Annotated in this window: 52 protein-coding genes, 1 tRNA gene and 1 pseudogene (2 of these 54 cut by a window edge); 22 read left to right on the top strand and 32 right to left on the bottom strand. The window is 71.8% G+C overall.

What is annotated here, in order from left to right:
• A protein-coding gene (locus ACLQ2S_RS02345; RefSeq protein ID WP_309222415.1) for a DeoR/GlpR family DNA-binding transcription regulator crosses the window boundary here: on the bottom strand, positions 1–332 show its 5' end (the start). It extends 454 nt beyond the left edge of the window; only the first 332 of its 786 coding nucleotides appear in the window; its start codon is at positions 330–332; the stop codon falls past the left edge of the window.
• A gap of 193 nt (positions 333–525) precedes the next feature.
• Here ACLQ2S_RS02345 and ACLQ2S_RS02350 point away from each other — a divergent pair, with 193 nt between their 5' ends.
• The 3 genes from ACLQ2S_RS02350 (at position 526) to nagA (ending at position 3623) form a co-directional block, all read left to right on the top strand.
• Positions 526–1455: an SIS domain-containing protein gene (locus tag ACLQ2S_RS02350; protein ID WP_155214424.1), complete on the top strand. Its 930-nt coding sequence runs from the start codon at positions 526–528 to the stop codon at positions 1453–1455.
• Positions 1456–1542: 87 nt separating this feature from the next.
• Positions 1543–2517: an ROK family protein gene (locus ACLQ2S_RS02355; RefSeq protein WP_309222414.1), complete on the top strand. Its 975-nt coding sequence runs from the start codon at positions 1543–1545 to the stop codon at positions 2515–2517.
• Positions 2514–3623 carry an N-acetylglucosamine-6-phosphate deacetylase gene (gene nagA / locus ACLQ2S_RS02360; RefSeq protein ID WP_155214423.1) on the top strand — a complete coding sequence of 370 codons (1110 nt, stop codon included), beginning with the start codon at positions 2514–2516 and terminating at the stop codon, positions 3621–3623. The genes ACLQ2S_RS02355 and nagA overlap by 4 nt, the downstream gene beginning before the upstream one ends.
• Positions 3624–3639: 16 nt before the next feature.
• On the opposite strand, the gene ACLQ2S_RS02365 is transcribed toward nagA, so the two are convergent.
• Positions 3640–4926 (bottom strand): DUF4032 domain-containing protein, encoded by a 1287-nt coding sequence (locus ACLQ2S_RS02365; protein ID WP_230462214.1) that lies wholly within the window; start codon positions 4924–4926, stop codon positions 3640–3642.
• A gap of 25 nt (positions 4927–4951) precedes the next feature.
• On the opposite strand from ACLQ2S_RS02365, the gene ACLQ2S_RS02370 reads away from it, so the two are divergent.
• Together ACLQ2S_RS02370 and ACLQ2S_RS02375 are read left to right on the top strand one after the other, a co-directional pair.
• Positions 4952–5713, top strand: coding sequence for a phosphatase PAP2 family protein (locus ACLQ2S_RS02370; protein ID WP_309222412.1), 762 nt, complete (start codon positions 4952–4954; stop codon positions 5711–5713).
• 4 nt (positions 5714–5717) lie between these two features.
• Positions 5718–6965, top strand: coding sequence for an APC family permease (locus ACLQ2S_RS02375; RefSeq protein ID WP_309222411.1), 1248 nt, complete (start codon positions 5718–5720; stop codon positions 6963–6965).
• Here the strand turns inward: ACLQ2S_RS02375 and ACLQ2S_RS02380 are convergent.
• A complete protein-coding gene (locus ACLQ2S_RS02380) occupies positions 6956–8740 on the bottom strand; it encodes a potassium channel family protein (protein ID WP_375335268.1) in 1785 nt (594 codons plus the stop codon). The genes ACLQ2S_RS02375 and ACLQ2S_RS02380 overlap by 10 nt on opposite strands.
• A 100-nt stretch (positions 8741–8840) precedes the next feature.
• Between ACLQ2S_RS02380 and ACLQ2S_RS02385 the strand changes: the two genes are divergently transcribed.
• Together ACLQ2S_RS02385 and ACLQ2S_RS02390 are read left to right on the top strand one after the other, a co-directional pair.
• Positions 8841–9323: an MSMEG_6728 family protein gene (locus tag ACLQ2S_RS02385; RefSeq protein WP_155214420.1), complete on the top strand. Its 483-nt coding sequence runs from the start codon at positions 8841–8843 to the stop codon at positions 9321–9323.
• Positions 9324–9443: 120 nt separating this feature from the next.
• The gene (locus ACLQ2S_RS02390; protein ID WP_425701013.1) at positions 9444–10970 is read left to right on the top strand and encodes an FAD-dependent oxidoreductase; all 1527 of its coding nucleotides are present in this window, start codon (positions 9444–9446) and stop codon (positions 10968–10970) included.
• A 15-nt stretch (positions 10971–10985) separates the two neighbouring features.
• On the opposite strand, the gene ACLQ2S_RS02395 is transcribed toward ACLQ2S_RS02390, so the two are convergent.
• Together ACLQ2S_RS02395 and ACLQ2S_RS02400 are read right to left on the bottom strand one after the other, a co-directional pair.
• Positions 10986–11744: an enoyl-CoA hydratase/isomerase family protein gene (locus ACLQ2S_RS02395; RefSeq protein ID WP_309222410.1), complete on the bottom strand. Its 759-nt coding sequence runs from the start codon at positions 11742–11744 to the stop codon at positions 10986–10988.
• A gap of 216 nt (positions 11745–11960) precedes the next feature.
• A tRNA-Thr gene (locus ACLQ2S_RS02400) sits at positions 11961–12037 on the bottom strand.
• A gap of 319 nt (positions 12038–12356) precedes the next feature.
• Here ACLQ2S_RS02400 and ACLQ2S_RS02405 point away from each other — a divergent pair.
• Entirely contained in the window at positions 12357–13448 is a 1092-nt protein-coding gene (locus ACLQ2S_RS02405; RefSeq protein ID WP_155214418.1) for an ABC transporter ATP-binding protein, read from the top strand.
• A gap of 67 nt (positions 13449–13515) precedes the next feature.
• On the opposite strand, the gene rlmB is transcribed toward ACLQ2S_RS02405, so the two are convergent.
• Together rlmB and cysS are read right to left on the bottom strand one after the other, a co-directional pair.
• The gene (gene rlmB, locus ACLQ2S_RS02410; RefSeq protein WP_155214417.1) at positions 13516–14637 is read right to left on the bottom strand and encodes a 23S rRNA (guanosine(2251)-2'-O)-methyltransferase RlmB; all 1122 of its coding nucleotides are present in this window, start codon (positions 14635–14637) and stop codon (positions 13516–13518) included.
• Positions 14637–16052 (bottom strand): cysteine--tRNA ligase, encoded by a 1416-nt coding sequence (cysS, locus tag ACLQ2S_RS02415; RefSeq protein WP_309222409.1) that lies wholly within the window; start codon positions 16050–16052, stop codon positions 14637–14639. Before cysS ends, rlmB begins: the two co-directional genes overlap by 1 nt.
• A 105-nt stretch (positions 16053–16157) precedes the next feature.
• On the opposite strand from cysS, the gene ACLQ2S_RS02420 reads away from it, so the two are divergent.
• Positions 16158–16847: an IclR family transcriptional regulator gene (locus ACLQ2S_RS02420; protein WP_309222408.1), complete on the top strand. Its 690-nt coding sequence runs from the start codon at positions 16158–16160 to the stop codon at positions 16845–16847.
• Here the strand turns inward: ACLQ2S_RS02420 and ACLQ2S_RS02425 are convergent.
• Complete coding sequence (locus ACLQ2S_RS02425) at positions 16770–17540, bottom strand: HAD family hydrolase (RefSeq protein ID WP_155214416.1); 771 nt, start codon at positions 17538–17540, stop codon at positions 16770–16772. The genes ACLQ2S_RS02420 and ACLQ2S_RS02425 overlap by 78 nt on opposite strands.
• Before the next feature lie 13 nt (positions 17541–17553).
• Positions 17554–18513: an EamA family transporter gene (locus ACLQ2S_RS02430; RefSeq protein WP_155214415.1), complete on the bottom strand. Its 960-nt coding sequence runs from the start codon at positions 18511–18513 to the stop codon at positions 17554–17556.
• 84 nt (positions 18514–18597) lie between these two features.
• Between ACLQ2S_RS02430 and ACLQ2S_RS02435 the strand changes: the two genes are divergently transcribed.
• Positions 18598–19143, top strand: a complete 546-nt coding sequence (locus tag ACLQ2S_RS02435; RefSeq protein WP_155214790.1) for a CGNR zinc finger domain-containing protein — start codon at positions 18598–18600, stop codon at positions 19141–19143.
• Positions 19144–19260: 117 nt separating this feature from the next.
• Here the strand turns inward: ACLQ2S_RS02435 and ACLQ2S_RS02440 are convergent, their stop codons facing one another.
• Complete coding sequence (locus tag ACLQ2S_RS02440) at positions 19261–20670, bottom strand: class II fumarate hydratase (RefSeq protein ID WP_425701014.1); 1410 nt, start codon at positions 20668–20670, stop codon at positions 19261–19263.
• 189 nt (positions 20671–20859) lie between these two features.
• Between ACLQ2S_RS02440 and ACLQ2S_RS02445 the strand changes: the two genes are divergently transcribed.
• Positions 20860–23253, top strand: a complete 2394-nt coding sequence (locus tag ACLQ2S_RS02445; RefSeq protein ID WP_425701015.1) for a hypothetical protein — start codon at positions 20860–20862, stop codon at positions 23251–23253.
• A 59-nt stretch (positions 23254–23312) separates the two neighbouring features.
• Here ACLQ2S_RS02445 and ACLQ2S_RS02450 read toward each other — a convergent pair whose 3' ends face one another.
• The 3 genes from ACLQ2S_RS02450 to ACLQ2S_RS02460 form a co-directional block, all read right to left on the bottom strand.
• Positions 23313–24974, bottom strand: a complete 1662-nt coding sequence (locus ACLQ2S_RS02450; protein WP_155214413.1) for a fumarate hydratase — start codon at positions 24972–24974, stop codon at positions 23313–23315.
• Between the two features lie 242 nt (positions 24975–25216).
• On the bottom strand, positions 25217–26653 hold the full coding sequence (locus ACLQ2S_RS02455) for a PQQ-binding-like beta-propeller repeat protein (protein WP_309222407.1): 1437 nt from the start codon (positions 26651–26653) through the stop codon (positions 25217–25219).
• A gap of 103 nt (positions 26654–26756) precedes the next feature.
• Positions 26757–28064, bottom strand: coding sequence for an MFS transporter (locus tag ACLQ2S_RS02460; protein WP_425701016.1), 1308 nt, complete (start codon positions 28062–28064; stop codon positions 26757–26759).
• 66 nt (positions 28065–28130) lie between these two features.
• Here ACLQ2S_RS02460 and ACLQ2S_RS02465 point away from each other — a divergent pair, with 66 nt between their 5' ends.
• Complete coding sequence (locus ACLQ2S_RS02465) at positions 28131–29117, top strand: ArsR/SmtB family transcription factor (protein ID WP_155214412.1); 987 nt, start codon at positions 28131–28133, stop codon at positions 29115–29117.
• 6 nt (positions 29118–29123) lie between these two features.
• Here the strand turns inward: ACLQ2S_RS02465 and ACLQ2S_RS02470 are convergent, their stop codons facing one another.
• Entirely contained in the window at positions 29124–29609 is a 486-nt protein-coding gene (locus ACLQ2S_RS02470) for an Lrp/AsnC family transcriptional regulator (protein WP_155214411.1), read from the bottom strand.
• 141 nt (positions 29610–29750) lie between these two features.
• Between ACLQ2S_RS02470 and hppD the strand changes: the two genes are divergently transcribed.
• From hppD to hisC, 3 genes are all read left to right on the top strand, one after another.
• Positions 29751–30956 (top strand): 4-hydroxyphenylpyruvate dioxygenase, encoded by a 1206-nt coding sequence (hppD, locus tag ACLQ2S_RS02475; protein WP_425701017.1) that lies wholly within the window; start codon positions 29751–29753, stop codon positions 30954–30956.
• A 175-nt stretch (positions 30957–31131) separates the two neighbouring features.
• Positions 31132–32067 carry an RDD family protein gene (locus ACLQ2S_RS02480; RefSeq protein ID WP_425701018.1) on the top strand — a complete coding sequence of 312 codons (936 nt, stop codon included), beginning with the start codon at positions 31132–31134 and terminating at the stop codon, positions 32065–32067.
• Positions 32064–33167 carry a histidinol-phosphate transaminase gene (hisC, locus tag ACLQ2S_RS02485; protein WP_425701019.1) on the top strand — a complete coding sequence of 368 codons (1104 nt, stop codon included), beginning with the start codon at positions 32064–32066 and terminating at the stop codon, positions 33165–33167. Before ACLQ2S_RS02480 ends, hisC begins: the two co-directional genes overlap by 4 nt.
• A gap of 127 nt (positions 33168–33294) precedes the next feature.
• On the opposite strand, the gene ACLQ2S_RS02490 is transcribed toward hisC, so the two are convergent.
• From ACLQ2S_RS02490 to ACLQ2S_RS02510, 5 genes are all read right to left on the bottom strand, one after another.
• On the bottom strand, positions 33295–34542 hold the full coding sequence (locus ACLQ2S_RS02490; RefSeq protein ID WP_425701020.1) for a PQQ-binding-like beta-propeller repeat protein: 1248 nt from the start codon (positions 34540–34542) through the stop codon (positions 33295–33297).
• A gap of 166 nt (positions 34543–34708) precedes the next feature.
• Positions 34709–35182 (bottom strand): SRPBCC family protein, encoded by a 474-nt coding sequence (locus ACLQ2S_RS02495; RefSeq protein ID WP_155214406.1) that lies wholly within the window; start codon positions 35180–35182, stop codon positions 34709–34711.
• 90 nt (positions 35183–35272) lie between these two features.
• Complete coding sequence (locus ACLQ2S_RS02500; RefSeq protein ID WP_155214405.1) at positions 35273–35482, bottom strand: DUF397 domain-containing protein; 210 nt, start codon at positions 35480–35482, stop codon at positions 35273–35275.
• Positions 35483–35653: 171 nt separating this feature from the next.
• Positions 35654–36868, bottom strand: coding sequence for a fumarylacetoacetase (fahA, locus tag ACLQ2S_RS02505; RefSeq protein ID WP_425701021.1), 1215 nt, complete (start codon positions 36866–36868; stop codon positions 35654–35656).
• A complete protein-coding gene (locus ACLQ2S_RS02510; protein WP_309222405.1) occupies positions 36865–37731 on the bottom strand; it encodes a hypothetical protein in 867 nt (288 codons plus the stop codon). The genes fahA and ACLQ2S_RS02510 overlap by 4 nt, the downstream gene beginning before the upstream one ends.
• Positions 37732–37808: 77 nt before the next feature.
• Between ACLQ2S_RS02510 and ACLQ2S_RS02515 the strand changes: the two genes are divergently transcribed.
• The gene (locus ACLQ2S_RS02515; RefSeq protein ID WP_155214403.1) at positions 37809–38975 is read left to right on the top strand and encodes a homogentisate 1,2-dioxygenase; all 1167 of its coding nucleotides are present in this window, start codon (positions 37809–37811) and stop codon (positions 38973–38975) included.
• Positions 38976–39635: 660 nt separating this feature from the next.
• Here ACLQ2S_RS02515 and ACLQ2S_RS02520 read toward each other — a convergent pair.
• From ACLQ2S_RS02520 to ACLQ2S_RS02535, 4 genes and pseudogenes are all read right to left on the bottom strand, one after another.
• Positions 39636–40310 (bottom strand): annotated as a pseudogene (locus ACLQ2S_RS02520) (tetratricopeptide repeat protein); the annotation flags it as partial.
• A 10-nt stretch (positions 40311–40320) separates the two neighbouring features.
• Positions 40321–40806: a 2-C-methyl-D-erythritol 2,4-cyclodiphosphate synthase gene (gene ispF, locus ACLQ2S_RS02525; RefSeq protein ID WP_309222583.1), complete on the bottom strand. Its 486-nt coding sequence runs from the start codon at positions 40804–40806 to the stop codon at positions 40321–40323.
• 13 nt (positions 40807–40819) lie between these two features.
• Complete coding sequence (gene ispD / locus ACLQ2S_RS02530) at positions 40820–41515, bottom strand: 2-C-methyl-D-erythritol 4-phosphate cytidylyltransferase (protein WP_309222404.1); 696 nt, start codon at positions 41513–41515, stop codon at positions 40820–40822.
• 56 nt (positions 41516–41571) lie between these two features.
• A complete protein-coding gene (locus tag ACLQ2S_RS02535) occupies positions 41572–42057 on the bottom strand; it encodes a CarD family transcriptional regulator (protein WP_007073334.1) in 486 nt (161 codons plus the stop codon).
• Positions 42058–42429: 372 nt separating this feature from the next.
• On the opposite strand from ACLQ2S_RS02535, the gene ACLQ2S_RS02540 reads away from it, so the two are divergent.
• Positions 42430–43101: a hypothetical protein gene (locus ACLQ2S_RS02540; RefSeq protein ID WP_155214400.1), complete on the top strand. Its 672-nt coding sequence runs from the start codon at positions 42430–42432 to the stop codon at positions 43099–43101.
• Positions 43102–43148: 47 nt separating this feature from the next.
• On the opposite strand, the gene ACLQ2S_RS02545 is transcribed toward ACLQ2S_RS02540, so the two are convergent.
• The 4 genes from ACLQ2S_RS02545 to ACLQ2S_RS02560 are packed head-to-tail and all read right to left on the bottom strand — an operon-like array spanning position 43149 to position 46826.
• On the bottom strand, positions 43149–43736 hold the full coding sequence (locus ACLQ2S_RS02545) for a hypothetical protein (RefSeq protein WP_155214399.1): 588 nt from the start codon (positions 43734–43736) through the stop codon (positions 43149–43151).
• A 27-nt stretch (positions 43737–43763) separates the two neighbouring features.
• A complete protein-coding gene (locus ACLQ2S_RS02550; RefSeq protein WP_309222403.1) occupies positions 43764–44813 on the bottom strand; it encodes a type III polyketide synthase in 1050 nt (349 codons plus the stop codon).
• 55 nt (positions 44814–44868) lie between these two features.
• Positions 44869–46041 (bottom strand): acyl-CoA dehydrogenase family protein, encoded by a 1173-nt coding sequence (locus tag ACLQ2S_RS02555; RefSeq protein WP_155214398.1) that lies wholly within the window; start codon positions 46039–46041, stop codon positions 44869–44871.
• Between the two features lie 47 nt (positions 46042–46088).
• On the bottom strand, positions 46089–46826 hold the full coding sequence (locus ACLQ2S_RS02560; RefSeq protein ID WP_425701022.1) for a methyltransferase domain-containing protein: 738 nt from the start codon (positions 46824–46826) through the stop codon (positions 46089–46091).
• A gap of 46 nt (positions 46827–46872) precedes the next feature.
• Here ACLQ2S_RS02560 and ACLQ2S_RS02565 point away from each other — a divergent pair, with 46 nt between their 5' ends.
• The 4 genes from ACLQ2S_RS02565 (at position 46873) to disA (ending at position 51408) form a co-directional block, all read left to right on the top strand.
• Positions 46873–47712 carry a UbiA family prenyltransferase gene (locus ACLQ2S_RS02565; RefSeq protein ID WP_155214396.1) on the top strand — a complete coding sequence of 280 codons (840 nt, stop codon included), beginning with the start codon at positions 46873–46875 and terminating at the stop codon, positions 47710–47712.
• A 139-nt stretch (positions 47713–47851) separates the two neighbouring features.
• Positions 47852–48571, top strand: a complete 720-nt coding sequence (locus ACLQ2S_RS02570) for a hypothetical protein (protein ID WP_425701023.1) — start codon at positions 47852–47854, stop codon at positions 48569–48571.
• Between the two features lie 64 nt (positions 48572–48635).
• Complete coding sequence (radA, locus tag ACLQ2S_RS02575) at positions 48636–50132, top strand: DNA repair protein RadA (protein WP_155214395.1); 1497 nt, start codon at positions 48636–48638, stop codon at positions 50130–50132.
• A 97-nt stretch (positions 50133–50229) separates the two neighbouring features.
• Positions 50230–51408, top strand: coding sequence for a DNA integrity scanning diadenylate cyclase DisA (gene disA / locus ACLQ2S_RS02580; protein WP_309222401.1), 1179 nt, complete (start codon positions 50230–50232; stop codon positions 51406–51408).
• 60 nt (positions 51409–51468) lie between these two features.
• Here the strand turns inward: disA and ACLQ2S_RS02585 are convergent, their stop codons facing one another.
• The 3 genes from ACLQ2S_RS02585 to ACLQ2S_RS02595 all read right to left on the bottom strand — a co-directional run bounded on the left by ACLQ2S_RS02585 (position 51469) and on the right by ACLQ2S_RS02595 (position 53431).
• Entirely contained in the window at positions 51469–52200 is a 732-nt protein-coding gene (locus ACLQ2S_RS02585; RefSeq protein ID WP_155214394.1) for a hypothetical protein, read from the bottom strand.
• A 128-nt stretch (positions 52201–52328) separates the two neighbouring features.
• Complete coding sequence (locus ACLQ2S_RS02590) at positions 52329–52895, bottom strand: peptide deformylase (protein WP_375335280.1); 567 nt, start codon at positions 52893–52895, stop codon at positions 52329–52331.
• Positions 52896–52918: 23 nt separating this feature from the next.
• The gene (locus ACLQ2S_RS02595; RefSeq protein WP_155214393.1) at positions 52919–53431 is read right to left on the bottom strand and encodes a glycine cleavage system protein R; all 513 of its coding nucleotides are present in this window, start codon (positions 53429–53431) and stop codon (positions 52919–52921) included.
• Between the two features lie 95 nt (positions 53432–53526).
• Between ACLQ2S_RS02595 and ACLQ2S_RS02600 the strand changes: the two genes are divergently transcribed.
• The gene (locus ACLQ2S_RS02600) at positions 53527–54429 is read left to right on the top strand and encodes an A/G-specific adenine glycosylase (protein WP_425701052.1); all 903 of its coding nucleotides are present in this window, start codon (positions 53527–53529) and stop codon (positions 54427–54429) included.
• 51 nt (positions 54430–54480) lie between these two features.
• Here the strand turns inward: ACLQ2S_RS02600 and ACLQ2S_RS02605 are convergent, their stop codons facing one another.
• Positions 54481–55134 carry a C39 family peptidase gene (locus tag ACLQ2S_RS02605; RefSeq protein ID WP_309222581.1) on the bottom strand — a complete coding sequence of 218 codons (654 nt, stop codon included), beginning with the start codon at positions 55132–55134 and terminating at the stop codon, positions 54481–54483.
• 460 nt (positions 55135–55594) lie between these two features.
• Positions 55595–56524: the 3' end of an ATP-dependent Clp protease ATP-binding subunit gene (locus ACLQ2S_RS02610; protein ID WP_155214781.1), read on the bottom strand. Its footprint extends 1605 nt past the window's final position; 930 of the gene's 2535 nt are visible here — the last part of the coding sequence; its start codon lies off the right edge, out of view; its stop codon occupies positions 55595–55597.

The raw sequence follows: 56524 nt of genomic DNA on the forward strand, positions 1-56524 counted from the left end.
GCCAGCGCCCGAGCCACCTCGGTGCTGGTGGTGCCGCCGTTGAGGCCGACCACCGTCCCCGGAGAGACGAGTGCCGCCGCAGCCGCACCGATCCGCTGCTTCTCGGCGGAGTGCTTGGCCGTCTTGTAACGCAGTGGCAGGTCGTACGAGACGCCGTTGGCGACCGCGCCACCCCGGGTACGCGTGATCATCTGCTGCTGCGCGAGTTGGTCGAAGTCGCGGCGGATGGTCGCCTGCGAAACGTCCAGCCGGTCGGCGGCCTCCTCGACGGTGACCCGACCCGAATCGGTCAGCATTTCGAGCAGGGCGTTCCATCTCGCGTAGCGGTCCACCCCGGGCCTCCCGTGTCTGCACGATCGGTGCTTGGTTGCGTGCACACTAGTGCTCGAAACTACGAAGTGGCAAAAGCCGGGTGTGCTCGATCACTCCTGCGGTTGCCATTTCCGGTAAGTTTCACGCAGAATGACGCTCGAAAGACGGGATTAACGAGCCGTAACGCGCAGGCTCGGCCTGCGAGGAGTTCTCATGGCGTACGTCCACGCGGAGATCGCGAGCCAGCCGGACTGCTGGCGTCAGGCGAGCGAGCTGGCACCTGCGATGCTCGACCGCCTGCCCCGCCCCGGTGAGCGGGTCGCCGTCGTCGGCTGCGGCACGTCGTGGTTCATGGCCATGGCGTACGCGACCCGCCGCGAGGCCGCCGGCCAGGGCGAGACCGACGCCTTCCAGGCCAGCGAGTTCCCCACCGGCCGCCGCTACGACCGGCTGCTGGCGATCACCCGCTCCGGCACCACCACGGAGGTGCTGGACCTGCTCACCGCGCTGCACGGCCAGACCCCGACGACGGTGATCGTCGGTGATCCCAACTCACCGGTGGTCGAGATCGCAGACGCCGCCGTCACCATGCCGTTCGCCGACGAACGCTCCGTGGTGCAGACCCGCTTCGCCACCACCGCGCTGGCCCTGCTCCGCGCACACCTGGGCGACAACATGACCGCGCTGGTCGCCGACGCGGAGGTCGCCGTACGTACCCCGCTGCCGATCGACCCGAGCCTGATCGAACAGGTCACCTTCCTCGGTCGCGGCTGGACCATCGGGTTGGCCCAGGAGGCCGCGCTGAAGTGTCGCGAGGCGGCGACCTTCTGGGCCGAGGCGTACCCCGCGATGGACTATCGGCACGGCCCCATCTCGGTGGCCGCCCCGGGGCGGTTGGTCTGGGCGTTCGGCGAGTTGCCCGACGGGCTGCCGGAGGACGTCGCCGCCACCGGAGCCTCCTTCGCGCACAGCCGCACCCACGGCTACCACTCGGTGCTCGGCCGGTGGGCCGCCGGGCGTACCCCGGTCGACCCGATGGCCGACCTGATCCTGGCCCAGCGGTTCGCCGTCGCCCTCGCCACCAGCCGTGGGCTCGACCCCGACGCACCCCGGCACCTGAGCCGCTCCGTGGTGCTCACGTGACCTCGACGCCACGAGATCCCGGCCCGAACCCGCCCGCAGCAGGACCCTCCGACCTGACCCGAGCGCTTCGAGGCGTCAGGTGACGCGGTGGCGGTGAACGACGGGCAGGTCGCCGTCGCGCTGGACGTGGGTGGCACCGGGATGAAGTGCGCGCTGGTCGGCGCGGACGGCGCGGTACGGCACGCCGAACGGCACCCCACGGACGCCGGGCGCGGCCCCGACGCCGTGGTCGAGACGATCCTGACGGTGGCCGAGGGCCTCGCCGCCAAGGCGCGGGCGGACGGACTCACGCCGACCGCGCTCGGCATCGTGGTGCCGGGCGTCGTGGACACCGCGCGCGGCGTCGCGGTCTGGTCGGCGAACGTCGGCTTCCGGAACGTGCCCCTGCGCGACCTGGCGTCCACTCGGCTCGGCCTGCCCACCACGCTCGGCCACGACGTACGCGCCGGTGGCCTCGCCGAGGCCCGGCTGGGCGCCGGCCGGGACCGGGGACACGTGCTGTTCGTGGCGATCGGCACCGGCATCGCCGCAGCGCACGTGGTGGCCGGCTCGGCCGCCACCGGGGCGCACGGCGCGGCCGGGGAACTCGGTCACATCCTGGTCCGTCCGGACGGGCCGACCTGCGGCTGCGGACGACCGGGCTGCCTGGAGGCGATCGCCTCCGCCTCGTCCGTCGCTCGCCGCTACGCCGAACTCACCGGCGCGACGTCGGACGGTGGGTCCGCCGGGAAATCCGAGCCGGGACGGACCATGGTGACCGCCGCCGACGTGGCCGCCCGGGCCGCAGCCGGTGAGGAACTGGCCACCCGGGTCTGGCGGGAGACGGTGGAAGCCCTCGCCGACGGCCTCGCCACCGCTCAGGCCCTGTTCGACGTGGAGACCATCGTCCTGGGCGGCGGCCTCGCCCAGGCCGGCGCCGGGCTGTTCGACCCGCTTCGTGCCGCGCTGCGGGACCGGCTGACCTTCCACCGGGAGCCACGACTGGTCCCGGCCGTCCTCGGCGACGAGGCGGGCTGCCTCGGTGCCGCACTGCTCGCTCTCGATCAACTGGAGACGCCATGACCGTACGGGTGAACGGCAAGGTGGTGACCCCGGCCGGGGTGATCGCGCAAGGCTGCGTCGAGGTCAAAGGCGACCGGATCAGCGCGGTCGCCGAATACCCGTCGGGGCGCGACGGCCACTGGATCGTGCCCGGCTTCGTGGACATCCACAGCCACGGCGGCGGCGGGCACACCTTCACCACCGGCGACGCCGGCCAGGCGCGTGCCGCCGCCGCGTTCCACCTGCGCCACGGCACCACCAGCCTGGTGGCCAGCCTGGTCAGCTCGCCGTTCGAGCTGATGCGCTCGGCCACCGTCGCGTTCGCGCCGCTGGTCCGCGACGGCGTGCTGGCCGGCATCCACTTCGAAGGGCCGTACCTCTCCGCCGCCAGGTGCGGGGCGCAGAACCCGGAGTTCCTGCGGGACCCCTCCGTCGACGAGCTGACCGAGCTCATCAAGGTCGGTGAGGGAGCGGTCCGGATGGTCACCCTCGCCCCCGAGCGTCCCGGCGCGCTGGCGACCATGGAGATGCTCACCCGGCACGGGGTGGTCGCCGCGGTCGGCCACACCGACGGCACGTACGAGCAGACCCGCGCCGCCGTGGCGGCGGGCGCGAGCGTCGGCACCCACCTGTTCAACGGGATGCGCCCGGTGCACCACCGCGAGCCGGGCCCCGTGGTGGCGCTGCTGGCCGCCCCGAACGTGATCTGCGAGCTGGTCGCCGACGGGGTGCACCTGCACGAGGGGACGCTCACCTTCGCCACCTCGACCGCCGGGCCGGAACGGTGCGCGCTGGTCACCGACTCGATGGCCGCCGCCGGAATGCCGGACGGCGAGTACGAGCTGGGCGGCCAGGCGGTGACCGTGCGCGACGGGGTCGCCCGGCTCTCCCCCGACGGGGCGATCGCGGGTAGCACGCTGACCATGGACAGGGCACTGCGCAACGCGGTCGCCTCGGGGGTCCCGGTCCCCGACGCGGTACGCATGGCGTCCACCACGCCGGCTCTCGCCGTCGGGCTCGGCGACCAGGTGGGCAGCCTCCAGGCCGGGCTCCGCGCCGACCTGGTGGTGCTCGACGACGACCTGGAGATCGTCCGGGTGATGCGGGCCGGCGTCTGGGTGGAGTGACGCGGCAGCCGGCGGGTCAGCCGGAAGAGATCTCCACACCGAGGACGGCCTGCTCGTCGGGACGGTGCACCAGCACGTCCGACAGGAACGACTGCACCGCGTGGCGCATCCCGACGTCCCGACCGACCTGCTCGGAGAGCAGCCACTTGTGCTCGATGATCTGGGCGAACAGCTCCTGCGGCTCCAGCTTCCGCCGCAGGTTCGCCGGTACCGCCCGGACCACCGGCTCGAAGACCTCGGTCAGCCAGCGGTGCGCGGCCTGCTGCTCGTCGGTCAGGTCGCTCTCCGCCCGATACGCGTCGAGGTCGTTGAGCAGCTTGCGGGCCTGGTTCTCCTCGGCGTCGAGCCCGGTGAGGCGGAGCAACCGACGGTGGTGGTACCCGGCGTCGACCACCTTGGGCCGGATCAGGTAGCGGCCGTTGTCGATGGTGGACATGGCCACCTCGGCCACGTCGAAGCCCAGCTCGTTGAGCCGGCGGATGCGCCCCTCGATATCGTGCCGGGCCTGCCGTTCCACCTGCTGCTCGTAGGTGATCTCGTGCCAGAGCCGCTCGTAGCGCTGCACCACCTCCTCGCAGACGACCTCGGGATCGATCGAGTCGTGCAGCAGACCGGCGGCCTGGAGGTCGAGCGCCTCCCCGAAGATGTTGACCCGGGCGATCTCCAGGTCCTCGCCACGCTGACCGTTGGAGAGCACGCTGCGCAGCGCGCCGGTCTCGGCGTCGACCAGGTACGCGGCGAAGGCGCCCGCGTCCCGCCGGAACAGCGTGTTCGACAGCGAGCAGTCGCCCCAGAAGAAGCCGGTCAGGTGCATCCGGACCAGCAGCGCGGCGAGCGCGTCGAGCAGACGGCCCATCGTCTCCGGGCGCAGCGTGTGCGAGAACAGCGCCCGGTACGGCAGGGAGAACTGGAGGTGCCGGGTGATCAGGACGGGGTCCAGCGGCTCACCCGCGTCGGACTCCCGGTCGGCGACGATCGCCACCGCCTTCACCGACGGGAAGTCGATCCGTTCCAGGGCCCGCAGCAGGTCGTACTCCCGCTCGGCCACCCGCTCGCCGGTTTCCTTGACCGCGTAGACGTACCCGCCCAACTGCACGAAACGCACCACGTGCCGGGAGATGCCCTGGGGCAGTGCGACCAGGTGTTCGGCCGGCCACTGCTCCAACGGCGTCGACCAGGGAAGGTCGAGCAACGCCGGGTCGACGAGGGCCGAGGTGATCCGCACGACGTCAAGTCTGACGTCTTCCGGGTCGGAACGCCTCCCCACGTGGTTGGGCCCACAGTCGGCGTCCGCTGCGAGCATCCCGCAGGCCGGTAGCGTGACCGGGGTGCGGAAGACGACATCGGTACGCCGTGGGACGCGTCTGACGCCGGTACGTCCGGCCGGCTGGTGGTTCGACGCCGTGCTGCTGGCGGGATTCGCGGCGCTGACCGCCGCGCTCGCCCGGGGACACCTGCTCGACCTCGACCTCGCCGTCAGCGAGTGGGCCTTCACCCACGACCCGGCCCCGGCGTACTGGACCGCCCGGGTGTTCAACCTGCTCGGCCAAGGTGGCGGACTGCTGCTACCGGTCTCCGGCGCGCTGGCGGTGGCGGTGGCCTGGCGTCGTCGTACGGTCCGGCCATTCCTGCTGGTCGCCGCCGCCTTCCTGGTCACCATGCTGACCATCGGGCCGCTAAAGATCTGGACCGACCGGGCGGCACCCACCGCCTCGGTCAAGGAGCCGTTCCTGGCTCCCGAGGAGGCGGTGCAGATCTTCAACCAACTGCCGGCCGGGGCGTACTCGATGTCGTACCCGTCGGGGCACGTGGCCAACGCGATCGTCTGGTACGGCGTGATCGCCCTGCTGCTGGTCTCGCTGACCGCCGGTCGGCTGCCCGTCGGCGGGTACCGACTGGTTCGTTACGCGCCGCCCGGGATCCTGCTGATCACCACCACCTACCTCAACTTCCACTGGCTCACCGACGGGCTGGCCGCCCTGCTGCTCGGGCTGCTGCTGGACCGGTTCCTGCACCGGGTGCCCTGGGACGACCTGCCGCTGGGTGGCCGACTACGGCGCTGGGACGCGCCGTTCACCGAGCGGCACTAGGCCGGTGGACCGACTCTCGCGTCGCCTCGGCGTACCGGATGCCGTGGTCATCGGCCTCGGATCGATGCTTGGCGCGGGCGTCTTCGTGGTCTTCGCGCCCGCCGCGAGCGCGGCCGGCGGCACCGGACTGCTGGTCGCCCTGGCGCTGGCCGGCTTCGTCGCGTACTGCAACGCCACCAGTTCCGCCCGGCTGGCCGCCCGCTACCCGGAGTCCGGCGGCACCTACGTCTACGGCCGGGAGCGGCTGAGCCCGTTCGCCGGGTTCCTCGCCGGGTGGGGTTTCGTCATCGGCAAGACGGCCAGTTGCGCGGCGATGGCGCTGACCATCGGGGCGTACCTCTGGCCGGGTCAGGCCCGGTTGGTCGCGGTCGCCGCGGTCGTCGCGGTGACCGCCGTCAACCTGCGCGGCGTGGCGAAGACCGCGACCGCCACCCGGGTCCTGGTGCTGATCGTGCTGGCGGTGCTGGCACTGGTGGCGGTGGCTGGCGCGACCGACCTGTCGATCGGTCGGATCGATCAGCCCGGCGGCTCAGCGCGGGGCATCCTCACCGCCGCTGGCCTGCTCTTCTTCGCCTTCGCCGGGTACGCGCGGATCGCCACCCTCGGTGAGGAGGTACGCGACCCGGAGCGGACCATCCCCCGGGCGGTGCCGCTGGCACTCGGCGTGGTGCTGGTGAGCTACCTGGTGCTGGCCGTGATCACGCTCGGGGTGCTCGGGCCGGACCGGCTCGCCGGGTCGGCCGCACCACTGGCCGACGTGGTGAGCGCGGCCGGGCTGCCCGGCCTGGCCTGGGTGGTCCGCGTCGGGGCAGCCGTCGCGGTGACCGGGGTGCTGCTCTCCCTGCTGGCCGGGGTCGCCCGCACCACGTTGGCGATGGCCCGCCGCCGGGACCTGCCCGTCACGCTGGCCGCCGTGCACCCGGTGCACCGGGTGCCGCACCGGGCCGAACTGGCGGTCGCCGCCGTGGTGATCCTGGTGGTCGTGCTCGGCGACGTGCGCGGCGCGATCGGCTTCTCCGCCTGCACGGTGCTGGTCTACTACGCCATCGCCAACGCCGCAGCGTTGACCCTCGGGCGGGAGCCGGAGCGGAAGCTCCCGGTCCAGGCGCTCGCCGTGGCCGGGCTGCTCGGCTGCGTCCTGCTCGCGGTGAACCTGCCGTTGGCCTCCGTGCTCGCCGGTTTCGGCGTGCTCGCCCTCGGCGCCGCCTGGTACGCCGTGCGGCACCGCTACCGCCTGACGGATCAGCGCTGACCGTCGCGGGGCATCGGTGCCACCGACGAGTCCGGCTCCGGGGGTGGCGGCGCCGTCTCGCGCAGCAGCGCGTTGAGACCGGCGCGGCGGGCCACCACGGTCAACCGGTCACCGGCGATGATCACCATCCGGGGATCTGGTGACCAGTCGATCCGTTGCCCGCTGCGGGCGTGCGCGAGCAGGCGTACGCTGCCGGGCCGCCCGACGGCGGCGAGGGTACGACCGTCCAGGGCCGAACCGGCGGCCACCGCGACCTCGGTGACCAGCAGGGCGTGCCGGCCCACCGGGATGGTGGCGACCACCGCCCGGTCCAGCAGGGCCGCGGCGAACGACGGTGCCGCCAGGTACGAAACACTGCGCGAGGTGCCGATGCCGAAGGCGCGCTGCACCCGCTCGGCGAAGTCGCCGTCGAAGAGCCGCAGCACCACCCGGAGTTCCTCGTCGAGGGCTCGGGCGTTCAGCGCCGCCCGCAGGTTGGCCCCGTCGTCGGTCGAGACCACCACCAACGCCTGACAGGACGCGACCGAGGCGGCCCGCAGCGTCTCCTCCTGCGCCGCGTCACCCACCACCAGCGGTACGCCCAGCCGCCGGGCCAGCCCGGCACCGCGCGCGTCGGCGTTCTTGTCGATCGCCACCACCTCGACGCCGAAGTCGTGCAGCTGACCCATCACCCGGGTACCGATGTTGCCCAGACCGACCACCACCACGTGCCCCGAGCGCTCGGGCAGGATCCGCCCGGTGTGCAGGGCCAACCGGGCCTGCACCACCCCGTCGACCACCACCGCCGTGATCAGCGGGATCAGTGCCAGCCCGGCAAGGTTGAGCACCACCTGCATGACCTGTTCGGCGCCCCCTTTGGTGGTGTCCGGGTCCTGCCCGGTCAGCGTGGTGACCAGGGTCAGGTAGAGCGCCTCGGCCCAGCCGACATCCGCGGCGTCGGCGTACAGCCAGCCCAGCGCGGCCACCATGGCGATCAGCGAGAGCACCGCGATGCCGATCTTCCGGGTGGCGAAGCTGCGGATCGCGCGGAGCAGCATCGCCACGGGTCGACGCAGCCGCCGCGCCCGGACCAGCCGCCGCGCCGCCAGTTCGGTGCCGGCCGGTCGACCGACCGCCTCGGCGATCACCACGTCGGCGTCCCGCTCGTCTGCGGGCAGTACCAGATCCTGCTGGTCGTCGCGAGTGTCGGCCACCCCGCAGACCACCTCGCTCGGGCGTACGTCGTCACGGCGGGCCACGTAGAGGGTGCGCCCGCCGTGCCGGAAGTGCGTCGGCGCGACCTCGCCGAGCGCGGCGGCCACGAAGGCCGGTGCGGCCATCGAGGCGTCCGAGAGCACCGCCGAGTCGGGGAAGATCTGTCGTACGCCGTTGGCCAGCCCGGTGTTGAACATCCGCACCACCAGGCGCAGCCCAGGCTCCACCTCCTGCGCGCAGAGCGCGGCGTGCATGTTGCCCACGTCGTCCTGATGCAGCAGGGCCAGCCCGGCCGCGCCGGCCAGCCCCGCCCGACGGAAGGTGCGCTCGTCGAGCCGGTCGGCCCGGACCACCTCGATGCCCGGCAGGTCACGGCCGTCCGGTGCGGGAGAGCGCCGACGGTCCGGCACGATCAGGGTGATCCGTATCCGGCCCGCCTGCGTTTCGCCAGCAAGTATCGCCCGCACCACCCAGTAGGCGAGCGGGTCCTGCCCGCAGATCACGAAGTGTGCCCGGGGTTCCCCGTTGACCCGCAATCGGCGGCTGGCCCGCAGGGCCCGGTCGAGCAGCGGCTCCGCCATGCCCCGCATGGTAATCAGCCGGTCGCAGCCCGCGCAGCCCTTCATGATCGTGGTTGCCGTCGCGCGGCATGTCCTGGCCCGCGCCGGGTAGGGCAGCGGTATGCAGACCTTCCTGCCGTACCCGGACTTCCTGGCCAGTGCCCGGGCGCTGGACCAGCGCCGACTCGGCAAACAGCGGGTGGAGGCGATCCAGGTGCTGCGCGGGCTGACCTGGCCCACGTACGGGTGGCGCAACCACCCGGCGGTGAAGATGTGGGCCGGGTACGAGGAGGCCCTGACCCGCTACGGGCTGGACGTCTGCGCGGTCTGGTGCGCGGCCGGACGAGCCGACACCTGCGCCACCACGTTGGCCGTGGACCTGGCCACCGCCTGCGGCATCGAAGAGGTCCGTACCCAGCAGGAGCTTGCCGTCGCCAGGGAACTGCCGCCCTGGCTCGGCCGGACCGAGGTGCACCTGAGCCACCGTTCGTCGCTGCTGCGCAAGGATCCGGCGCACTACCGCCCGATCTTCGGCGACGATGTCCCCGACGACCTGGAATACGTCTGGCCCGACTCCGACCGCCCCCGCCGCTGCCTTCGGTGAAAGGAAGGGCCCCCTGTTAACGCCTCGTGAGGTGCCCGGGCCCCTTGTTAACAGCAGCGTGTTAACAAGGGGCCCTTCCTTGCGACTGGGCAGACTGGTGGGCGACTCGGGAGGTTCCACATGGCCCTGTCGCAGGTTGCTGGACGGCTCATCGGCGTACGCCGGCATGAGGTCGACCCGGGCGGCGGTGGCGCTCGACGCGTGCCGCGCCCGGTCACCGCGGTGGTCGTCGGCGGCGGCATCGCCGGCATGTCGGCGGCCGTGGTGCTCGCCGAACGCGGTGTCGAGGTGACCGTGCTGGAGGCCGCGGCCACCCTGGGCGGCCGGCTCGGCGCCTGGCCGGAAGCCCTGGACGACGGCACCCGCCAGGTCAACGAGCACGGTTTCCACGCCTTCTTCCGGCAGTACTACAACTGGCGCAACATCCTGCGCCGAGCCGACCCGGCCCTGCGTTTCCTGCGGCCCGTCCCCGGCTATCCGGTGCTCAGTGCCGAGTGGCCGACGGAGGAGTTCGGGCGACTGCCGCCCGCGCCACCGGCGAACCTGCTCACCCTGCTCGCCCGCAGCCCAAGTCTCCGCCTACGCGACCTGCGCGCGATGGACCGGGACGCCGCCCTGCCACTGCTGACCTACGACCCGGTGCGTACCTACGCCGAGTTCGACCACACCACCGCCGACGAGCTGCTCGACTCGTTGCGCCTGCCCGACCGGGCCCGGGCGATGCTCTTCGAGGTCTTCTCCCACTCGTTCTTCAACCACGAGGCCGACATGTCGGCCGCCGAGATGATCGCGCAGTTCCACTTCTACCTGCTCGGCAACCCGGAAGGGCTGGCCTTCGACTGCCCCGACGAGGATTACGCCACGGCGATCTGGGGGCCGCTGAGCCGACACGTCGAGCGGCACGGCGGCCGGGTCCGTACCGGGGAGCCGGTGACCGGGCTGCGCCGCGAGGCCGACGGTTGGCGGGTGAGCAGCGCCGAAGGCACGTACCGAGCCGAACACGTCGTGCTCGCCGTCGACCCACCGGCGCTCGCCGCACTGGTCGCGGCCTGCCCGGAGTTGGCCGAGCAGGCTCCGGCGCTGGCGGCGGCGATGCCCGCGTACGGTCGGCCCGGTCCGCCGTACGCGGTGGCCCGCTACTGGTGCGAGGGGGACGTCGACCCGGAGCGGGCAATCTTCAGTGGAGTGTCCCGACAGCCCACGCTGGACTCGGTGACGGTGTACCACCGGCTGGAACGCGAGTCCCGCCAGTGGGGGGAGCAGACCGGCGGTTCGGTGATCGAGCTGCACGCGTACGCCTGTGAGCCGGACGTGCCCGCCACGGAGCTGGCCGAACGGATGCGGGCCGAGCTGGCCGTACTCTGGCCGGAGACGGCACGACTGCGGGTACGGCACCTGCGCGCCCGCGTCGAGGCGAAGGCACCGGCCTTCACGCCGGGCAGCCATGCCGGACGGCCGGGGGTCCGCACCGACGCGGCCGGCATCTACCTGGCCGGCGACGGCATCCGCACGGACTTCCCCAGCGCCCTGATGGAACGCGCGGCGGCCACCGGTGTCCTCGCGGCGAACCACGTTCTGCGGGCAGTGGGCGGTGCCACCGAGCCGGTGCACTCGATCCGCCCGCGTGGGCTGCTCGTCCGGCGTTGACTGCTGCCCACCGGCTCAGGGGTGGGTCCAGCCGAATCGCGGAGCGCGACGTTCGTGGAAGGCGGCCACGCCCTCCCGGGCCTCGCCGCTGGCCCGTACCTGCCCGTGCCACCAGGTCATCCGGGCTTCGTCCGCCCGACCGTCGACGATCTCCTTGGCGGCGGCGACGCTGAGTTGCGAGCGCTCGGCGATCGTGCCGGTGAGCGTGGCGACCCGGGCGGCCAGCTCGTCGCCGGGCAATACCTCGTCGGCCAGGCCGATCCGCATCGCCCGCTCGGCGTCGATCAACTCGCCGGTGAAAAGCAGGTGCTTGGCCGCCGACGGGCCGACCAGTCGGGACAACCGGAGGGTGGTCGGTGCCGGGTAGACCAGCCCCAGCCGAGCCGGCGGTACGCCGAACCGCGCGTCGGCCGCGGCTATCCGCAGGTCGCAGGCGACCGCCAGTTGGCAGCCGCCCCCGACGCAGGCACCCTGGATGGCCGCCACGGTCGGTTTGGCGAAGGTCGCCAGCCGCTCCTCCGCCGCGACGGCGATGCTGCCGTCACCGGCCGCCAGCAACTCGTCCAGGTCGCCGAGGTCGGCACCCGCGCAGAAGGTGCCGTCGGCTCCGGTCAGCACCACCACACGGATCGCCGGGTCGACCTCAAGACCGTCGAGCAGCACGGGCAGTCGCCGCCACATGGCCGGCGTCATCGCGTTGCGTCGGCCCGGATTGCGGATCACCACCGTGGCCACCGCACCCGCGACCTCGACCACCAGGTCCGCGTCCGTCACCGCACCATCCCTTCGCCGCACCACGTCGTACGTCACCTGCGGCGACCTTAGCGACGTCGCCTGCCCGGGCGGGCAGACGGGCGCGGCGCACGGTGGCGGGTGGCCCTCGGTCGAGGTGACCGGGCCGGGCGTGGCGGGTGGAGACCGAGCCTGACGGCCCGTCCCGAGCACCCGGTTACGCCGCGACGTCCGCCCGGTGAACCATTGCGATACGGATGGAGCCCCCGGCCGGGATCGAACCGGCGACATCCCGCTTACAAGGCGGGTGCTCTGGCCAGCTGAGCTACAGGGGCGTTGTGTCGAGGCCAGCATAGCGACCGACGTCAGCTTTTCCTGCTCGGCAGGGGTTCCGAGCATGGGAAACGTCAACAACCCGACCTGCGAGCGTCGATTCGTGTCCGACCGTGCCCGAGTGACCGGAATGCGAATGCTTCGGAAGTACCGGTCGACCGTGGACCTTGGCATCGCGGCGAAAGCCGTTTACCGTGCAGTGACACGGCTGACGCGAGCGTGCCTCGCGGTGGCCGTGGCGCCGGTACGGGCCTACGTACCGGTCGCTCCTTCACTCGGATCGTCCGGCACGTTCCTGCCGGTGAAAGGAAGCGTTCCCCCATGGCTACGGTCACCTACGCGAAGGCGTCCCGGATCTACCCGGGCACCGAACGCCCCGCGGTCAACCAGCTCGACCTCCAGATCGGCGACGGCGAGTTCCTCGTCCTGGTCGGCCCCTCCGGTTGTGGTAAGTCCACCAGCCTGCGCATGCTCGCCGGCCTGGAGGACGTCGACGACGGCGGCATCTACATCGACGACCGGGACGTCACCCACCTGCCGCCGAAGGCCCGTGACATCGCGATGGTCTTCCAGAACTACGCCCTCTACCCGCACATGACGGTGTACGAGAACATGGCGTTCGCGCTCAAGCTGCGCAAGACCTCCAAGTCCGAGATCGACCGGCGGGTCAAGGAGGCGGCGGCGCTGCTCCAGCTGGAGGAGTACCTCAGCCGTAAGCCCAAGGCGCTCTCCGGTGGTCAGCGCCAGCGGGTCGCGATGGGCCGGGCCATCGTCCGGGAGCCGCAGGTCTTCCTGATGGACGAGCCGCTGTCGAACCTCGACGCCAAGCTGCGGGTGCAGACCCGTACGCAGATCGCGTCGCTTCAGGCCAAGCTCGGCATCACCACCGTCTACGTCACCCACGACCAGGTCGAGGCCATGACCATGGGTCACCGGGTGGCGGTCATGCTCGACGGCGTGCTCCAGCAGGTCGACACGCCCCGGACCCTCTACGACGCCCCGGCCAACGTCTTCGTCGCCGGCTTCATCGGCTCGCCCGCCATGAACATCAAGACCGTTCCGCTCACCGAGCAGGGCGCGGCGTTCGCCGAGATGTTCGTGCCGCTGACCCGTGAGCAGGCCGAGGCGGCGAACGCCGACGGCGGCAACGGCAAGGTGACCGTGGGCTTCCGTCCGGAGGACTGCGACATCGTCAGCCCGACCGAGGGCGGCATGCCGGTCGTCGTCGAACTGGTCGAGGACCTGGGCTCCGACGCCAACGTCTACGGCCACGCCGCGCTCGACGGTGCCTCCGAGCGGTTCGTGGTCCGCACCGACCGTCGGCACATGCCGAACATGGGCGACACGATCTTCGTGAAGCCGCGTACCGGCCAGAGCCACGTCTTCCACGCCGCCTCCGGGCAGCGCATCTGACGTAGCAACACGAGAAGGGCGGTCCGCCGATGGCGGGCCGCCCTTCTTACGTACGCTGTCCGGTTCGTCAGCCCTCGGCGGCCCGGCGGCGCGCCACCTCCGCGAGGGTCACCGCAGCCGCCACGCTCGCGTTGAGCGACTCCACCTCGGAGATCATCGGGATGCTGACGTTGAGGTCGCAGGTCTGCCCGACCAGGCGGGACAGCCCCCGCCCCTCCGAGCCGACCACCACGACCAGCGGGCCGACGGCTGCCTCCAGGTCGTACAGGTCGGTCTCCCCGTCGGCGTCCAGACCGACCACCACGAACCCGGCGGCCTGGCATGCCTTCAGTGACCGGGTGAGGTTGGTCACCTGGGCCACCGGCACCCGAGCCGCTGCGCCCGCGCTGGTCCGCCACGCGGTCGCGGTGATCCCGGCCGCCCGCCGCTCCGGCACGAAGACGCCCTGCGCGCCGAACGCGGCGGCGGAGCGGATCACCGCGCCGAGGTTACGCGGATCGGTGACCCCGTCCAGCGCCACCAGCAGCGGTGCCGGCTGTTCCAGTGCGGCGGCCATCAGATCGTCGAACGGCTCGTACGCGAACGGCGGCACCTGGAGACCGACGCCCTGGTGCAGTACCCCGCCGGTCATCCGGTCCAGCTCGGCGCGGCTGACGTCGAGGATCGCGATCCCCCGGTCGGCAGCCGTACGGACGATCTCCTTGACCCGGTCGTCGATGTCGATGCCCTGCGCCGTGTAGAGCGCGGTCGCCGGAACGTGGGTACGCAGCGCCTCCAGCACCGGGTTACGACCGACCAACAACTCCGGGGTGTCCTTCGCCGGGTTGGACTTGCGCCCCGGCGCGACGCGGGGACCGCTGCGCCCGGCGGGCTGCTTGCCCCGGGACGGTTTCCCGACGCCCGGGCCCCGGCCGCCGCCCTTGCCCCAGGTGGTGTCCTTGCTGCCCGGCTGGCCGACCTTCGGGGCACGCCCCTCCTCGGCCGCCGCCCGGCGCTCCTTCTCCTGCTTCCACGCGGTGCGCTGCGGCAACTTCTCGGTGCCGGAGTAGGCCTTGTGCCAGGGGCGTTCGTCGGCCGGCAACGTCCGGCCACGCCCAGCGAGGGAGTCCCGGTTCTTGCCACCGGACCCCTTCGGGGCACTAGCCTTCGATACCACCCGTCGGCCACGGCGCTGAGAATTGCCGGCCATCAGTCATGCTCTCCAATAGTCCAACGCGGCCCCTGTGGGGTGTCCTCGACCACCACTCCGGCTCGCTTGAGTTGATCCCGCAGGGCGTCGGCGGCGGCCCAGTCCTTACGGACCCGGGCCTGCGCGCGTTGTTCGAGGGCCAGGGCGATCAGGGAGTCCACCACACCACGGAGGTCACTCGCCCGGGCTCCGCCGGTCCACGCCGGGTCGAGAGGGTCGACCCCGAGGATATCCAGCATCGCGCGGACACTGGCGAGCGTGGTGCGGACGGTCACATCGTCCCCGGCGGCCAGCGCGCTGTTGCCGTCGCGCAGCACCTCGTGCAGGGCCGCCAGCGCGGCCGAGGTGTTCAGGTCGTCGTCCATCGCCACGGTGAACGCCTCGGGCAGCGCACCGTGGCCGCCCGCGCCGACCCGTTCCACGGCCCGCGTCACGAAGCCCTCGATCCGCCGGTACGCGACGGCCGCCTCGCGCAACGCCTCCTCGGAGTAGTCGATCCGGGAACGGTAGTGGGCGGCCACGTAGTAGTAGCGCAGTTCCACCGGACGCACCCCGAGGGAGGCGACATAGTCCAGGTCGAGGGCGTTGCCCAGCGACTTGCCCATCTTCGTCCCGCCGATGCCGAGCAGGCCGTGGTGCACCCAGTAGCGGGCGAAGGGCAGGCCGGCGGCCTGGGACTGGGCCAACTCGTTCTCGTGGTGGGGGAAGGTCAGGTCGAGCCCACCGCCGTGGATGTCGAACTCCGCGCCCAGGTAGCGCCAGCACATCGCCGAGCACTCGATGTGCCAGCCGGGTCGGCCCCGCCCCCACGGCGACGGCCAGTAGGCGTCCGCCGGCTCGTCCGGCTTGGCCCCCTTCCAGAGGGCGAAGTCACGCGGGTCGCGCTTACCCCGATCCGGCGCGTCGTCGGCGGACTGCATGTCGTCGGGCGACTGGTTCGACAACGCCCCGTACGCCGGCCACGAGCACACGTCGAAGTACACGTCACCCGAGCCGTCGGTGGCCGGGTACGCGTGCCCCCGCTCGATCAACTGCGCGATCAGCTCGTGCATCTCGGGAATGTGGCCGGTGGCCCGTGGCTCGTAGGTGGGCGGCAGCACGTTCAACGCCCGGTACGCCTCGGCGAGCTTCAACTCGTTGGCGTACGCGATCGACCAGAAGGGCCGCTGCTGCTCCTGCGCCTTGACCAGGATCTTGTCGTCGATGTCGGTCAGGTTGCGGATGAAGGTGACCTGGAAACCGGCGGCCGACAGCCAGCGACGCAACACGTCGTAGTTGACGCCGGAGCGAAGATGGCCGATGTGCGGCGGTGCCTGGAGGGTGAGACCACACAGGTAGACCCCCACCTTGCCGGCTTCCCGCGGGACGAAGTCCCGCACCGATCGGGTGGCGGTGTCATACAGGCGTAGCGTCACCGTACAAGGGTAGCCGTCCACGCTCGTCCGGTCGGTGCGAGCCTGGTGCCATCGGGCCGCTCGCCGTCTGCCGGTGGCCGCCCCGCGAGCCGTACGCTGCTGGTCGTGAGCAATCCAGCGACGCCCGGTGCCACCCCGTCGGCAACGCCAGGCGGTCGGTCTCCAGGCGGGGAGGCGTCGCAGACCCTGGACCGGGGGCTGCGGTTGCTGCAACTGGTGGCGGACGTCCCCGGTGGTCTGACCGTCACCGAGGCCGCCAACCAGTTGGGCATCGGCCGCGCCGCCGTTTACCGGTTGGTCGGGCCGCTGGCCGGGCACGGCATGTTGCGCCGTGGCGCGGACGGCCGGCTGCGCCTCGGCGCCGGGGTGCTGCACCTGGCCCGGCGGGCCCAGCCGCTGCTCGCCGAGGGTGCGCTGCCCGCGCTGCGCCGCCTCGCCGAGCAGGCCGGAGCCACCGCCCATCTCACCGTGGTCGAGGGTGGTGAGGGGGTCGCGCTGGCGGTGGTCGAGCCGAGTTGGACGTCATTCCACGTCGCGTACCGGACCGGTGCCCGGCATCCGCTGGAACGCGGCGCCGCCGGGCAGGCCATCCTGGCCGGGCGCGCGGGCGAGGCCGGGCCGGTCAGCACCGTCGGTGAGCTGCAACCCGGCGCGTACGGGGTGGCCGCGCCGGTGCTCGGCGTGCCCGGTCTGGAGGCGAGCGTCGGGGTGGTGGCGCTAGCGCCGCTGGACGCCGAAGCGGTCGGCGCACAGGTGACGGCCGCCGCCGCCGCCATCGCCACCGCCCTGGCCTGACCCGCGAGCCACTCCGCGCGACAGGTTGGCCAGCGCCCCGGGCAGCTCGGTCAGCGTCGAGACCACCGCGTCCGGCACCACGTCGGCCGGTAACCGCTCGCCGCGACGGTTGAGCCAGACGGCACGCAGGCCGGCCTGCTGCGCTGCGACCACGTCATTGACCAGGTTGTCGCCGACGTGCACCACCTGAGTCGGATCAGCTCCGGCGGCGGCACACGCAGCCGCGTAGAAGTCCGGGTCCGGTTTCTTCGGCACCCCGTCGTGGTGCGCGTACACCTCGAAAGCGAACTGACCGGTGAGGCCGCAGCGCTCCGCGCGGCTGTTGCCGTTGGTGGCGAGGCCGACCGACCACTGCGTACGCAGTGCGGCCAGTGCCGGCAGCACGTCGGCGAACGGCCGGGTCAGCGCGAAGCGACGGGCGAAGAACAGCTCAACGATCTCGTCCAGGTGGCCACCGAGGTCCGCCCGGTCCAGCGACCGGGCCAGAGCGGCTCGCCGGATCTCCGCCACCGGCGCGGCGGCCAGGTCTCCGAAGACCGCAGACCAGTCCGATTCCAGGTCCGCGAGAGTGACCCCGACTGCGGCCGGGGTCAGCCGTCGCATCCGCGCCAGTACGGCCTCCAGCCCACCGGTGACGGCGGGCCGCAGATCGACCAGGGTCTCGTCGGCATCGAACACCACGGTGGTCAGCATGTGGCTCAGCCTGTCACCGCAGGGCTGGTTCCGTCGCCTCCGTCGGGGCGGGCTCGACGGGGGCCCGCAGCTCGTCGAGGCGTACCAACGCCACCCCCGCGACGATCAGCAACCCACCGAGCAGTTGCACCACGGTTGGCAGTTCCCCCAGCACCAGCCAGGCGATCAGCACCGCGAACAGCACCTCGGTCAGCCCGACGAACGATGCCAGGCGGGAGCCGAGCGTCCGCACGGCGGCGATCCCGGCCGAATAGGCGACCACCGCGGCCACCAGCGTCAGTCCGGCGATCGGCACCAGCCAACTGGTCTGCATGCCGGCGAACTGCACGGTGTCGAACGTGGCCCGCAGCGGCAGCGCCCCGGCCAGGCCGAGCAGCAGCAGCACGCCGGCACCGGCGGCCATCCCGCCGCTGGCCAGGACCATCGACGGCAGGGCGGGGTCGACCCGACCGGCGAGCACGAAGTACCCGGCCAATCCGACCGCCGCACCGAGGCCCCAGAGCACGCCGACCAGATCGAGTCGGCCCGCACCGGCCAGGTCGAGCACGAAGACCAGGCCGACCATGGCCGCCACCGATCCGGCGACGGTCAGGCGGCGAGGGCGCTGACCCTGCACCAGCCAGGTCCATCCGACGACCAGGACGATGCCGAGGTACTCCAGCAGCAGCGCAACGCCTACCGGCAGGTAGCGCACCGCGTTGAAGAAGCACGCCTGCGCCACCGCGACACCGAACAGCCCGAAGACGCCCATCGAGGCGAGGTTCCGGCGCAACACCTGCCACCGCCCGCGCAGGACGAGCATGGCGGGCACCGCCAGGATCACCGAGGCGATGCCGACCCGGGCGATGACCACCGCCTCGGCCGACCAGCCGTCGTCGATCAGGGATCGGGCGAAGGTGCCGGAGGTGGCGAAGGTGATCGCGGAGAGCAGCGCCAGGGTGAGACCGGCACCGGCGGCGGGCGGTTGACGCATGGGGCTCTCCTTGGCGCGACTGCCCGCCATGGGCAAAGATAGCTTTCGCCGATGACGCTAGATGGGGCCACGACAGGAGTCAAGTTGCTGTTCGCCCATGACACCGAATGCTCGCTGATCGCCGCCGCCGCACTGGTGAACACCGCCGGCCCCGACGGGGAAGGGCTCCCGGACGTCGCAGCCCTGGACGCCTTCTACACCCGCCATGCCTACAGCGGTCGGTACGAACACACCGAGGCCGAGCTGCGGGCGGTGCGCGCGCTACGCCCCCGGCTCCGCCGCATCTGGTACGCCGAGGTCGACGAGATCGTGTCGATCGTCAACGCCCTGCTCCGCGAGCACCGTGCGTTGCCCCAGCTCATCACGCACGACGCCGAGCCGTACCACCTGCACGCCGTACCCCGGGACGCCCCGCTGGCCACCCGGATGGCGGTCGAGGCGGCGATGGCGATCGCCGACGTGGTACGCGGTGACGAACTGCGCCGGCTGCGCATCTGCGATCACCCCGACTGCGACAACGTGCTGGTCGACCTCTCCAAGAACCGGTCACGCCGGTTCTGCGAGGCCGGCTGCGGCAACCGGGCTGCGGTCAGCGCCTACCGTGCCCGCAAGGCCGCCGCCCGCGCCTGACCGGGCGCGGCAAGATCGGGTGGCGGCATGGGTACATTTCTTGTCGCTCGCACGACAACAGATGTACCCACGTCTTGTCGCAGACGACCGCCGCCCGGCGCGGGCCAGTGCGGCGAGTTAGGGGTGGGTCATGCGGAGCAGGTCGAGCGCCTCCTCCAACTGCTCTTCGGAGAGTTTCCCGGAGTCGATGTGGCCACGCGAGATCACCACCTCCTTGATGGAGATCTGCTTCTCCAGCGCCTCCTTGGCGATCGACGCGGCCTCGTCGTACCCGAGGTGGCGGTTGAGCGGGGTGACGATCGACGGCGAGCCCTCGGCGTACGACAGGCAGACCTCGGCGTCCGCGACCAGGCCGACCACACACCGGTCAGCGAGCAGGCGGCTCGACGCGGCGATCAGCCGGATCGACTCCAGGATGTTGCGGCCCATCACCGGCAGCATGACGTTCAGCTCGAAGTCGCCCTGTGACCCGGCGAAGGCCACGGCCGCGTCGTTGCCGACCACCTGCGCGCAGACCTGTCGGACGGCCTCACAGACCACCGGATTGACCTTGCCGGGCATGATCGACGACCCCGGCTGAAGATCCGGGATGCGCAGTTCGCGCAGACCGGCACGGGGGCCGGAACCCATCCAGCGGATGTCATTGGCAATCTTGTAGAGCCCGACCGCGACGGTACGCAGCTGGCCTGACGTCTCCACCAGGGCGTCCCGGGCCCCCTGCGCCTCGAAGTGGTTACGTGCCTCGGTCACCGGCAACCCGGTGGAGGCCCGCAGCTTCTCGATCACCCGGGCGGCGAAACCGAGCGGAGTGTTGATGCCGGTGCCCACCGCCGTGCCACCCAGCGGCAACTCCGCCAGCCGGGGCAGCGCCGCCCCCAACCGCTCGATGCCGTAGCGGACCTGGGCGGCGTACCCGCCGAACTCCTGCCCGAGCGTCACCGGGGTGGCGTCCATCAGGTGTGTACGCCCGGCCTTGACGACGGTCTCGAACTCCGCCGCCTTCGCCTCCAGCGCACCGGCCAGGTGGGCCAGTGCCGGGAGCAGATCCCCCGCCACGGCCTCGGTCGCGGCCAGGTGGATCGAGGACGGAAAGACGTCGTTGCTGGACTGTGAGGCGTTGACGTCGTCGTTCGGGTGCACCTCCCGACCCAGCTCACGGCTGGCCAGGGTGGCGATCACCTCGTTGGTGTTCATGTTGGACGACGTGCCGGAACCGGTCTGGAACACGTCCACCGGGAACTGGTCGTCGTACCCACCGGCGGCCACGTGCGCAGCGGCTGCGGCGATCGCTGCGGCCACGTTCGCGTCGATCACCCCCAGCTCGCCGTTGACCTCGGCGGCGGCACCCTTGATCTGGGCCAACGCCCGGATCTGGGCCGGCTCGATGCCCCGGCCGGAGATCGGGAAGTTCTGCACCGCCCGCTGCGTCTGGGCCCGCCACAACGCCTCGGCGGGCACCTCCACCTCGCCCATCGAGTCGCGTTCGATCCGGTAGCCCATGCTCTCTGGAGTCGTCACGCGTACCATCCTGCCGCGCACCGCGACGACGTGCAGATGTTCGCCCCAGCCGCACGATTCCGGATGAGCCACCGAGCCGGCCGGGAGTCGGCTTCCACCCGAAAGTCTGGCACCTCGCAGGCAGTGATGCTCTTAAGATCGTCGAAATCCCACCACTCCGCTCAGGAGGTTTGCACGTTGCATCACAACGGGGCCGGCGTGCGCACCGCACGCCGGTGGCGCGCACCGCGCCGATTCCTCGTCACCGGGGCGGCCGCCCTGCTGACCGCACCACTCGCCGTGCTCGGCACCACCACGCCGGCAGCCGCCAGCGTGACCAGATTCGAACGCGCGACGAGCATCAGCTACACCGACGCCAAGCAGCCCTCCGTCGCGTTTCCGGTCGACACCACCGACGAGGTGCCGGTCGGTACCTGGAAATCCGACGAGGGTAACCACACCTCCCGGGCGTACTTCACCTTCGACCTGGCGCCCTATCAGGGCAAGGACATCATCCAGGCCGGCGGGGTCATCGGAGAATCGTCGGTTACCGACTGCGAGAAGCCACGCAAGATCGAGATCTGGCGTACCGACACGCCGGCACAGCCCCCGACCTGGAAGACCGCACCGCAGGTGCACGAGCAGGCCGGTGACGTCTTCGATTCCCCCGCCTGCCCGGCCAGCTACCTGGAACTCGACCTCACCGAGACGCTGCGCCAGGCGGTCACCGACGGGCAGGACAAGCTCACCCTGATGGCCCGGGTGGCCGGGCACCACGAAAAGAACAAGCGCTTCAGCCGGTGGCTCACCCCGTTGGGCATCTCGATTGAGGCGAACGCCGCACCCGACGTCCCCAGCGCGCTGACTGTCGCAGGTCTAACCTGCGCGGACGGCCGTCTGATCGGCACCACCAGCCCGGTGCTCAGCGCCGAGATCACCGACCCGGACACGGTCGAGGGGTCGGCCGGCGATCAGGTGACGGCGACCTTTGCCTGGTGGCCGGTCGATCGGCCCACCGAGCGCACCGAGTGGACGTCCTACCGCTCCTACGCACCGGCCCGCTTCACCTACACGGTGCCGGAGGGTGTGTTGGTCAACGGCGGCACGTACGCCTTCTCGGTGCGCGCCGCCGATCAGCACGCCAGTTCCGACTGGTCACCGGAGTGCCGGTTCACCGTCGACACGGTTCGGCCGCCAGCCCCGACGGTGACCTCCACCGACTACCCGTCTGGCTGGAATCCGCCAGGTCACGGCGGTCCGGGTATCCCCGGCACCTTCCACTTCACCGCGCCGGGCGCGGACGACATCGCCGGCTACTACTACGGCGAGAGCGGACCGACCTCCTACGTGGTCGCCGACGAGTCGGGGGCCGCCAGCATCAGCCACGCGCCGACGCGCACCTACAGCAACCGGCTGTACGTGCAGGCCGTCGACCGGACCGGCAACCGCTCGGCACAGACGACTTACGAGTTCACGGTGCGCGACACCGCTCCTCGGATCACCGACGGAAATCCGAATGGCGCGATCGGTGAGCCCCGCGAGCTGACGTTCACACCCGGTATGGAGGACGTGGTCGAGTACACCTACCGGCTCAACGACGACGAGCCGGTCGCCGTGCCGGCCGAAGCGGACGGCACGGCGACCGCGACGATAACTCCCCGCAAGTCCGGCTCGAACCAGATCACCGTGACCAGTCGAACCTCCGGCGGACTGCCCAGCAGCGAGGGGCAGTTGTACTTCTACCTGGCGACCGAGCCCACCGTCTCCTCGGAGCAGTACCCGATCGGAGGCGGCGAAGGCGCCCTCGTCGGTACTCCCGGTACGTTCGTCTTCCGCCCCGGCATGCCCGGCGTGACCGAGTATGTCTGGTCGGTGGTCGGCGGACCGGAGCAGACGGTCGCCGCCAAGGCGGACGGTACGGCGAGCGTGACCTTCACCTCCACCTTCGGCGGATTCCACTGGATGCAGGTCTACAGCCGGACCGCCGACGGCACCGTCTCGGGTACCGCCTCCGTGTACTTCGAAGCGACGTCATGGGCACCGACGATCGAATCGACGGACTACCCCATCTACCAGGAGGGCGGCGGACCGGGAGTCGCCGGTGAGTTCACCTTCCGCCCGGCCCGAGACGGCGTGACCGGTTACGTCTACACCTTCGAAGGCGAGGAGGAACGGACGGTCATCGCGGGTGCCGACGGAGTTGCCACGATCAGCTGGACGCCGCAGTCCTACCCCGCCGACCGGTCTGGCTGGGTGCGGCTGACCGTACGCGCCACGATGGGCTCCATCGTCTCAGACGAGACCGAGCACTCCTTGATACTGAAGCGGTTGGCCCCGACCGTGAGCAGCTCGGACTACCCGCCCACCGGCGGAGGCGGCCCAGGTGTTCCGGGCCAGTTCACGTTGACCGCGCAGATGCCCGGCAGCGCCGAGTTCGTCTACCGGTACAACGGGGAGGAGGAGACGGTCGCCGTTGGAGCCGACGGCACCGCGACGATCACGTTGACCCCGCAGCACTACGGCAGCCACTACCTGTACGTGTCGAGCAGGACCGCGTCGGGGGCCACGTCCGGCGAGGACTACTACTACTTCAACGTCAACCACCCGGGCTGAGGTCCGCAACGACGAGGGGCGCCGGGCCTCCGCCCGGCGCCCCTCGTCGTGTCGGTGTGTCAGCGGCGGCCGATGGTGAGGACGGGCTTGGTGACCTCGGCGAAGAAGTCGTTGCCCTTGTCGTCGACCACGATGAAGGCCGGGAAGTCCTCCACCTCGATCCTCCAGACCGCCTCCATGCCCAACTCGGCGTACTCCAGGACCTCGACGTGCTTGATGCAGTCCTGGGCGAGCCGGGCGGCGGGGCCGCCGATCGAGCCGAGGTAGAAGCCGCCGTGCTGCTCGCAGGAGCGGGTGACCTGTGTCGAGCGGTTGCCCTTGGCCAGCATCACCATCGAGCCACCGGCGGCCTGGAACTTCTCCACGTAGGCGTCCATCCGACCGGCGGTGGTCGGGCCGAAGGAGCCGGAGGCGTAGCCCTCCGGGGTCTTCGCCGGGCCGGCGTAGTAGACGGCATGGTCGCGCAGGTACTGCGGCATCGACTCGCCCGCGTCCAGCCGCTCGGCGATCTTCGCGTGGGCGATGTCTCGGGCCACCACCAGCGGCCCGCTGAGCGACAACCGGGTCTTGACCGGGTACTTGGACAGCTCGGCGCGGATCTCGTCCATCGGCCGGTTCAGGTCGACGCGCACCACCTCGGTCGCGTCCAGCTGCGCCTCGGTGACGTCGGGCAGGAAGCGCGCCGGGTCGGTCTCCAGGCGCTCCAACCACACGCCCGACGGGGTGATCTTGGCCACCGCCTGTCGGTCGGCCGAGCAGGACACCGCGATCGCCACCGGGCAGGAGGCCCCGTGCCGAGGCAACCGCACCACCCGGACGTCGTGGCAGAAGTAGCGTCCGCCGAACTGAGCGCCGATGCCGAAGTTGCGGGTCAACTCCAGCACCTCGGCCTCCAGCTCCAGGTCCCGGAAGCCGTGCGCGGCCATCGAGCCGGAGGTGGGCAACGCGTCGAGGTACTTGGCGGAGGCGTACTTCGCGGTCTTCAGGGCGTACTCGGCGCTGGTGCCGCCGATCACGACCGCCAGGTGGTACGGCGGGCAGGCGGCGGTGCCGATCAGCCGCAGCTTCTCCTCCAGGAACTGCATCATCCGCGTCGGGTTCAGCAGCGCCTTGGTCTCCTGGTAGAGGTACGACTTGTTGGCCGAGCCACCACCCTTGGCCATGAAGAGGAACTTGTACGCGTCCGGGTGGCCGTCCGGGTCCTCGGCGTACAGCTCCACCTGCGCGGGCAGGTTACTGCCGGTGTTGCGCTCCTCCCACATGGTCAGCGGGGCGAGCTGCGAGTAGCGCAGGTTGAGCCGGGTGTACGCCTGCCACACGCCGCGCGAGATCGCCTCGGCGTCGGCGCCGTCGGTGAGCACGTGCCGGCCACGCTTGCCCATCACGATCGCCGTGCCGGTGTCCTGACACATCGGCAGCACGCCACCGGCCGCGATGTTGGCGTTGCGCAGCAGGTCCAACGCGACGAACCGGTCGTTCGGCGAGGCCGCCGGGTCGTCGATGATCGACCGCAGCTGGGCCAGGTGCGCGGGACGCAGGAAGTGGGCGATGTCGTGCATCGCCTCGGCGGTCAGCGCGGTCAGCGCGGCCGGCTCGACCGTCAGGAAACGTCGACCACCCGGACCGTTGACCACGTCGACGCCCTCGTCGGTGATCAGGCGGTACTCCGTCTGGTCGGGGCCGGTCGGCAGCAGGGGGGCATACGAGAAGTCGGCGCTCATGACAGCACTCCGCTCCGCTCGCTAACGACGACACTGCGCTGTCGCTCCGCGCCGCCGTGAGACACCATCGCTCTGTGCTGATGATTCGCTCGCTGCCGCTCGCTCACGACGACACTCCGCTGTCGCTCCGCGCCGCCGTGAGACACCATCGCTCTGTGCTGATGATTCGCTCGCTGCCGCTCGCTCATGGTGGCAAAGCCTAGGGCAGAGGGTTTGCCCGTCCCACCCCCCGGGGGGCCCGATCACTTACCGGAATCAGGAGCGGCACACAGCTCGTTCTTCGGACCGCAGCTGCCCTGTGGCTGCGGCTCCGGGCCACTGCCGTCGGGCCCCGGATCCGCCCTGTCGGCGTCGCGCCGCGACTCACCGGCTGTCGCGCCGAAGCGGACGTACCCGATCTCCCGGCCCTCACCGATCACCATCCCGGCGGGCCCGACGGCGAGGGCGTTGGCGGAGGTACGCAGCACGGCCAGCTCCCGCCCGGTACGCGGGTCGAGCGCGATCAACCGGTTGGGTTTCTCGTCGGTGACGATCGCCGCGTACGGGGTGAGGGCGGCACCCGCCTTCTTCCCGGCCGGACGGTTCCACCGGGTCTGCTTGGTGCCGAGTTCACGGGCAGAGACGGTGCCACCGTCGGCGGTACGCACCAGCGCGTACCGGTCGTCCACGGCGAGCACCCGTTCGGCGTTGGCGGTGACCAGCAGCAGCCGCCCGTCGTACCCGTCGAGGACCGCCTCCCGGCCGTCCGGCGACACACCGAGCAGCACGTTGCGGGCACCGTACGGGTCTTCCCGCTGCACGCAACCGGCGCTGTCGGCGGTACGGAGGTTGAGCCCGGACTGCTGCCACGCCTCCTGGCCGGTGGCCGAGTCCTGGCCGGAGATGGCGTAGTAGCAGCTGCCGTCCTGGGCACGGGCGGTGATCCGCAGCAGCCGACCCCCGATCACCGCGAGCCGCTCCTCGCGGCCGGGCTCGACGTTCTGGAGCACCCGGCCGTTCGCCGTGTCCACCACGTGCACCCGGCCGTCGACCGGGAAGCCGAGCAGCGGGGGTACCGCCTCCGGGCCGGCCACCTCGCCGTGGATCCGGTTGCTGGTGAGCCGCCGGGTGTCGAGCAGGTTCGGGTTGTCGGCGAGCAGGCCCGAGCTCACCCCTGGGAGGAAGGCCGTCCACAGCGGAGTGGTGCCGCGCGGGTCCCAGGCGCTCAGCGTGCAGTCGGTGGCCTCCACGCACCGCGCGTCCAACAGCAGGTTGCGGTACGTCCAGACGGCCACCGCGTCGTCGTCACGGCGACGGGTCACCCCGGTGGTGGGGTCGAGCACCTCGTACCCCTTGACCAGGAGCTTGCCCACGACGACCACGGACTCCCCGCCGGCGCCCGCGACCGCGCTCCAGTCGGCCTTGCGCTCCCAGAGCTGGGTGCCGGTGGCCAGACTGCGGGCCTCGACGCGGGTGCGCTGCTCGATCACCACGCTCTCCCCGGCGATGGTGACGCTGCGCGGAGTTCCGCCGACGCGCTGCTGCCAGACCACGTCCGGCTGGGAGATGGGTTGGCGGCGATTAACCCAGTCCCACATGGTAGGAAACGGGTTCCAGACTCCGGTAGCAGCCAGCACCACCACCGTGATCAGGCCGAGCAGCAGCCAGCTACGTACGCCGAGGCCGCTCCCCTTCGCCACCGGAACACGGTAGCCACCCGCACCCCCCACCGCCCGCACCACACCGCGTGTCGTGAAAGGAAGGGCACCTTATTAACGCCTGCGGTAGTAGAAGGGCCCCTTGTTAACGCGAGTGAGCGGCAGGCTTCAGCACCGGCCACAGTGTCAGCGTCGCGGCGACCGACGCGGCACCGGCCACCGCCATCACCACGCCCGGAGCAAGCCACTCGCTCAGCCCGCCCGCGCCCGCCGCCGCCAGCCCCTGCATCGCCATCATCCCCGTGTTGACCAGCCCGAACGTCTGTCCCCGGCGCAACTCGGGCACCGCGTCGAGGAAGCGCCGGGCCAGCCCGAGCTGGTAGGCGAAGCCCGCGGTGGCCACCGCGAAGAGCGCCGCCGCCGGCAGCAGCCCCGGACCGGCCAGAAACACCAGCATCGGTACGCCGAGCAGCAGCGCGAGCCACGGCGTCCACCGCTCCCGGCGCGCCGGCGCCACGAACCGTCCCACCACCAGGTCACCGACCAGCATCCCGCCCGCACCGGCCATCAGCAGTACGCCGGCACTGGCGCCCAGCCCCAACTGCGCCGCGTACGGCACCGCCACGCCTTCGGCACCGACGAGCAGCGAGCCGGGCAGCCACTGGGCGAGCAGCAGTCCCCGGATCCGGCGATCGGCGAGCAGTTGCCGGTTGACCCGCAGCGTCTCCCGAACGGCACCACCCCTGCCGCGCCCCACGGCTGCGCCCCCGGCACCGCTGGCCGGGCCCACGGCACCAGTGCTTACGGCATCGGTGGCAGGGGCGGTGCGGATCCGGGCGGGACGGCGGGTGAGGCCGACGCGTACCAGCAGCGCGGACAGGCCGCAGGTCAGCGCGGTCAGCCAGAGCGCGCCGTAGGGCCCGACCAGTCCGAGCAGCAGGCCACCGACGGCGAAGCCGGCCACCTGGGTGCCCCCGGCGGCCACCGAGAGCAGCGACCGACCCAACACGTACGCGTCGCCGTGCAGCACCTCGGGCAGCAGCGCCGTCCGCGCGGCACTGCTCACCGGGCCGAACAGCGCCACGACGGCGACCAGGCCGAGCATCAGCGGCGGTGACAGCGCGCCGGTGGCGAGCACCACGACCACCGCCAGTCGCAACAGGTCGTACCCGACGATCAGCGCGCGGGCCGGCATCCGGTCCGCCAGGGCCAGCAGGAACACCCCGCCGAGCGCGTGCGGCAGGAACCCGGTCACGTACGCCAGCGCGGCCAGCAACCCGGATCCGGTGCGCTCATAGACCAGCACGGAGAGGGCGAGCATCTTCACCGTCTCGCCGATCATGAAGATCCCGAAGCTGCCGAAGATCACCCGGAACTCGGCGACGGCGAACACGTCCCGGAAGGTGGCCGGTCGTTCGGCCACCTTCGGCGCGCTCAGGCTGGTGTTGTCCACGCCGGCCAGCGTGGTCGCCCACCCCGGGGCGGCTCTATCCTTTCGCTGGTCAACGAAAGGTCGGCGATGCGGATCGAGGTCACCCCGGCGGACGTGGCGGCCAGCCGGTACGCCATCTCGCCGCTGGGCGAGGCGGTCTGGGCGCTGCGCGTGCACGCAGGTCAGCACTCCGTGCCGGGGCTGGCGCCCTGGGTGGCCCGCACCCGGCCGACGTTCGAGCGGCTGCGTCGGGAGCGGCCGGCGGTGGGCGCGCTGTTGGCGCTGCTGCGCCGGGGCGGCTACAACGCCGACTTCATCCATCCCGCCCCGGACGGCAACCCACGCGATTTCGCCGAGGAGATCGCCGTGGTCCGGGCCACACCGCTCGCCCAGGCCCGCAGCGAACTCGCCCGCAATCTCGCCGGGCACGGCAACCCACCCGCGTACGCCCGACGGATCTACGACTCGCCGGACGTCGTCGACCAGATGGCCGACGCGATCGAGGCGGCCTGGGTGTCGCTGGTGCAGCCGGACTGGCCGCGCCTGCGAGCCGTGCTGGAGCGGGACCTGGTGCACCGGGCCGGCCGGCTGCTCGCGTACGGCTGGGGGGCCGCCGTGGCGGACCTGGACCCACGGTTGCGCTGGGTCTCCGACGGTGCCCTCGGCGCGATCGAGGTGGCCGACCGCGATCCCCGCAGCTACTCGCTCGACGGTCGGGGCCTGCTCTTCATCCCCACGGTATTCGGCATGATGATCAACTATGTCGAGCCGCCGTGGCCGTTCGCGATCGTCTACCGGGCCTCCGGAGTAGCCGAACTGCTCGGGCCACCCGACCCGGACCGCCCCGCCGACGCCCTGGACCGGCTGGTCGGGCGGTCCCGCGCGGCGGTGCTGCGGGCACTCGCCCTGCCCGCCACGACCAGTCAACTCGTCGCGCAACTCGGGATGAGCCTGGGCGGCGTCGGCGACCACCTGGCCGTGCTGCGCGACGCGGGCCTGATCACCCGGGTCCGGTCCGGCCGATCCGTCCGCTACCGCCGCACCCCGCTGGGCGACACGCTGGCGGAGGACTGACCGGCCTCACCGCACCGCCGAGCGCAGCAGCGGGAGGACCCGGTAGGGAATCTGCTCGGCGAGCGCGATGATCGTGGAGGCGCGGGTGATCCCCTCGTACGCCACGATCTGGTCGATCACCCGCTGGAGGTCGGTGTTCGACCGGGCCACGATCCGGCAGAGCAGATCGCCTGAGCCGGTGATGGTGTGCGCCTCCAACACCTCCGGGATCGCCGCCAGGTGGCGGGTGACCGGATCATGCCCGTGCCGCTGGCTGATTTCGAGGGTGACGAAGCTGGTCACCGTGAAGCCCAGCGCGGCCGGGCCGAGATCCGGCCCGAAGCCGGCGATGACCCCCCGCCCGACCAGCTTGTCGAGCCGCGCCTGCACCGTCCCCCGGGCGACCTGAAGCCGGCGCGAGCATTCCAGCACGCCGATCCGAGGCTCCTCGGCGAGCAACTCGATGAGTCGCACATCCAGCTCGTCGAGCTGGGCAATTTGACCACTGTTCATGCCGGAACACCATACCGTTTGTGCAACCTGACCAGCCCAGGCGGAGAGGGTTGCCCAGTCGGGCCGGTCCCCGCGATGCTCGGCGGCAGCAGACACGATCCGTCGGCCCACGAGGCCGGCCGGTACGCGAGGGAGGCCACCATGACCCAGGCGATCGACCGACCCCAGCCGACCGAGGAAGTCGACGTCGACGCTCTCATCGGCGCCGTCGACCACGACACCAGCAAGGACCCGTTCCCGGTCAAGGGGCTCGACCACGTGCGCTTCCTGGTGGGTAACGCCAAGCAGGCCGCGCACTACTACTCCACCGCGTTCGGCATGACCTGCGTGGCATACCGGGGACCCGAGCAGGGCTACCGCGACCACGCCGAGTACGTGCTGACCAGCGGTTCGGCCCGGTTCGTGCTCACCGGCGCGGTACGCCCCGACGCCGAGGGCGCCGAGCACGTCGCCCGGCACAGCGACGGCGTCAGCGACATCGCGCTGGAGGTGCCCGACGTCGACGCCGCGTACGCGCACGCCACGGCGCAGGGCGCGACCGGCCTGGTGGAGCCGCACGACGTGACCGACGAGCACGGCACCGTACGGCTGGCGGCCATCGCCACCTACGGCGACACCCGGCACACGCTGGTGGACCGGTCCCGCTACACCGGTCCGTTCCTGCCCGGCTTCGCCGCCCGGGGTCCGATCGTGGACCGGCAGCCGATGATCGACGCCGGAATCCAGCCGAAGCGCTTCTTCCAGGCCGTCGACCACGTCGTCGGCAACGTCGAGCTGGGCCGGATGGACGAGTGGGTCGAGTTCTACCGCCGGGTCATGGGATTCACCAACATGGCCGAGTTCATCGGCGACGACATCGCCACCGACTACTCGGCGCTGATGAGCAAGGTGGTCGCGAACGGCACCCGCAAGGTGAAGTTCCCGCTCAACGAGCCGGCGATCGCCAAGAAGAAGTCGCAGATCGACGAGTACCTGGAGTTCTACCAGGGTCCGGGCGCCCAGCACATCGCCGTGGCCACCAACGACATCCTGGCCAGCGTCGACGCGATGCGGGCAGCAGGCGTCGAGTTCCTCGAAACCCCGGACTCCTACTACGACGACCCGGAGCTGCGTGCCCGGATCGGCGAGGTGCGCGTACCGATCGAGGAGCTCAAGTCCCGCAAGATCCTGGTGGACCGGGACGAGGACGGCTACCTGTTGCAGATCTTCACCAAGCCGGTGCAGGACCGGCCGACGGTCTTCTTCGAGCTGATCGAGCGGCACGGCTCGCTCGGCTTCGGCAAGGGCAACTTCAAGGCGCTCTTCGAGGCCATCGAGCGCGAGCAGGAGAAGCGCGGCAACCTGTAGGAGCTACCCGTGCTTTCGCCGCCGGCCGACGGGCCTGTGCCCCCGGCCGGCGGCCGTCACCCCGACGGCCTCCGGCCCCGGTCGGACAAGCCCTGGCAGCAACCACTCCACGAGACGGTCGCCGGGACAGTCGTCGTTAAGGTGGCGAGGTGAACGAGCGCAGCGAGGCCGCGACATGAGTGTGGCACCCGGTTGGTACGTCGACCCCGCCGACCCGGAGACCCGTAGGTACTGGGACGGCGGGGGCTGGATCGGCGCGCCCATCCCGGTCGACGCCACGCCGCCGGAGGGCCCACCCCCGCCTGAGCCCGAGCCCGAGCCGGAGTCCCCGTCACCGGCGTCCACCTCGGCACCATCCGCCGCCGGTACCCCGCCGGCCACCTGGCCGCACGGCCAGGCGTCGGGCGGGCCGGCTGGCGCGAGCGCACCGGGAGTTCCGCCGGGCACGCCGCCCACCTGGCCGACCGGCGGCGCGTCGCAGCCGCCACCCGGTTGGCCGTACCCGAACTGGCCGGTGCCGCCACCGGCCCCCCGACCACACGGGATGCCGCTGGCCTCGCTCGGTACCCGGCTGGGTGCCCGGCTGATCGACTTCGGCATCGTCTTCGCGCTCAACGCCCTGGTCAACGGCTGGTTCGTCTGGCGCTACCTCCAGGAACTCTCCACGCCGTTGAACGAGTTCTGGCGCCGGGTGCAGGAGCAGGATCGCACCACCGATCCGCTGCCCGCCGCCGGTGACCAGGCCGGCGCGCTGGTCGTGACGATCCTGCTGATCGCCACCTCGCTCTGGCTCGCCTACGAGGTGCCGTCGATGGCGGCCAGTGGACAGACCTTCGGCAAGCGACTGCTGCGCGTGCGGGCGGTGCCGGTCGAGGCGGACGCGCCGCTGGGCTTCGGTCGGGCACTGCGTCGCTGGAACACCCTCGGCCTGCCCACGCTGCTCTGGTACTGCTGCGGCCTGGGCCTGGTGCTCCAGCTGATCGACGCGCTCTCACCGCTGTTCGACCATCCGCTACGGCAGGCGCTGCACGACAAGCGGGCGCAGACCGTGGTGGTTCAGGTTCCACGTACCCCCGACGACCGCGCCAACCCCCCGGGAGAGACCACATGACCGACGACGGACGACACCAGGCGGCAGTGCGGCTGACCCGCGCCGACCTGGACGCGCTGCCCAACTACGTACCCGGACGCAGCCCGGCCGACCTGGCCCGGGAACTGGGCCTCCCCGAGGCCATCAAGCTGGCCAGCAACGAGGTGCCGTACGGTCCGCTGCCCGGGGTGGTGGAAGCGGTCGCCGAAGCCGCCGCAGGGGTGCACCGCTACCCGGACATGGGCGTCGTCGCACTCCGCCAGGCGCTCGCCGAACGGTACGGGGTGAGCGTCGACCGGGTGGCCACCGGTTGTGGCTCGGTGGCGCTGGCCGAGCACCTGGTCCGGGCCACCTGCCTGCCCGGCGACGAACTCGTCTACTCGTGGCGCTCGTTCGAGGCGTACCCGATCATCGCGGCGACCAGCGGCGCGACCAGCGTGCAGGTGCCCAACGACGCCGGGCACGGGCACGACCTGACGGCGATGGCCGCGGCGGTGACCGACCGCACCCGGATGGTCCTGGTCTGCAACCCCAACAACCCCACCGGCACCGCCGTCCGCCGCGCTGAACTGGACCGCTTCCTCGACGCGGTGCCGGATGACGTCCTGGTGGTGATCGACGAGGCCTACCGCGAGTTCGTGACCGACCCGGAGGTGCCGGACGGGCTGACCTACATCGACCGGCCGAACGTGGCGGTGCTGCGTACCCTCTCCAAGGCTTGGGGGCTGGCCGGTCTGCGGATCGGCTTCCTGGTCGCGCAGCCACAGGTCGCGGCGGCGGTACGCAAGGTCGTCACGCCGTTCTCCACCAGCATGGCCGCGCAGGCGGGCGCGCTGGCCGCGCTCGCCCAGGCCGACGAGGTCAGTCGGCGGTGCGCGCTGGTGGTGGCCGAACGCGAGCGCGTCGGCGAGGCGCTGGGCAAGCTCGTCCCCGGCGTTCCCGCCAGCCAGGCGAACTTCGTCTGGCTGCCGTTGGGCGACCGGTCGGTGGCGTTCGGCAAGGCGTGCGAGTCGCGGGGCGTGATCGTACGTCCGTTCCCCGGCGACGGGGTGCGGGTCACCATCGGTACGCCGGCCGAGAACGACGCCTTCCTGGCGGCGGCCGAAGCCGCGCTGGGCTGAACCAGCACGGACCGGGCCGGTCCGCCATCTCCCAGCGGACCGGCCCGGAGTCTGCCACTCCTGCGACGACCAGCAGCCGCTGCCGTCCCGGTACGCGATGCGAACGGCACCGCCGGCACCGGCGCGGTCAGGTCGCCGCCACGATCAACGCCTCGGCGGTGAGGTAGTACCGCTGGTCGTCGCCGTCGGGATCGACCGGACGGCGCAACCGCTCCAGCACCAGGTACCCGTCGGCGGCGTACGCCTGACCCGGTGCCCATCCGGTGCCGTCGGCGCCGATGTCGAGGACGAACCCGGACAGCCGCGCACCGGTGGCCGGGTCCAGCGTGACGAGTTCGTTCGCCTCGGTCAGCACGTGTACCCGGCCGGGCTGGACGGCGATCAACCGGCCCGGACCGATCTCGACCCGCCAGCGTTCCCCGCCGTCGGGCACAACCCGGCCGACCAGCACCCCGTCGACCATGTTCACCACCGTGTCGTCGACGAGTTCGGTACCCGGTCCATCCAGTTCCGGCAGTTGGACCGGCTCGTCCGGGCCGAGCAACCAGCCCTGCGCGGACCCGTCACCGGGCCCTGCGGTACGCAGGGCGGCGCAGCCGGCGCCGCCCGGTCCGCAACCGATCAACGTGGCCGTCAACTCGTCGCCAGCGCCCAGCGGTCGCCACCTGGCCGTCACCACGCCGGTCGCGACATCCCGGAACTCGACCACGGCCGGTCCGGCACACTCGTCGACGGTCAGCAGCCGTCCACCGGGGCCGGTGCCCACCGGCTCACGGCAGCCGGAGTCCACCGCCGCCTGCCACAGTGTCCCGCCGTCGGCCAGGTCGACCGCCCGCACCTCGCCGGCACCGGAGGTCAGCACCACCTGCCGACCGTCGGCGGTGGTGCCCAGCGAGAGCCCGCTCGGTTGCCAGACGACGGCGGTGCCGGTGCGTCGCGTCGTCCGCTCCGACGCCGGTGGCGGCCCTTCCGCCCGCCAGGCGACCCGACCGGTACGCGCGTCGAGGGCCACCAGTTGACCGTCCGACCATCGGCTGACCACCGTCGTCCCGCTCGCCACCACCGCGTCCAGGCTCGCCGGCCAGCGCCGGAAGGACCAGTACGGGGTGTTCCGGCTGCGACTGTCGACCGGCTGGTCGGCGTACACCTGCCGAGGCGCGGCGTACACCCGCAGCCGCCCGTCGACGATCAGCGGAGCGACCGGCAGCCGGCCGGTCACGCCGACGGTCGGCGTGCTCCGCTGCGGGTAGCCCTCTTGGGCGGGGGTGCTCACCTCGGCCGGTGCCAGGACCCGGTACGCGATGACCCCGACCGTGGCGGCGACAGCCACCGCCGTCGCCGCAGCCACGATCCGCCGCCGACCTGCCCACCCCATGCCGCACCTCCGCACGGCACCCTACCCAGCGTTCCCGGCAGCCGCCCCGGGCCATGGGTGACGTCACGACGGCACGGACGTGACGTCACGACGGGGGCACCGACTCCGCACGCGGACCGGGAGCGGCCCACCGGATCGCAATGCCTGCGCGCGGTCGCGGAACCCGTCAGGCCACGGCCGGCTCGGGGCGGACGCCCGCCTCGGCGGCCAGTACGGCGAGATCCTGCCGAAGCACCTGTTCGGCCGCTCGGGCAGCCAGACCGCCGAGCAGGAACGCCAACGCCCGACCGGCGGGTGCGGCCGGCTGGGCGCGTACCGTCACCGTCACCGAGGTGTGCCGACGCCCGCGACGGCGGACGTCCCGCAGTGCCCAGGTGATCCGGTAGTCGACGCCCTCACCGGGCGAGCCGAGGACCAGCCGCCGGGGTGGTTCGGCGGCCAACACGACGAACTCCTCGGTCATCGTGCCGCCGTCCGGCCGGGTCCGGTCCTCGCGCCACGAGGTGCCCGGACCGAAGGGGCCCGTGGTCAGCGGTCGCACCGGCCGACCGCCGGATCTGAGCCGGGACAGATCGGTGAGCACCCGCCACAGCTCGCCCGCGGGTGCCGCGACCAGACCGTTGACCGAAACCGTCGACATGCCACCTCCCGTGGTGTCGACGGTACGCCGCGTGAGCGCGGCTCGGGGTCCCCGAGCGGAGAACCCCCCGTCGGAGACCCCTCGTGGGCATCAGGCGACGAACCGACCGGCCCGGATCGCGTCGACGAACGAGGTCCAACCCGACGGGCTGACCACCAGCACCGGCCCGGCCTGGTCCTTCGAGTCGCGGATACCCACCACACCGTGGACACCGGCCAGATTGTCGGCCACCTCCACGCAGAGGCCCTGGTCGTTGGAGCGGCTGCTGGTGCGCCAGACCGCGCCCACGAGATCGTGCATCGTCATCTCCCTCAGCTTTCGACGTTGCGCCCGCCGGGGCCGGGCCGACCGGTAAGGGGGTACCGGCTGGCCCGGCGCGGCGTGGCGACGCAGTTCCGAGGCGATCAACGAAGGCGGCGACGGCCCCCGATCGCACCCGCTGTGCGATCAAGGACTGGTGTCGGGTTCAGGTCAGTTCGACGGCAGGACGACGCCCGTCACCTCGCCCAACGTGAGGGTGGTGCCATCCGGACCGGGTGCGGTGGCGGTGATCGTCACCGTGTCGCCGTCAGCGAGGAAGGTCCGTTCCGCCCCGCCCACGGTGACCGGCTCGCGGCCGCCCCAACTGAGTTCCAGGAACGAGCCGACCTGGTCGCGCCGGGGGCCCGAAACGGTGCCGGAGGCGTACAGGTCGCCGGTGCGCAACGAGGCACCGTTGACGGTCAGGTGGGCCAGTTGCTGGGCGGGCGTCCAGTACATCCCGGCGAACGGTGGCTCGGTGACCGGTTCCCCGTTCCAGATCACCCTCAGCCGCAGGTCGAGGCCCTGACGCGGCTCATCCCGCAGGTAGTCGGCCACCGGCGGATCCTGTGCCGGGCCCGCCACGAAGGCGTGCCGCAGCGCGTTTAACGGGGTGACCCAGGCTGCGATCGAGGTGGCGAACGACTTACCCAGGAACGGTCCGAGCGGCTGGTACTCCCAGGCCTGGATGTCCCGCGCCGACCAGTCGTTGACCAACACGACGCCGAAGACGTGGTCCGCGAAGTCGGCGGCGGCCACCCGACGACCGAGCGGGCTCGGCACGCCGACCACGAATCCGACCTCGGCCTCGATGTCCAGGCGCGCCGACGGACCGAAGGTCGGCCCATCCGGGCCGGGCCGCTGCCCCTGCGGACGGACCACCGGGGTGCCGGAGACCACGACCGTGCCGGCCCGGCCGTGGTAGCCGATCGGCAGGTGCCGCCAGTTGGGCAGCAGCGGAGGTTGACCGGGACGGAAGATCAGGCCGACGTTCGACGCGTGGTGCTCCGAGGAGTAGAAGTCCACGTAGTCGGCCACCTCGAAGGGCAGCTCCATCCGTACCTCGTCCACCGGCACCAGCAGCGGCTCCACCGCGGTGCGGTGTGCCGGATCGGTGAGCAACTCGGTGATCCGATCCCGTGCCGCTGTCCACTGCGGACGCCCTAGGGCCAGAAACGCGTTCAGCGTCGGGCGGCACAGCGCGCCACCGGCCAGCACCAGGCCCGCGGACTCTGCGGCGGCCAGGTCCAACACCAGGTTCCCGACCCGTACGCCGATGCGCGGCTCGCCGTCGTCGGCCCGGAACACCCCGTACGGCAGGTGGTGCACGTCGTATCCGGAACCCGCCGCACCCGGCACCCAACTCGCCGACTGACGTTCGCTCATGCCTCAAAGCCTCCGTTCACCAGCCCGAGCCGGATCAGATCGGTAAGTGGTTCCACGATGCTGCACGACCCGAATCCCACCCACAGCGGACGCGCCGAGTCGTGCCGCCCGTCGACCGCCTGCACCAGTGGCCGCTCGTCGCGGACGGTGAGCAGCTCGGCGACCGTGGCGACGGTCGCGCCGTCGGCGGCGGCGACCGTCGCCGCGAGCACGTTTCCGAAGCCGTGGTGGGTGAAGCCGGTCTCCGGGTCCACGTGCCGCACCGCGTGGTGCAGTCCGGCGGTGAGCTTGAACGGCAGTTCCCGGTCCCGGCAGGCGCAGATCACCGCAGCCAGCTCGGCCGGTGTCGGGAACAGCTCGGCGGCGAGCCCACCGGTGCGGAACTTGGCGGCGATCGGCACCCCGGCGGCCCGCGCGGCGGCGAGCGCGTCCAGCGCGCCCATCAGCCCGAAGGTGAGCGGGATCTCCGCGTAGACGGGGACGCCGTCCAGCCGCTCGGCGAGTTTCACCAGCTCGGTCAGTCCGGGTTGGCAGTCCTCGCCCCGGCGGGCGACAGGTGCCTCGATCTGCCGTGCCCGCAGCCCGAGCGGAGGCAGGGACGACAGCGCGAAGGGCAGCCGGTCGAGCCCGGTGTCCCCGACCAACCCGATCGCGAGGTTCTCTTCGGGGTCGACCAGGCCACTCAGCTCGCCCGCCGTGATCGTGGAGGCCGGCAACAGCAACGGGCCGACCAGGTCGGCGTACCACGCGGTGCGGTGCCGACGGTGGGCACGGATCGCGTCGGGCAGCGGCGCGCTGCCCGGCGGAAAGACCGCAGCGTCGTCGACCAGGCCAGCGACAAGAGTGGGCAGCTGCGTTGACACGAGACAAGAATGTACGGGACGCTTCAGGAAGCGGACAACAGCGTCCGATTATCGGACACAGCGGACCGGGAGGCGAGATGCCGTACTACCGCAGCGTCGGCGAGCTGCCACGCAAGCGCCACACCCAGTTCCGGCAGCCGGACGGCAGTCTCTACACCGAGGAACTGATGGGCCAGGAGGGCTTCTCCTCCGACTCCTCCCTGCTCTATCACCGGTACGCCCCCACCGCGATCGTCGCCGCCGAGGAGTTCACCCCACCCGCCGTGACCCGGGTGCCCAACCTGCCACTCAAGCCCCGGCACCTGCGCACCCACAAGCTCGACGGGACCGGCGCGGACCCGGTCCTCGGTCGGCGGTACCTGCTCGCCAACGACGACGTACGGATCGCCTACGTCCTGGCCGACCAGCCCTCCCCACTGTTCCGGGACGCCACCGGCGACCACTGCCTCTACGTCGAGGCGGGCGCCCTGCGGGTCGAGTCGACGTTCGGCGTGCTCGACGCGGTGGCCGGCGACTACGTGATCATCCCGACCTCGACCGTGCACCGGCTGGTGCCCACCGGAGACGCTCCGACCCGGCTGCTGGCCGTGGAGGCGTCCGGGCACATCGGCCCGCCCAAGCGCTACCTCTCGGTACGCGGCCAGTTCCTGGAACACTCGCCGTACTGCGAGCGCGACGTCCGGGGACCGGACGCGCCGCTGCTGGTCGACGGGACCGATGTCGAGGTGCTGGTCCGCCATCGACGCGGATGGACCCGACACGTCTACGCCAACCACCCGTTCGACGTGGTCGGCTGGGACGGGCACCTCTACCCGTGGGCGTTCTCCATCCACGACTTCGAACCGATCACCGGGCGGATCCACCAGCCGCCACCGGTGCACCAGACCTTCGCCGGCCCGAACTTCGTGATCTGCTCGTTCGTGCCCCGCAAGGTCGACTACCACCCGGACGCCATCCCGGTGCCGTACCACCACCACAACGTGGACTCCGACGAGATGCTCTTCTACACCGGGGGCAACTACGAGGCGCGGCGCGGCTCCGGCATCGAGCAGGGCTCCATCTCACTGCACCCGTCCGGCTTCACGCACGGACCGCAGCCCGGCGCGGCGGAACGCTCCATCGGAGTGGACTTCTTCGACGAACTGGCGGTCATGGTCGACACCTTCCGCCCCCTCGACCTCTGCGACGCGGCAGCCGAGTGCGAGGACGACGGGTACGCCTGGACCTGGGCCCGACGGCCCTGACGTTCGCACCCGGTGAGCGGTCGGCGGTCAGGCCACCGGCCGGCCGACGATCGCCAGCCGGGCGGCGGTGGCGATCACGATGGCCAGGACCAGTGACCACGGGGTGCCCAGCAGGGCGTAGAGCAGGATCAGCCCGGGTGCGGCCACGGCGGCGTACACGGCCAGCGCCAGCGGACGGTCGGTACGCCGCAGCACCGGCAGCACGGTCCGGGTCAATCCGGGCAGCCGGGACGCCTGCTGCCAGAGCATCACGCCGCCACCGGCAGCCGCCACCACCGCCAGCAGCCGGGAGAACCCGGAACCGGTCGCGGTCGAACAGGCGATCACGATGGCGGCGACCATCGACCATCCGGCGCCCCAGAGCACGAACTGCCGCAGTGCCACCGGCACCGGCTGGCGCGCGACGACCGGCCCGGTGCCGACCTGCTCCGGCCCAGCCGGCCAGACCTCGCCACGTCCGGTCCGCTCCGGGTCTCCGGCGCTGGCGGGCGGCTGCCCACCGGCGGAGAGGTCCGCGTCCCGCGCCGGCCGGCCCGGCGGTTCCGCCGATCCCGCAGTGGGGCGGTTACCGTCGCCGCGCTCCCCAGCCGGGCCGCCCGGCTGGGCGGTACCCGGACGGTTCGGATCGTCGTCGGCCTGGTCACGTCGGCTCGCGTCGTCGCGTACCTCGTCGGCGCGGCGGGGATCGGTCGGCGGCAGGTATGCCGTGGCCGCCTCCGCCAATCGCTCCAATGCGGCGCTCCACCGTCGCTGCTCCAACCGCAGCACCCCGACGTCGTCGCCCACCTCCGCGAGTCGCGGGTCCAGCCGCAGCGCCTCCCGGTAGGCCCGCTCGGCCAGGTCGTACATCCGCATGTTGGCCGCGACCAGTCCCAGCACCAGGTGACCCTGCGGCTCCTCGGGCGCCAACTCCACCCCGCGCCAGGCCGCGTTCAACGCGGGCTGTCCGTTCCGGGAGCCGGCCAGGATCGCCGCCGCGCTGCGCTGGGCGTACGCGTCCTGCGGCCCCAGCTCCAAAATCTCGTCAGCGGTACGAGCGGCCTCGGCGTACCGTTCCAGGTCACCGAGGGCCAGCCCCCGGGTGACCAGCGGGGGGACCTGCCCCGGCGCGGCAGCCACCGCAGCCTCGGCGGCGGCCAGCGCCTCGACCGGCCGACCGGCGGCCAGCTGCACCCGGGCCAGCATGATCAACAATTCGGCGTCGGTCGGGTCGAGGGCCAGCGCGAAGCCCAACTCGCTCACGGCCTCGTCGTACCGGCCCAGCTCGGCGAGGAGCGTGGCGCGTTCCAGGTAGCCGTCGGCGCCGGGCGGGTCGGTGGGGACGTCGGAGGACATCGCGGCGAGCCTAGGCGCTCGGCTGCTCGTACACCAGGGCGACCGCGATCCCGGCGAGTCCCTCGCCGCGCCCGGTGAAGCCCAGACCGTCGGTGGTCGCGGCGGAGACGGTGACCGGCGCCCCGACGGCCTCCGACAGCACCCGCTCGGCCTCGGCGCGACGCGGGCCGATCTTCGGACGGTTACCGACCACCTGCACCGACACGTTGCCGATGGCGAAGCCGGCGGAGCGTACCCGGTTGGCCGTCTCGGTCAGCAGCGCCACCCCGCTCGCTCCGGCCCATTCGGGCTGCCCCACCCCGAAGTTGGCGCCGAGGTCACCCAGACCGGCGGCGGAGAGCAACGCGTTGCAGGCGGCGTGGGCGGCCACGTCCGCGTCCGAGTGGCCGGCCAACCCGTCCTGCTCCGGCCAGTGCAGGCCGGCCACCCAGCAGGGTCGGCCCGCCTCGAAGGCGTGCACGTCGGTCCCGATGGCCACCCGAGGAACGATCATGATTCGAGGGTACGTGCTAGTGCGGTGTCGCCAGCAGGTGCTCGGCCAGCGCCAGGTCGAACGGCCTGGTGATCTTCAAGGCGTGCTCCGAACCGGGCACGGAGCACACCGGCACGCCCTGCCTCTCCACCAGCCCGGCGTCGTCGGTGAGGGCGTCGGCGGCAGCGGCGTGCGCGGCGGACAGCACCGCCCGGCGGAATCCCTGGGGAGTCTGCACCGCGCGCAACACGGTCCGGTCGACGGTGCCGAGCACCACGCCGTCCGCGTCGACCTGCTTGATCGTGTCGACGACCGGCAGCACCGGGATCACGGCGTCGTGGCCCGCCCGGACCGCGGCGGCGACCGACTCGACCAGCGCGGGCGGAGTGAGCGCGCGGGCCGCGTCGTGCACCAGGATGATCTCCGGACCGGCAGGCACCGCGGCGAGCGCGGCGGCCACCGAGGACTGCCGTTCCGCCCCACCGGGCACCACCGTCACCGGGGCGACCGGCGCGAGCAGCGTACGCACGGCGTCGAGCTCGGCGACCGGAGCCGCCACCACGATGCTGTGCACCGAGGGGGCTGCGGCCAGCCGCCGGACCGCGTGCACCAGCAGCGGTTCTCCGGCCAGCAGGCGCAGCGCCTTCGGGCGACCAGGCCCGAGGCGTACCCCGGCACCGGCCGCAGGCACGAGGACCGCGACGTCACCGCACGGATTGAGCTGCGCGGTCACGTCGCGGTCCTCGACGGTTTGTTCGCTACGAATCGGGTACGACGATGCTGTGCGGACTAGGCCTCGGTCAGCACCTTGTCGAGCAGCGTCTCCGCTTCGTCCTTGGTGCTCTTCTCGGCCAGCGCGACCTCGCCGACCAGGATGTCACGCGCCTTGGCGAGCATCCGCTTCTCGCCAGCGGACAGACCCCGCTCCCGCTCCCGACGCCACAGGTCGCGAACAACCTCGGCCACCTTCAGCGGGTTGCCGGAGGCCAGCTTCTCCAGATTTGCCTTGTAACGCCGCGACCAGTTGGTCGGCTCCTCGGTGTGCGGAGCCCGGAGGACGTCGAAGACCTTGCCGAGGCCCTCTTCGCCGACCACCTCGCGCACACCCACGATCTCGGCGTTCTCGGCCGGTACCCGGACCGTCAGGTCACCCTGCGCGACCCTCAGGACGAGGTACTGCTTGGGCTCGCCCTTAATGACCCGAGTCTCGATTGCCTCGATGAGTGCGGCCCCGTGGTGGGGGTAAACAACGGTCTCGCCGACACTGAAAACCATAGGTTCGAAACCCCTTTCGCTGTGTCTAGGGTAACACGCTCAGGCACCGATGTCTCACCGCTGTCCTGACCGTTGGCGCAGCTCAGGGGCCATGTGAGAGGTATTTCTTCGGCTTGACAGACCATCCAGACGATGATTCCAACACGCTCAGTAACCTAGAGATGACCCCCCGGACCCGCCGCTGTGAACGCGAAGATCCGGAAACGTAATCGCCAAGGCACTGCAACACGCCCGCTGGAGATCAAGGGCTACGCACCCTTTCCATGGTATCCCGCCGCAGCGAGGTGCGGGCAGCGGTAGCGGTACCCGGCCCGGTGCGGGACGCTGGAGGGGTGCCCCGTCCGCGCACCCGTGATGTTCCAGGGGGTCGTAATGGGCAAGGCTGACGCCGACGGTCCCGGACTGCCCGATCTGCCACCGGAGTGGGGCCGGGTGGTCATACCGGACGACATATCCGCCCTGGCTGACGAGGCTGAGCAGGTCCGGCGGGAGCTGCGACGGGCGGGCGCGGAGCACCGTCGCTGGCGTCCACCCGCCGGCCCGGTGATCGTGTTGGTCGTCGCGGTGCTGACCACCATCGCCGGTCTGGCCGCCGTCACCTGGCCCAGGAACGGCCGGACCGGGCCGAGCACCAGCACGTACGACCCGGCACCAACCCTGCTGACCGGCCGCCCGCTACCCGCGCTCGACCTGGTCGACGCCGGGCAATCGCCGGTACCACTGCGCGGGCTGCTGCCGGTCGTGGTGCTGCTGGTGGACGGCTGCGCCTGCCCGGAGCAGGTCGCGCAGGCAGCGACGGCGGCACCGCCCGGGGTGACCGTGGTCACCGTGGCGGGTGCCGTGCCACGGGCGGCACCGGCCGACACCCGGGTCCGCGCCCTCGCCGACCCCGCCGGAGGGTTACGCGCCTTCCTGCACGTGCCCGCCAGCCACGACGGCGTGACCGCCCTGCTCGCCGACCGCACCGGCCGGATCACCCTGGTCGTACCCAAGATGATCTCGATCGCCGACCACCGGGCCGAACTCTCCCGACTGGCCGACTGACCCGCCTCCGCTCGGATTCGAAGTCTCGGCCCGCCGTCGGCAGTCGCTCAGCGCAGGGCGATCAAGCGGGCTTCTACCTCGACCGACTCGGATCCGGCGGGCGAGAACGACAGCCGTGCCGGCCCTCCGCTGCCGGTGATCTCCATCGTGACCAGCCCGCCGTCGCAGGCCACGGTGATCGGAGCCGCTGACCGGGCCCCGGCGACGGCGACCAGCAGCTCCCCCGGCCCGGTACAGCGCAGGCGCAGCAGATGTCGCTCGCCGGGGCCCATCCGGGCCTGCCGGACGACTCCTCCACCGGCGGGTAGCCTCGCCTGCTCCGTCCACACCAGATCGGACCGGGGACGGGTGGAGCCAGCGGGTTCCATGGGCTCATCGTGCAACCGCACCACGGCGCCGGTGCGCTCGTCGATGAGCATGTGGGCTGAGGCAGCGGGGGCCTCACGCACAAGCTCGCCCGGCTCCTGGTAATCGCGCCACTGCACGACGGCGGACGAGCCGCCCGGCGCGGCACTCCCGTCGCTCGACGCCTCCGGCGTCTGCGTCTGCCACCACCAGCCGCCGAGGGCCAGCGCCGCCACCCCGACAGCGGCCAACAGCACCCCGCGCAGCCGATGCTCAGCATCGACGAACATGCTTAGAGAGTAGCCCTTCGCGCAAGATCAGGGGTGGCGTTCCAGCAGGGCGGCATAGAGGGTGAGACCCGGCCCGAAGGCCATCATCACCACCCGGCTCGGTGCCGCTGCCGCGCGGAACAGACGGTCGAGGATCAACAGCACCGTGGGCGAGGAACAGTTCCCGTGCTCGTCCAGCGTCGCCCGGGACGCCGCCAACGCCGCCGGGGCCAACCCCAACTCCCGTTCCACCACGTTGAGGATGCGGGGGCCGCCCGGGTGCACTGCCCAGCCGTCCACCTCACCACGGTTGGTGCCGTGCCGGGCCAGCACCTCGTCGACCAGGCCCTGGACGTGCGTCGACAGCACCTGTGGCACCTTCGGCGACAGTCCCATCCGGAAACCGGTGTCCGTCACGTCCCAGGTCATGTGGTCGGCGGTGGAGGTGTCGGTCACCGAGGCGACCTCCCGAACCGCGTAGCCCCGACCCCCGGGAACCACCACCGCGGCGACCGCGGCGTCCGAGAAGAGCGCGTGGGAGACGATCTGCTGGGTGTCCATCCGGGCCGAGGAGGGCTGAAGGTGCAGGCTGGTCAGCTCGGCACAGAGCAGCAGCGCGGGACGGCCCCGCGCGGTGACGAAGTCACCCACCGCACCCAACCCCGGCAAGGCCGCGTAACAGCCCATGTGACCGACGAACATCCGCTGGGTCGTCCTGGCCATGCCCAGGTCCCGGGCGAGCAGAATGTCCAGCCCGGGGGTGGCGTACCCGGTGCAGGAGCAGACCACGAAGAGGCCCACGTCGCGGGCGTCCAGCCCGGCGGCGGTCAGCGCCCGGCCGACCGCCTCCTTACCCAACGGCAACGCCTCGACCTGGTAGCGGAGCATCCGTCGTTCGGTCGGCCAGTCGGAGACGTCCTCGAGCAGCGGGTTGACCGCCGCCTGCCGCCGGGTCACCCCGGAGTGCGCGAATATCCGCTCGGCCAGGGCGCGGGTGGAACCGGAGAAGTGCTGGGAGAAGAACTTCTCCCACAGCTCCTGCTGGTCAGCCGAGGGCGGGTGGGCCGTGCCCAGGCCCGCGATCACCGGTACGGACACGGTCCCACCTTCCTCTCGCAGACGCACATCTCACGCCGACCAGCCCCGTCCCGTCTCACCAACGAGGAGTCGACCCGTCACGGTCCGGGTCACCACCGAGTGTGGCGATGCCGAGCCAGTCGGCACAGACGTCGGAGGTGGCCGGGTGCAACGACCCGCAACGGGCGTCGCGGTACAGGCGCTCCAGCGGATGACCCCGGCGGGTGGCGGAGGTGCCCGCCGCCTCCAGCATGGACGCAGCGACGTCCGCCGCAGTGGTGCCGGCCAGCAGCTTCGCCCGCCACACCCACCGATTGGTCTCCTCGTCGCCCGGTGCCTCGTCCACCCGCCGCGCCGCCTCGGCGACCACCAACTGTGCCGCCGCCACGGCGGCGTCGGCGCGCCCCAGCCGGGCGCGTACCGCCGGCAGCCCGGCGAGATTGCGGGCGTTCAGGTGCTCCACGGCCGCGTCGATCGCCGCCCGGGCCACTCCCACGTAGACGGCCGCGTAGCTGGCCACCAGCCAGTGCGGCATGAGCTGCGCCACCACCAGGGCCAGCCCTTCGACCCCGCCGAGCAGCCGGTCGGTCCCGACGGTCACGTCGAGGTGCAGGTCATGTGAGGCGGTGGCGCGCATGCCGAGGGCGTCCCAGGTCGGCTCGACGGTGAGCCCCTCACCGGCCGGGACCAGGAACTGCGAGACCACCGACGGGTCGGCGGCGCTGCGGGCGGCCACCAGGTAACCGTCGGCGTGACCGGCACCGGAGCAGAAAGTCTTGCTGCCCTTGATCCGCCAGCCTCCGTCGACCGGTTCGTAGACCGTGGCGAGCTGCGACAGCCGGGCACCCGCGCCCCGCTCGCTCATCGCGACGCCGTACCACGCCCCGTCGGCCGCCGCCCGCAACAGGCGGTCCCGGGCGGCCAGCGCCTCCGCCGGTACGCCGAGCGCCTCGGCCAGTTCCTCGGTCACCGCACCGAGCGCACCGGTGACCGAGGCGTGCATGTTGAACACCAACGCGGTGGCACCGTTGCCCCGGGCCAACTCGGTGGCGACTGCCGCGTACTCCGCGAAGGTGGCACCGGCACCACCGAGTTCGGCGGGGACCATCAGCCCGAACAGCCCCGCCTCGCGCAGGTCGGCGAAGTCGTCCACAGGAAAGGAACCGTCGCGGTCGTGCCCGGCCGCCCGCGCCGCCAGTCGGGGCGCCAGCCGCCGGGCCGCCGCCGGCGCTCCACTGCGCTCGGTCATGGATGGAACCCCCTCTTCGGCCATGTCCATACCCTCACCTGGATCAGCTATCCGTCGCGTACGCCGTGGCCCTGGTAGAGGATCGCCGGCGACCCGGTCGGCACGATGCGTGGCTCCTGACCGGGCGGCGTCGCGGCCCCCCGCGCCTGCCGGAACAGCCACCGCAGCAGCCCCGGCACGCCCGGCCGTACGCCACGCACGCTCAGGTCGACGCCGTGCCGGGCACATTCGGTGACCAGCTCACGATCGTCGACGAACAACCGTGGATCGTGGATGCCACGCGGCACGGTCGGTAGTCGCTCGGCGATCCGGACGGCGACCAACCGGGCCAGCGCGGTGTCGTTGAGGGTGTCCAGCACCAGCAGGCCACCGGGACGCAGCAGACGGCACGCCTCGGCCACCGCAGCCCGCCAGTCCGGCACGTGTTCCAGCAGCTCACCGGCGGCGACCACATCGGCACAACCGTCCACCAACGGCACCGCCGTGGCGTCGCCGTTGACCGCCGTCACGCCGTGCGCCGCAGCCTGTGTCAACGCGGAGCGGGTGAGGTCCACTCCGACGTGCCGGTAACCCTTGCCGGCCAGGTGCGGCGCGAGCAGTCCCGCCCCGCAGCCCAGGTCGACCAGGAGCGCACCGGGTCGCGCCGCCGGGGGTACCAGCGCGGCCCGAGCCCGAGCCAGCCAGTGCAGCATGGCGAACACGCCGTCCGGCCGCCACCATTCGTCCGCCAGTTCGTCGTACTGGCGTGGGTCGTTGCGGGGCAGCACGAGGCCAGCGTCACGCATAGCAACGAGCGTGGCACGACTCCCCGGTAACGACCAGACTTCCGTTATGTCGTCGACGGTGTTAGGGCTGGTCAGAGCGAGCCATCCAGAGCCGACCGTGGCGGTCACCACAGTGGCCGGTCTGCTCGCCGTCGGGGTCGGGCACCCACCCGGCGGCGTCCTCGCGGTGGTGCTCACCGTCGCGGCCAGCCAGTTCGCGGTCGGGTGGACCAACGACCTGTTGGACGCCGATCGCGACGCCGTGGTCGGGCGTACCGACAAACCGCTGGCCTCCGGCGCGCTCGGCCGGCGTACCGTCGCGGTGGCCGCCGCCGTGGCCGCCACCGCGACCGTGGCGCTGGCCCTGACCACCAACCCGACGGCCGCGCTGTGCGCCACCGTCGCCCTGGTGTCGGCGCTGCTCTACGACTGGCCGCTGAAGTCCACCCCGATCTCGGTACTGCCGTACGCGATCTCCTTCGGCGCGCTGCCCGCCTTCGTGGTGCTGGCCCTGCCCGGCGCTCCGCCACCCCCGGCCTGGCTGGTCGCCGCGGCGGCGCTGCTCGGTGCGGGTGCTCATTTCGCCAACGTCCTGCCCGACTTCGCCGATGACGCCCGGACCGGGGTCCGGGGGCTGCCCCACCGACTCGGCCCGGTCGGCAGCCGGGTCGCCGCTGTCGGACTGCTGATCGCGGCCACCGTCACGCTGGTGTTCGGGCCGCCCGGACCACCGACCCGCGTCGGCCTCGCGGCGGTCGTCGCCGCCGTCGTGATCTTCACCCTGGCGTGGTACCTGGGCCGGGGCGGCGGTCGTGGCGGGGACCGGCCGGTGGCCGCCTTCCGGGCGGTGCTGCTGGTCGCTCTGATCGACGTCGTGCTGCTGGTCACCAACGGTCGGCTGGGCTGAGTCTCACTCCCGCAGGTGGCCGCACCGGGTCGGCGTGCGGGCCACGATCAGCTCCAACTACCCTGGAGCCCGGTCTGCGCGGGCATGGCCAGCGGTTCCGGCGGACGAGCCGGGCGTGATCGTAACGAGGAGGACCGACGTGAGGCGCTCGATCAGGGGTTCCCGGCGGGCTGCCGTGCTGCTGCCCGGGATCGCGGCGGCAGCCGGGCTGCTGCTGTCCGGTTGTGGCGCCGGCCAGATCTCCGAGACGGCCAACAAGGTGCCGTCGATCCAGGGCGCCAACATCCAGGCCGGTGACGGGAAGTACGCCGTACGCGGCGCCTTGGTCGCCTATCCCGGTGTCGAGGGCTACCAGGCCGGGGACAACGCCCTGCTCAACGTCGTGCTCTACAACGACTCACCCGAACCGGTCACGGTGACCATCACCTCGCCGGACGCCCGCGAGGTGGTGCTCACCACCGTCGCCGCCGCGACCAGCCCTTCACCCAGCGCGTCACCGTCGCCGGAGCAGTCCCCCGAGGGTTCCCCGTCTCCGGACGACTCCCCCTCGCCGGACGACTCCCCCTCGCCGGATGATTCCCCGTCGCCCAGCCCGAGCGAATCCGCCACGGGCGGCCCGGCCCGGATCGAGATCCCGGCGTTCAACTACGTGCAGCTGAACACCGAAGGTGAGCAGGTGCTCCAGCTCCTCGGGCTGACCGAGGCCCGGCTCGCCGGCCAGAACGTCACGCTGAGCTTCGAGTTCGACGGCGAGACGATCACCGCTCCGGCGCCGATCGCCGTGCCGCTCACCCCCGCGCCGCAGCCGTCGCCGATCATCGAGCGGCACACCGAGTACGAGGGCGAAGGCGGCCACTGAGCCCGTTCGACCGGGATCGCACCGGTCCAGGTGATTTCCGGCGGCGTCGTCGGCATGTTCAGCCATGCCGACGACGCCGTCGTCGTACCCGGGGGTTAGCGTCGGTCGGGTGAGCATCTCCCGATCGACCCCGTCCCGGGCGGGCACCGGCTCGCGCAGCCGGGCCGCCGGTCGCGAGCCCCGCCCCGCCTACGAGTGCGACGCCTGCGGGCACCAGCCGCCCAAGTGGGTGGGGCGCTGTCCCGAGTGCGGCGAGTGGGGTTCCGTGATCGAGAGCACCGTCACCGGCCCGACCGTCTCGGGCCGGGTGGTGAGTTCCCGGATGCCCGCCGAGCCGGCCCGGCCCATCGCCACCATCAGCGCGGCACCGGCCCGCGCCCGCCCCACCGGGGTCGGTGAGCTGGACCGCGTCCTCGGCGGCGGCCTGGTCCCGGGTGCGGTGGTGCTGCTCGCCGGTGAGCCGGGGGTGGGCAAGTCGACCCTGCTGCTGGACGTCGCCCAGCAGTGGGCCGCCGGTGCGGGTAGCCCGTCGCTGGTGGTCAGCGGCGAGGAGTCGGTCAGCCAGGTGCGGTTGCGGGCAGAACGCATGGGCGCCCTGCACGATCAACTCTTCCTGGCCGCTGAGAGCGACCTCGCGGCGGTGCTCGGTCACCTCGACGCGGTCAAACCCGGCCTGCTCGTCCTCGACTCGGTGCAGACCATCTCCACCTCCGGCATCGAGGGGGTACCGGGCGGCGTGACCCAGGTCCGGGCGGTCACCGCCGCCCTCGTCGCGGTCGCCAAGGAACGCGGCGTCGCCACCGTGCTCGTCGGCCACGTCACCAAGGATGGCCAGGTCGCCGGTCCTCGGGTGCTCGAACACCTGGTCGACGTAGTGCTGCACTTCGAAGGCGACAAGCACTCGTCGCTGCGGATGGTGCGTGGCGTGAAGAACCGGTTCGGCGCGGCCGACGAGGTCGGCTGCTTCGAGATGCACGAGGGCGGCATCAGCAGCCTCGCCGACCCCTCCGGCCTGTTCCTGACCCGCTACTCGGAACCGGTGCCGGGCACCTGCGTGACGGTGGCGATGGAGGGCCGCCGAGCCCTGCTCACCGAGGTTCAGGCGCTGATCGGCGCCACGGTGGCCGGCTCTCCCCGGCGTACCGTCTCCGGGCTCGACTCCGCCCGGCTGGCGATGGTGTTGGCGGTGCTCCAACGCCGCACCGAACGGCTCACCCTGCACGACCGGGAGGTCTTCGCCGCCACGGTGGGTGGCATCCGGGTGGTGGAGCCCGCCGCCGACCTGGCGGTCGCCCTCGCGGTCGCCTCCGGCGGGCTCAACCTGGCGATCGCACCACACCTGGTGGCGATCGGCGAGGTCGGCCTCACCGGCGAGGTACGCCGGGTGGGCGCGGTACCACGTCGGCTGGCCGAGGCCGCCCGACTCGGCTTCCGACTCGCCCTCGTGCCGCCCGGCTGCGGGCCGACGAGCACCGGCGCCGGGCCGGAGCAGATGCGGGTGATCGAGGTGTCCGACGTCCGTTCGGCGTTGCAGGCCGCGGCACGGGCGTCGGCGGAGTGAGCCGTCCACCGGGCGGGTCGGTCACGCTGGGCGGAATCGTGACACAGCACAGTAACCGCAAGAGCACCCACCGCAGGGCAGTCCGTAGACTGTGCCCGTGCCGATCGACCGCGACACCACCAAGCCTGCCGGCGCGACTCCCCACGCCCGCGCCGGTGCCGTGGGCTCGCCCGCCCGACCGATCAGCGTGAGCGTGACCGGAGGCGGCGTCCTCGGCGACCCGCTACGCGCCAACCTCGCCCTGATGGCACCGGGCACCGCCCTACGGGACGGGTTGGAACGGATCCTGCGGGGTCGGACGGGTGCGTTGATCGTCCTCGGCTACGACAAGGTGGTGGAGGGCCTCTGCACCGGCGGCTTCCCGCTGGACGTCGAGTTCTCCGCGACCCGCGTCCGCGAGTTGTGCAAGATGGACGGCGCGGTCGTGCTCTCCAGCGACGGCACCCGGATCGTCCGCGCGGCAGTGCACCTGATGCCCGACCCGACCATCCCCACCGAGGAGTCCGGCACCCGGCACCGGACCGCGGAGCGGGTCGCCCGGCAGACCGGCTACCCGGTCATCTCGGTCAGCCAGTCCATGCGCATCATCAGCCTCTACGTCAACGGCCAGCGGCACGTGCTGGACGACTCGGCGGCGATCCTCTCCCGCGCCAACCAGGCACTGGCCACGCTGGAGCGGTACAAGCTCCGTCTGGACGAGGTGTCCGGCACGCTCTCCGCCCTGGAGATCGAGGATCTGGTCACCGTACGCGACGCGGTGGCCGTGGTGCAGCGGCTGGAGATGGTCCGACGGATCGCCGACGAGATCGCCGGTTACGTGGTGGAGTTGGGCACCGACGGGCGGTTGCTCGCCCTTCAACTGGACGAGTTGATGGCCGGCGTCGACGCCGATCGCACCCTGGTCATCCGGGACTACCTGCCCGCCGGTCGCAAGTCCCGGACCCTCGACGAGGCGCTCGTCGAGTTGGATCTGCTCAGCGCCACCGAACTCATCGACCTGGTCTCGGTCGCCAAGGCGATCGGTTATCCGGCCGCGTCCGACGCGCTGGACGCCGCGGTCAGCCCGCGTGGCTTCCGGCTGCTGGCCAAGGTGCCCCGACTTCCGACGGCCGTGGTCGACCGGCTGGTGGTGCACTTCGGCAGCCTGCAACGCCTGCTGGGCGCCACCGTGGAGGATCTCCAGGCGGTCGAGGGCGTCGGTGACGCCCGGGCTCGGGGCGTACGCGAAGGGCTGTCCCGGCTCGCTGAGGCGTCCATCTTGGAGCGCTACGTCTGACGCCGTCCGGCGCTGGACGTAGCACGGCGGGGGCCGCCCCCGGGCCGAACCGTCGGAGAGCTATTTGAGGACCAGTTTCGCGGGCTGGCTGAGCTTGGTGCCCACCCGGGCGAACACCTCGTACGTCCCGGCGGGCACGACCGGGCCGTTGGCCAGGCCGTCGGCGCACCGGCTGCTGTCCTTGCCGTTCCAACTGACCAGGTAGGAGCGTTCGAAGCCGGGAGTGAAGGACTGCACGTCCGACCCAGCGGCCGTGCCGCAGGTGTCCGAGGACCAGACCACCTCGGCACCGGCCTTGATGTACAACTCCTGGGCGGTGGCACCGACGTCCCGGCTGCACGTGCGATCCGACCGGTTGCGGACCTTCAGGTGCAGGTCGACGGTGGCGCCGGAGGCCACCTGCGCGGGCAGCGGCACGGCGGTCACCGAAAGTTCAGAGTCCGCGCAGTTTCCCTCGTCCGACACCGGGTTGACCGCTGGCGGGTCGTTGCTGAGGCTCCGCTCACTCTCCGGAGTGGTGGGGTCGGTCTCCTCGCCGGAGGCGGAGGGATCGGCCCCGGCGTCACCGGACGGCGGCGCGCCGGTCTGCGGCGTGAGCACCGAGCCTGTCGGGTCCGGCGTGCCGGTCGCCGCGCCCGGATCGGGACGGCCGTCATTGCTCGCGTCGTTGCCCCCGTTGGGCCCGTTACACGAGTAGAGCAGGACAATCAGGAAGAGCAGCACCGCACCGAGCACGACGGCACGACGCCGCCAGTACACGGTGGGAGGCAGGGGGCCGACCGTCAGACGCATGATGTCACCACCGTAGCGGCGGCGGGTGCGGCGGACCGCAGCGACGCGCCGTGGCCCACCTGACCCATCGGATCCGACCCTCCATTCACGACAGTTCGCCTCGGCGACGGTCACTCAGCGCGACTGCCTCAGAGGTAGACCTTCCGCTGGTAGATCGCGTGCGCGCCAGCCACCCGGTCCAGGAACAGCAGTCCGGCGCAGTGGTCGATCTCGTGTTGCAGGGCGCGCGCCTCGAAGCCGTCCGTCACCAGCCGTACGCTTTCGCCGCTACCGGGCAGCACGCCCTCCACCACCAGCCGGGTCGCGCGCTTCACATCGCCGGTCAGGTCCGGCACTGACATGCAGCCTTCCCGGCCCGCCTTCCACCGGGTCGCCTCCACCACCCGAGCGTTGCAGAGCACGAAGACGCCGTGCCCGGTGACCGTCTTGGGGTGCCCGGTGACGTCCACCGCGAAGACCTGGGCACTCACCCCGACCTGCGGGGCGGCCAGACCCACGCACCCGGGCGACACCCGCATGGTGGCGACCAGATCGGCCGCCAGCCGCACGGTCTCCTCGGCGGTCGGGTCGACCTCCGCTCCCGGCCGACTGAGCACCGGGTCCGGGGCGGCGACCACCGGGACGACCCGGCCGCTGCCCAGTGACTCAGGCGTCCAGTCGCCGAGGCCCACGTAGACATCGGACCGCTCCTCCACGTGCGGCCCATCCGGCGCGCCGCTCACAGCATGTCCGGTAGGGCGGGCCGGAGGGTCACCTCGACACCGAGCCCGGCGGCGGCCTCGTTCAACCGGTCGGCGAGCTCACCGGCCGTGCCCGGGGGCAGCTCCACCTCGGCGACCACCACGTAGAGCGGACCAGCCAGGCGGGTGCTCAGGTCGGTGACATTGCCGCCGGCGTCGGCCAGCACCCGGGTCATCTCGGCCACGATGCCCATCCGGTCGGCACCGTGCACCGCCATCACGTACGGGTCGCCTGCCGGTGCCGTCTCGCCGTCGGGTGTCACCGCGCGTACGGTGGCCAGCAGTTGACCGTCGGCGGCCAGTGGCGCCAGTGCGGTCTCGACCTCGGCGGCGGCCGGGCCGACGCAGATCAGGGTCATCGCGAAGTGCCCCCGCAGGCGGGTCATGGTGCTGTCGGTGAGGTTGGCACCGAGCCGGGCGAGCACCTCGGCGACGTCAGCCACGATGCCGGGCCGGTCCCGACCGATGACGGTGATCGCGAGCTCGTTCATCCGGGCATTCTGCCCGATCGTCACCCGCTGTCGGCGGCGACCCACCCCACCGTCCATACGGCGGGACCGAGGTGCGTGACATCATCGGCGACGCGATGACAGAACTCTCCTTCGCCGGTCGGGTGAGCCGGTGGTACGAGCAGCACGCACGGGACCTGCCGTGGCGTCGCCCCGGCGTCACTCCATGGGCGATCCTGGTCAGCGAGGTCATGCTCCAGCAGACTCCGGTCGCCCGGGTGATACCGGCCTGGCAGGCGTGGCTGGAGCACTGGCCGACCCCGGCCGCCCTGGCCGCATCCAGTCCGGCGGAGGCGATCCGGATGTGGGGGCGACTCGGCTATCCCCGCCGGGCGCTCCGGCTGCACGACTGCGCGACGGCGCTCGTGGAGCGTCACGGCGGTGAGGTGCCGGACCGGTTGGAACAGCTGCTGGCGCTGCCCGGGGTCGGCACGTACACCGCCCGGGCGGTCGCCGCCTTCGCGTACGGCCAGCGTCACCCGGTGGTCGACACCAACGTACGCCGGGTGGTCTGCCGGGCGGTTGCCGGCGAACCGGACGCCGGCCCGACCACCCGACCCGCCGATCTGGTCGCCACCGAGGAACTCCTGCCCGCCGATCCGGCTGCCGCCGCCCTGGCCAGCGCCGCCATCATGGAGCTGGGGGCGGTCGTCTGCACGGCCCGGTCCCCTCGCTGCCCAGCCTGCCCGGTCGAGTCGACCTGCGCCTGGCGGGCGTCGGGGCTTCCCGCGCCGGCCGGTCCGACCCGCCGCCCTCAGCGGTACTCGGGCACCGACCGGCAGGTACGCGGCCTGCTGCTGGGAGTGCTCCGGGAAGCCACCGGCCCAGTGCCGCACCAGCGTCTGGATCAGGTCTGGGCGGACGACGTGCAGCGCGCCCGGGCCCTCGCCGGACTGGTCACCGACGGACTGGTCGAGCCGGTCGGGGAGACCTCGTTCCGGCTGGTCGGGGATGGACCGCCGGCACCGGTGACGAACTGACTGAGGGCCGGCCCGTGTGGGCCGGCCCTCAGTCGCGTGTTTCGAGGAGGATCAGGCGGAGTAGCCGCGGCTGGCGATCCAGTCGGCCAACGCGTCGGTGCTGATCCAGTATTCGGCCCGAGCGGCGTCGGCCGAGTCAGCGATCTTCATCTGATCGCCGCCGTGGCGGTAGCCGGTCACCGCGATGTAGTGACCACCGTCGAAGGTGTGGCTACCCCCGTCGAGGTCGGTGGCGGTGCCGACGACGTTGGCCACCACGCCCCGGCCGTCGTCGATGGCGCGGACGACGTCCTCACGCAGCCGGTCGGTCTCGGCGCGGTCGGCACTCTGGCCGGGGATCTCCACCGTGCGGTAGAGGTCCTTGCCGGCCTTCCGGTTGAGGGCCTCGGTGATCAGGTACGCCGAGTCGGTCCCGCGTTCGGTGGTGCCCATCTCGCGGGCCAGGTCGTCCTGGGAGACTTCCTTGTTCAGGATGCTCAGGGTGTTCCGCACCGCGGCCGGGCCGCAGTAGTAGAAGTTCGGCTGCGCCTCGTAGCGGACCTTCAGCTGTCGCTCACCCTTGCCGTGTCCTCGCTCGGTCACGGCGCCCAGCGGGTTGCCCGTCGGCGGGGCCGCCAACGCGCCCACCGGGCCGGCGATCATTCCACCGGCGCAGACGGCACCGGCGGCGGTCAGGGCAGCCTTGCGGATCGGGCTAGTCATGATCGTTGCCTTCCGTCTCGGGGGATCGACACGAAACCGGGAAAAGGAGGATGCGGATACCGCGTCGGGAGAAGGGGGCGGCTGGAACGCCTGCCCCGGGCTACAACGGCCTCGGGTGGGCCCGGCATTTCCGGGCGGCGGAGGCACAGGCCGTCGCGGTTACTCCTCGTACAACGGCCGCGAGGGCGGGTCAATGCCCGGACAAACCGTGACCGCCGTCACGACAAGTGACCTTTTAATCGGTCAAACCACTCAGCCGGTCAGCTGGGTGCCCAACCTGCCCACCGCGGCGTGCCACCGCTCGACCGCGCACCAAGGGCCCCAGCGACGCAGTCGGTCGCCGCATTCGCCCCGTAGGCCGGGCTGAGTGGGCTACCCCCCGGCCTACCGAGCCGCCCCCGGGACAGAAGGCGGCGGCCCGGTGGCTGTGTGCCACCGGGCCGCCGTTACTTCGGTTGACGAGCTACTCGTCCGTGCCTGTCGAGGCCGCCGTGCCGCCGAGGTCGGCCGGTACGGCGTCCGGCACCTGCACCGGCCGGTCAGACCCCTTGAAGACAAGCTTCGACTTGTCGGTGTTGTCGGGATCGCCTTCGCAGTCCACCACCACGATCTGACCCGGGGTCAGCTCGTTGAACAGGATGCGCTCGGAGAGGTTGTCCTCGATGTCGCGCTGGATGGTGCGACGCAGCGGACGCGCCCCGAGCACCGGGTCGAAGCCCTTCGCGGCCAGGTACTTCTTGGCGTTGTCGGTCAACTCCAGGCCCATGTCCTTGTTCCGCAGCTGGGTCTCGATCCGGCTGATCATGATGTCGACGATCGACAGGATCTCGTTCTGGCGCAGCTGGTGGAACACGATGGTGTCATCGATCCGGTTGAGGAACTCCGGCCGGAAGTGCTGCTTGAGTTCGTCGTTGACCTTCTGCTTCATCCGGTCGTAGTTCGACTCGGAGTCCTCCGAGGCCTGGAAGCCCAGCGACACCGCCTTGGCGACATCCCGGGTGCCCAGGTTCGTGGTCAGGATGATGACCGTGTTCTTGAAGTCCACGATCCGGCCCTGACCGTCGGTGAGCCGACCGTCCTCCAGGATCTGCAGCAGCGTGTTGAACACATCCGGGTGGGCCTTCTCGATCTCGTCGAACAGCACCACGCTGAACGGCCGACGCCGCACCTTCTCGGTCAGCTGCCCGCCCTCGTCGTAGCCGACGTAGCCGGGAGGGGCACCGACGAGCCGGGACACCGTGTACCGGTCGTGGAACTCGGACATGTCCAGCTGGATCAGGGCGTCCTCGCTGCCGAACAGGAACTCCGCGAGAGCCTTGGACAGCTCGGTCTTACCCACCCCGGACGGGCCGGCGAAGATGAACGAGCCCGACGGACGCTTCGGGTCCTTCAG

The organism is Micromonospora sp. DT48 (assembly GCF_049844495.1).
Classification (GTDB): Bacteria; Actinomycetota; Actinomycetes; order Mycobacteriales; family Micromonosporaceae; genus Micromonospora.

What these genes read in the sequence shown, in the direction of transcription:
- ACLQ2S_RS02350 (WP_155214424.1), top strand. Translation starts at nt 526, where the DNA reads ATGGCGTACGTCCACGCGGAGATCGCGAGCCAGCCGGACTGCTGGCGT.
- ACLQ2S_RS02595 (WP_155214393.1), bottom strand. Translation starts at nt 53,431, where the DNA reads ATGAACGAGCTCGCGATCACCGTCATCGGTCGGGACCGGCCCGGCATC.
- ACLQ2S_RS02390 (WP_425701013.1), top strand. Translation starts at nt 9,444, where the DNA reads ATGGCCCTGTCGCAGGTTGCTGGACGGCTCATCGGCGTACGCCGGCAT.
- ACLQ2S_RS02430 (WP_155214415.1), bottom strand. Translation starts at nt 18,513, where the DNA reads ATGCGTCAACCGCCCGCCGCCGGTGCCGGTCTCACCCTGGCGCTGCTC.
- ACLQ2S_RS02495 (WP_155214406.1), bottom strand. Translation starts at nt 35,182, where the DNA reads ATGTCGACGGTTTCGGTCAACGGTCTGGTCGCGGCACCCGCGGGCGAG.
- ACLQ2S_RS02425 (WP_155214416.1), bottom strand. Translation starts at nt 17,540, where the DNA reads ATGCTGACCACCGTGGTGTTCGATGCCGACGAGACCCTGGTCGATCTG.
- ACLQ2S_RS02365 (WP_230462214.1), bottom strand. Translation starts at nt 4,926, where the DNA reads ATGCTCGCAGCGGACGCCGACTGTGGGCCCAACCACGTGGGGAGGCGT.
- ACLQ2S_RS02380 (WP_375335268.1), bottom strand. Translation starts at nt 8,740, where the DNA reads ATGGCGGAGCCGCTGCTCGACCGGGCCCTGCGGGCCAGCCGCCGATTG.
- ACLQ2S_RS02470 (WP_155214411.1), bottom strand. Translation starts at nt 29,609, where the DNA reads ATGAACAGTGGTCAAATTGCCCAGCTCGACGAGCTGGATGTGCGACTC.
- nagA (WP_155214423.1), top strand. Translation starts at nt 2,514, where the DNA reads ATGACCGTACGGGTGAACGGCAAGGTGGTGACCCCGGCCGGGGTGATC.
- ACLQ2S_RS02600 (WP_425701052.1), top strand. Translation starts at nt 53,527, where the DNA reads ATGACAGAACTCTCCTTCGCCGGTCGGGTGAGCCGGTGGTACGAGCAG.
- ACLQ2S_RS02465 (WP_155214412.1), top strand. Translation starts at nt 28,131, where the DNA reads ATGCGGATCGAGGTCACCCCGGCGGACGTGGCGGCCAGCCGGTACGCC.
- ACLQ2S_RS02450 (WP_155214413.1), bottom strand. Translation starts at nt 24,974, where the DNA reads ATGAGCGCCGACTTCTCGTATGCCCCCCTGCTGCCGACCGGCCCCGAC.
- ACLQ2S_RS02540 (WP_155214400.1), top strand. Translation starts at nt 42,430, where the DNA reads ATGGGCAAGGCTGACGCCGACGGTCCCGGACTGCCCGATCTGCCACCG.
- fahA (WP_425701021.1), bottom strand. Translation starts at nt 36,868, where the DNA reads ATGAGCGAACGTCAGTCGGCGAGTTGGGTGCCGGGTGCGGCGGGTTCC.
- ACLQ2S_RS02545 (WP_155214399.1), bottom strand. Translation starts at nt 43,736, where the DNA reads ATGTTCGTCGATGCTGAGCATCGGCTGCGCGGGGTGCTGTTGGCCGCT.
- hppD (WP_425701017.1), top strand. Translation starts at nt 29,751, where the DNA reads ATGACCCAGGCGATCGACCGACCCCAGCCGACCGAGGAAGTCGACGTC.
- ACLQ2S_RS02490 (WP_425701020.1), bottom strand. Translation starts at nt 34,542, where the DNA reads ATGGGGTGGGCAGGTCGGCGGCGGATCGTGGCTGCGGCGACGGCGGTG.
- ACLQ2S_RS02405 (WP_155214418.1), top strand. Translation starts at nt 12,357, where the DNA reads ATGGCTACGGTCACCTACGCGAAGGCGTCCCGGATCTACCCGGGCACC.
- ACLQ2S_RS02515 (WP_155214403.1), top strand. Translation starts at nt 37,809, where the DNA reads ATGCCGTACTACCGCAGCGTCGGCGAGCTGCCACGCAAGCGCCACACC.
- hisC (WP_425701019.1), top strand. Translation starts at nt 32,064, where the DNA reads ATGACCGACGACGGACGACACCAGGCGGCAGTGCGGCTGACCCGCGCC.
- ACLQ2S_RS02500 (WP_155214405.1), bottom strand. Translation starts at nt 35,482, where the DNA reads ATGCACGATCTCGTGGGCGCGGTCTGGCGCACCAGCAGCCGCTCCAAC.
- ACLQ2S_RS02555 (WP_155214398.1), bottom strand. Translation starts at nt 46,041, where the DNA reads ATGACCGAGCGCAGTGGAGCGCCGGCGGCGGCCCGGCGGCTGGCGCCC.
- rlmB (WP_155214417.1), bottom strand. Translation starts at nt 14,637, where the DNA reads ATGGCCGGCAATTCTCAGCGCCGTGGCCGACGGGTGGTATCGAAGGCT.
- ACLQ2S_RS02560 (WP_425701022.1), bottom strand. Translation starts at nt 46,826, where the DNA reads ATGCGTGACGCTGGCCTCGTGCTGCCCCGCAACGACCCACGCCAGTAC.
- ACLQ2S_RS02535 (WP_007073334.1), bottom strand. Translation starts at nt 42,057, where the DNA reads ATGGTTTTCAGTGTCGGCGAGACCGTTGTTTACCCCCACCACGGGGCC.
- ACLQ2S_RS02480 (WP_425701018.1), top strand. Translation starts at nt 31,132, where the DNA reads ATGAGTGTGGCACCCGGTTGGTACGTCGACCCCGCCGACCCGGAGACC.
- ACLQ2S_RS02565 (WP_155214396.1), top strand. Translation starts at nt 46,873, where the DNA reads ATGTCGTCGACGGTGTTAGGGCTGGTCAGAGCGAGCCATCCAGAGCCG.
- ACLQ2S_RS02440 (WP_425701014.1), bottom strand. Translation starts at nt 20,670, where the DNA reads ATGGTACGCGTGACGACTCCAGAGAGCATGGGCTACCGGATCGAACGC.
- ACLQ2S_RS02585 (WP_155214394.1), bottom strand. Translation starts at nt 52,200, where the DNA reads ATGCGTCTGACGGTCGGCCCCCTGCCTCCCACCGTGTACTGGCGGCGT.
- radA (WP_155214395.1), top strand. Translation starts at nt 48,636, where the DNA reads ATGCCGACGACGCCGTCGTCGTACCCGGGGGTTAGCGTCGGTCGGGTG.
- ACLQ2S_RS02385 (WP_155214420.1), top strand. Translation starts at nt 8,841, where the DNA reads ATGCAGACCTTCCTGCCGTACCCGGACTTCCTGGCCAGTGCCCGGGCG.